The following is a 55,493-nucleotide window of genomic DNA, read 5'->3' on the forward strand; positions in this document are numbered from 1 at the left end:
CCGAGAAGCCACACCAGCCGACAGCGAAGACCGCGCGCCCGGCCTTGGAGGTCCGGGTGCGGAACAGACGCCGGACGTTCTCGGAGAGAGTGTCGCCTTGCCGCTTGTTGACGAGGGCGATCGTCTCGAAGACAGCGAACAGACACGTCCAGGCGAACCAGATGGCAGGCCACATCAGAGGGATTCCTTGGTGTCGGGGCCGGTGCGGTAGTTCAGTCGGCAGCGGCAATTGATCGTGAGGGCGAGAGGGGCGAACGGGTCGCCGGGGTATCGGAGGGTGGAGCCGTCGACGGCATACGGGGTGCCGGCGGGCAGGGTGGTGCCGTCCAGAGACTGGTGTGTGGGCCGTACGCGGTCGTCGCCGCTGGTGACCCAGGTCCGTAGAACTGAAGGGCCGGACGCCTCAGCCGCGGCGTCGGCGGCTCCGTTGACGGTGACGACAGCGCAGGACTCGGCGAGCTGTGCCACGAAGTCCGGGGACGCCACGCGGTAGAACTCAGTGACCGTGTCGATCAGATCGTCGAGAGTGCCGGGATCACGCTGTTCCTCGTCGACCGTTGCGGCGAGATCGGCGAGCAGCCCAGTGACCGCCTGTCCGGCCATGGAGGCGGCGGTGACCGCCGCGCCTGCCGCTGCCGGGGAGACCGCAGCGTTCCCACGCAGGGCCCGGCCAACAGATGCTGCGACGGTGGCGGCGGCCTGTTGGAGGATCGGGACGAGGGTGCTGGTGGTCTCCTCAGCCCACCGTGCTGCGCCGACGACGCGCGCGCTGTCGATCAGGCCGTCGCCGTGGCGTAGGTCCTCGTCGCCGTCGGGCTCCCAGTACCGGGTGTGCTTACGGTGCTTGGGGGCGCGCAGGCGGGCGGTGATGACGCCCTGTTGCCGGGCCAGAAGCGCTGTGAGCGCGGCTCTGACGGCGGCGGCCACTGCGCCGAAATCACTGTCGGTGACCTCGTAAGCGAGCTCGCCGCCGGAGGGCAGGGCCTTGCCTTCGAGGTCGGAGCGCGCGGCGCCGACAGCAGCAGCGGCATCCCCCGTCATGCTCGTGCTCGGGGTGGCGGAGCGGGCGGCGGAGACATCATCCGCAGCATCGCCGGGCAGCGTGAGCGGGATACTGCCGCGGGCCTGATCGACGGCGGCCGCGGCCGAGTCGCCGTCCGTTCCACCTGACGCTCCGAGCGCTGCCGCGACATCGTCTGCGGCGGCCTCCTCCGGCGTCTGCTCGCGGGCTTCGGCGACGGTGGCAGCCGCTGTGTCGCTTGCAGCACCGGACGGTGCGAGGGCAGGCGGCGGACCACCAGCGCCCGGCAGACCGCCCGCGGCCGCCGGGTCCTGGGCCACCCCGAGCGCGGCCGCGTCCTGTTCGTTCGCGGGCACCGGCGCCTTCTGCGGGCTGATCCACAGGGCGCGGGTATGAGGGACCTGGAACGGGCGGCGCCCGGCGATCTCCCGGTACTCGTCCACCGTGATCAGCCCGGCGTTCCACTCTGCTCGGGCCTCTTCACGGCGCTGGCGGCGCGGGAACTCCAACGCCTCCACGGTCGAGGTGTTGAAGCGCAGGGACCAGCCGTCGTCCAAGTCCAGGTCGAACGCTGACGCAATCAACGAGAGGTGGGGCAGCTCGGTGTGCTGCCAAAAGTTCCACTCCTCGCGGTCAGCATTGGCGTACGTCCGCTCCGAGGCGTTGCCGACGACGCTCTCCGGGACACCGAACGCCGACAGGATCTCGGCCTTGGACGTCTGCGACAGCGACTCGTAGTTCATATCGCGCGGCCGCGTGCTGGTGTCGACGTAGTTCAGACCGCCGGGCCCGCTGCCGACCACAACGGTTTCGCCGGCGTGCTGCGCGCCGGGCGCGAGCCGCTGCTGAATCCGGTCGATCTCGCGCTGGTCGAGCCCGTCGACGTCGATACCGACGATCCCCGACGGCCTCGCATCGTTGTCGATGAAGCTGATGTTGTAGGTCCGGGCCTTCACATCCAGGTCGACTGACAGGCCCGCGGCTTCCAGCGGCGTGACACCGCAGAAAGGGTCGGTCGGGTGCGGGTCACGCAGCCACACGACGCGGCTGGGCGCCAGCTCGCGGACCCGCCCGTCGTACGTCGTGAACTCGAAGTGCGAGACGTAGTCGCCGTGCGGGTCGGGTACCGGTTCGACGCGGCTCGGCGGCAGAAGGTCTAGGCGAGTGATCGTGCCCGCGCGGCTGCGGGTGATCTCGACGAACACGCCCTTCTTCGACAGCAGCAACTGCGCGCTGAGCCGCTTCTTGAAGACGTCGGCCCGCTCCAGCGGGTTCGCCTGCACATTCAGTACGTGCAGGAGTGGGTGGTCGGTCAGGGTTTCCGCGAACTGCCGCTCGTCCCCGCCACGGCCGAGCTCGACGATGAGCGCGCCAGGGTGCTTGGAGATCGCTTCGACGGACTTGAACGTCCAGATAGACCGCTCGTAGCCCTCGGTGATCACACGGTCGAGGTCCCAGCCTGCGGCACGGCCCTCGATGCCCCACATGGTCGTGGTGCCCGCGTACGTCATGGAGACGTAGCTGCTGCCCATCGGCCCCGCGGACTTCTCCTCCACGGGCGTCGGCACTGCCGTCGTGCTAGGCACGAACAGGCGGCGGAGGCCGGGCAGGAACTGGCGCGGCATCAGGCGCCCTCACTGGCCAGCCACACGCCTGCCGCGATCAGGCCCGCGCCGACTTCAACCCACCCCAGGGGCGGGAAGTACGTGAAGGCACAGCCGACGGCGACTCCGGCCACGATGGTGCTGACGACGCAGGCGACGATGCGCGAGACCGTGCTCCGCGGCGGCGCCGGACGGAACGCGATCACGGTGCCCACCGCGGCCGCGCCGGTGCTCAGCAGCGGATGAACGGTGCCCAGCGCGACGAGCACGACAAGGGCGCCAGCAGCGACGAGGAGAAGTCCAGTGACTTCACGGGCGATGCTTCGCGGCGAGGGTGTCTCAGGCGGTGTACTCACGGCGCGCACGATGGGGACGGCGCCTAGTTAGTGTCGCGTGCTCACTCAGCGGGGGCGGCTGACCCCGGCCATGTAGGCGCCGATACCCCGTCGCTGAATCTTCTGGCTGGGGATGACCTTGGCACCCTTCGGGGGCGGCGGAACCTTGCGCTTCTTCCGCCTCGACTGGTCACCGCCGATCAAGTGGCGGTTGTCTACCTTCTCCTCGCAGTCCTGTCCCTTCACCTCGTCATACGGGCGACGGCAGCCCCTGCAGTACACCTCCAGCGCATCGACGCGCTGTCCGGCGGCTGCCTTGAAGGAGCCCCGGAAGTCAGCGATGCTCGCGATGCGCGGTTCCACCTGGACCTCAGCGGCGACGACCCAGATGTGGGATAGGTCCTGGGGTGGCTCAGCGGGCTCGACCAGAGGCGCGGGGGGCGCTGCCTTGGCCTCCGCCTTCGGTGCCGACGACGGCCTTGGCGGGAACAGAGGTTCCTGCCAGAAGGCCCGGCCCGTCGCCGGTGAGAGAGGAGCAGTAGCAGTCGTCACCCATTCCTCCGCGTCGCTGTGGTGATGGGGGTTGACACAAGGCCAACCCTCTTTTCACAGCACGGAACGTCGGCAACGGCAGATCTGTTACAGGCTTCCGCGACACCGTTAGTTCACTCTTGTACAAGGTCGCTGGCAACTCCGGTCGTTTGCCACCCAAGACCCAGGCCGTGGCACTTCAACGCTACGCTCGGGCCATGATCGACAAGAGAGCAAGTAGACGGTGGACCGTCGCTGTCCTAACCGCCTGCGCGGTTCTCGCCTCAGGGTGCAGCACGGCCCCGGTCCACACCGATGAGCTGCCCGGCGTGTACCGAAACGACGAGACCGGCGGCGAGATCCGGATCGATCCCGACGGCACGTTCTCTGCCACTGACATATCCGCAGCCGAGGCGACTCTGGGTGGAAACTCCGAGAAGCCCCTCGACTTCGGCGGCCAGTGGGACTTCACCTGCGCCCGAGTGGGCTGTGACTTCATCTACCTGGAGGTCGATAACGGTGAACTCAGCGCGGACGTCGACATCCAGCTATACCTGAGCGACCGGGTGACGGTTGCCGGCATCAAGTTCTACTCGCCCGGTGAGGTGACGGTGTATCTCCACCCCGATGTGGACGGCCCGCCGTCCCTGGAGCTCACCAAGGTGGCCGCGTCGTAACTCCTGCATTCCGATTCCTAGGCATCCTGCCAGAACGGGCACGGCAGGGGCGCGGGTGAGCTCTCCGCAGCCCAGGAAGCTGACGGGCTAAGACCCCTGCGCATGCGAAAGCCCCACCGGCTTACGAGTCATCGATCTTGGGAGAGAGCTACGAGTTCGGCGAAGAGTCCGCCGGAGTTGGCCAGCTCCTCGTACCGGCCGTGCTCGATGACCCGGCCCTTGTCCATGACGAGGATGCGGTCGGCGAGGCGGGTGTTCTCCAACTGGTGTGTGACCACGATCGTGATGCGGTCGCAGGCGCTGCGTTTGATCTTCTCGAAGATCTGGTGCTCGCCTCGGGCGTCCATCTGGGAGGTGGGTTCGTCCAGGATGAGCAGTTCAGGGCGCCGGTAGATCGCGCGCGAGCAGGCCAGGCGCTGCCATTGCCCGCCGGAGAGTTCCGCACCCCCGAAGACCTCTCGGGCCAGCAGCGTCTCGATGCCGTCAGGTAGCGCTTCGACCGCCTCTCGCATGCCTACGGCGTCGATGGCTTCCCATACGGGCAGGTCGTCGTGGGTGCGGGGCTGTCCGAGGGTGACGTTCTCGGAGACGCGCAGGGGCCACTGGGCAAAGAGTTGCGGCACCAGCCCCGTACGCGCCCAGACGCTGTTCTGGTCAAGGGTGGCGAGGTCCGCGCCGTTCCACAGGGCGCGCCCTTTGTCCGCCAAGTAGATGCCGGTGATCAAGCGCAGGAGCGTGGACTTGCCGCTGCCGTTCTCGCCGACGATGGCCAGGATCTCGCCGCGGCGCAGCGAGAGGGATACGCCGTCGACGGCCGGGCGGTCCTTGCCGGGGTACTGGTAGACGACGTCGTCGATCCGGATGTCCTCCAGGGTCGCGGGTGCGGGCGACTCGCCGCGCTGTGGTGCTCGTTGTGCGGCGTCGTCAAGGAACGTCTGCATGTCGGTCAGGTAGAGGCTGGTGTGGAACAGGGCCGCCCCGTTGATGACGACTTGGGAGAGTGCTGCGAGTGTGGTTTGCACGGCGACGACCGCGGTCGCGGCAATGGCGAGTTCGATGCGTCCGGTGGTGGCCAGCCAGGCGAGGGCGGCCCAGGCCAGCAGCAGGAAGAGGCCGCCGGTCGTCGCGGACAGCAGGGTGATGCGCAAGGTGCGTGGGGCGGCGCGCAGCAGGCGGCGGTCGATGCGCCCGGACAGTGACCGGTACCAGAACAGCAGATAACCGGTCATGCCGTTGGCGCGGACTTCGTCAGCGTGTTTGGGAGTGGTGGCCCACCAGCGCATCATGTGCCGCACGTTGCGGTCCGACACGTTCGCGTAGTGCATCTCGTAGTCGATGCGCGCGGTGAGAACCGCGCCGACTCCGGCAGGCAGGACGGCGAGGAGGAGCAGCGGCAGCATCGCCCAGTGCAGCACGGACAGGACTCCGCCCGCGGCCACCATCCTGATGAGAGCGGCCACGAATCGCTGCGCGTCGGTCACCATCACATGGGTGCGCACCACACCCATCTCGGCGGCTTCCTGCCGGTCAGCGAAGCCGTCCTGGGCGTAGGCCGCGGCTTCGACCCGGCACACGGACTCGACCAGTGAGGTGTCCGCGTACGTCGTCAGCGGCGGGGTGAGCCTGCGGTCCGCGTACGCGGCGAGGGCACCGGAGAGCCGTCCGAGTGCCGCCGCGCCAGCCACGACGAGCAGGGCGGGCAGTGCCTGGTGAAGGCGGTCGGCCACGGCTCCAGGGCCGAGGATCGGTTGCATGGCGCGGGCGGTCGCGGCCAGGCCCACCGCGGCGGCGACGCCGGTGACCAGTTGGCAGGCGGCGAGGAGGAGAACGGCCATACGGTCGAGCTGCCACGCCATGCGACAGATGCGGCGCAGCACAGCCGGCAGGCGGGTGCACATGTGCGTGAAGGAAGCGTCGCCGAGCGGGTTGATGGAGTATTCGCCGCTGTAGCGGATCTCCGCAGGTAGCGGAGGGGGTGGCGGCTCAGCGCTTGCAGTCGAGGCGTCAGTCACAGGCACCTGTGTCCTCCTGGAGGTCGGGGCCGCACCTGGATGGCTCGGCGGTGCACGGCCTAACGACGCGGCACCGGAATCGAACGCGCTCGATTCCGGCCGTGGTCGAAGCCCGGAAACGCAAGGGCTCGAATGTGCGGCCGCCCGCGCTGCGGCCGTTGCGGAGTGCTGCCGGGTGGCCGAAACGCCGGTGTCTGTGACGTGTGTGGCGCACGGGGTTTCGGCGCTCTGTTCACAACGCAGGCGTGGCCGGGGCGCGTTGGCAGGTTCAGGGCGAGTGTGCGGTAAACGGCCTGTGAGTACGGCAGGCTCAGCTTTCTGTGGGCCGCCGCCCGTGGGGTGGTTCCCTGCCAGCTCGTTTCGCGCAGTGTCCGAGAGTGTCTGGGGCCTTCTGGGTGAACAGTGACGTCCACCGTCCTTCGTTTGTCCGCCGAGGGGCTGCGGGCAGCGGTGACGCTGCTGCTCACGGCCCGCAGCGGCGCCTGGCGATGGCACAGAGGGCCCGGTCGTACGGGCGGACGGATGCTGCCGAGTGCCTGGTCGATGTCGTACTGACCGCCGCCGGGGTGGAGGAGCGTCCGGAAGGTGCACCTGATCTGTTGCACCCGACATCGACAGAGATCATTTCTGTCCAGTTACGCAAGCCGGAGAACGTGATTGCTACAGGCTGGCAAGGCTGTCGCGAATCGTGTGATCACTGATCTGTAACGCTCCGGATAGTTGGCCATGCAGATCGTTGGGAAGTCTGCCGGCCTCGAGCCCGCACGCCTGCACGAGGTTCTGGCAGTCCTGTTGTTGCCGGTCGGTGGCGAGCGCTGTGAACAGGGGATGGGTCAGGCTCTCGCGGGCGGCGTACCCGTCGTTGGTCTTCTTTGTTCGACGGTGCAGCTCGTTGACGACGTGGCGCGCGGCCGGGGCTTCGGTGGTTCCGATGACATCCAAAATCGTTAGGCCGAGTCGGATACCGAAGACCGTCATGCCCCGTTCGGGCTGCAACTCGAAGTAGGTGCTCGCCAAACTGTCCACCTGGTGCTCGGTGAGGTGCCCGGTGTCAAGGGTGTGCAGGGCGGTGAGGCATGCCGTGACGGCCTGCTCCCAGGGTTCGCCGGGTGCGGTGTCTTCCAGAAGCGCTTGGGTTGCGGCTAGATCGTTCGTGGCGAGGGCTGCGAGAACGGCGACTTGTCGGCCGTCGAGCATCCGCTTGCCCACACCGTGGTGTTCCTCGATGTGGGTAAGGGCTTCGGTCCAACGCCCTTGGGTGGTGAGCGTACGTGTGCCGTCGGCGAGGAGTACTCGCCATAGCCAGGCGCGGACCTCGTGGCGGTCTTCAGGCGTCACGGTGAGGTTGGCTGGCACGGCGATGGCATCGAACTGGGCGGCTGTGCCTGTGCTGACGGCTTCGTGCAGGGTGAGGAGGCGCTGTCGGCCATCGTCGGTGCGGCCAGCGCGGATCTGTAGGCGTGCGAGGTTGACGACGGGTTCCAGTCCGCGGATTGCACTCATGCCGGGCAGGGGGCAAGCGTGGAGGTAGGCCGCAGCGTGCTGGTGGCACATCTCCCGTGCGAGTTCGGGAAGACCCAGATCGGACGCGATCAGTGCCGACTGGTTGTAGACGGCCGAGGCGAGCCCTTGATCGGCCTTGCGCGCTGCGGTGTCAGCCAGATTGACGAGCATGTGTACGCGCTCAGCTAGTGGCAGGCAGGCCGGGCGGAAGCGAGCAACGAGCGGGAAGCGCTGGGCTATCGGTCCGTACGGGTCCATGGGTTCCCCCGGCGGTAGGAGAAGAGAGAGGCGATGGCGGCGGTGCCCATCGGTCGTGCTCCGGCGGGCACCGCGCGCTTATGCGGGGACGGGGTCACTGCCAGTCGACGACGATGCGGTTCAGCGGGGTGTCGATGGCGAAGAGGCCGGGGCGTTGCTCGATGGTGGGGGCGTCGAGAGGCTGGATCTCGAAGCAGGCTTCACGCTCGCGGAAGCTGCGGTCCCAGGTGCGGATCAAGTCGGCGACCTTTGCGGCCAGTTTTTCGCTGCCGGGGCCGTGGCCGATGACGCCGAACTCCCAGAGCTTGCCGCCCTCAGGGGTGGTCTTCTCCGACAGGCGGCGAGCGAGGTAGGTGATGGTGCCCTTGTCTACGGCCGCGGTGGACGAGGGGTAGGGGTCCTCGGTGAGGAGGGTTCCCTTGGCTTCCTTTGGGAAGAGCATGCGGATCAGGCCGCTGGGCAGGGAGCAGGAGACGAACAGCTCCATCCACTCCGGCGATTCCATAGCGCGGACCATCATGCCCGTCCACTCTTCGGTGCGCGGTTGCTCCAGCACTCCGGCCAGGGCTTCGGCGTCGATGTTCTGTCCAGCGGGGGCCTGGAGCCGTACGGTGCCGTCCGTGCTGAGCGGGATGACGCGGCGGTCATCGTCCGCGATGCCCCTCCTGAGTGGCATGAAGGTGTTCATCTTGCTGCTGACACTCCTCCAGCGGCCGTCGCGCTGCTCGTAGGCGACGGACCGCGCGACGCTGCCCTTGAGGCGCTGAGGGACCAGGAGCAGCCCTTCGGGGGCGAGTTGCTGCATCCAGGCGTGCGGGATGCCGTGCGCGCCGACAGTGGCGATGATCCGGTCGTATGGGGCGCCCTCGGCGTGACCGATGGCACCGTCGCGGGTCAGGGCTGTCACGTTGGTGAACCCGGCAGCGGCGAGGTGTGCTCGGGCTCCTTCTACGAGGTCGTCGTCGACGTCGATGGTGGTGACGTGACCGGTTTCGCCAACGAGGTGGGCGAGCAGCGCGGCGTTGTAGCCGGTGCCGGCGCCGAGTTCGAGGATGCGTTCGCCGGTCTGGGCCTGCAGTTGGTCCAGCATGAGGGCGACGACGCCGGGCTGTGAGGCGCAGGAGATCGACGTGCCGTCGGTGTCGTACTTGATGTCGACCGGTGCGTTGGCATACGCCCTTTCTTGGGGCGCGTTAGGCACGAAGAGATGGCGGGGCACGGTACGCAGTGCGGTTTCGACAGCGGGAGTGCGGGCGTACCCCGATTCGCGGATCTTGTCGACCAAGGCGTTGCGGAGACGTTCGGCGTCGGCCCCGGAGTGGGCGATGGTGTCGGTATTCACTGCGCTGACGCTATCGGTCTCGGCTGCGGCCTTGGTGGGCGACGCGGTGTTGTCACTCGATCCCATGACTACCTCTCGTGCGATGTGGGAGATGGCGTGCTGGTCGTCGCGGTGAAGGCCTGCACGGTTGGCGTGGAAGATCACGTGGTGGGCGATGACGGCTCGCAGACCGCGGGTCAGACCGCTGCTGGCGGCAAGGTAGGCGAGCGTGGTTCCGGCCCGTTCAAAGGCGGCTACCCACTCGGCGTGCCCGTCGAGCGGGCCGCCCTGGCGGCACAGGCTGTGTGGGTCGGTGGTCATCAACTTGCGCATGGCCGGCACCTGAGCGGCGGACGTCTCGGGGGCGAGCGGTTTGCTCGCGGCGGGGCGGAGGTCGGCGACTTTGGCCCAGGCGTCGCCTTGCTCGAACCAGTCCAGGCCTGCGGCGCGCATCATGGTGCTGATCAGGAGGACGGCGGTCTCGCGGTGGCCCAGTCGTCCGGGGCCTCCTTGGTAGGTGAGCAGGTGGCGGCTGTCCTCGTGGAACAGGTCGTGGGCGGCGCTCATGGCCGACGTACCGCCGAAAGCGGTGGTCTCCGGTTCGTAGATGCCGGGCATCCACGAACGGACGGTCCCGTCGTCGACGAGGTTGCTGAGCAGCGACTCCACCAGCGGGGACGGCACAGTTGCGCGGTAACGCAGCGGCCAAGGCTGCTTGTTCATGAACCACCAGCCGGTGAGCTGCCCGGCGTCCTCGGCCGCGTGCAGCGCAGGGGCGAATCGTTCGCCGACGATGCGCTTGCCGGTCTCGCGGTCGGCAAAGGTGATGTTGTGCTGGTACCAGTTGTCCGAGGGCATTCACGAGGTCCTTCGGTCGTGGTGTCAGGCGATCAGCAGGCAGGCATCCCACGCCGAGCGGGGTGGTGCGGCAGTGGCAGGGCTCAGGAGCGCGAGGGCGATGCCGGCGGCGCCGTTGAGGAAGCCGGGACCGGCCCCCTCGTCCTGGACCATCGCCAGGGCGGCGTCCTTCGGCGTGATGCCTGTCGGGGACACTGAGGTCAGCAGTGGCGGAATCGTGTCGCTCAGCCGTCTGGCGGTTGAGGGGTGGGCGTCGATGGCCATCCGAGCGGCGATGTGAGCGAGTCCGGCGAAGCCGTGGCACAGGCCGTTGTCCGTGGTGGCCTTGAGCTGTGCGGGGTCGGTGAGTGCGGCAATGAGCGTGTTCTCTACCTCGATCTGACGAGCTGCGTCGCCCAGGGCGAGGGCGGCGAGTTGTTGGGCGCGGGCGAGGCCCGCGGTGCCGTAGCACCATGACGGTCGGCGCGGTCCGGATGGGGTGAGGTGCCCGTCGCGTAGTTCGGCGCGGCTGACCCAGTAGGGCCACGCGGGACCGATACTCGATTGCACCTGCCAGCAATCGAGCCACGCCAGGATGGTGCGCATGGCGTCGTGGTGGCCGTCGACGAGCGTGCCGTGCCGGGCAGCCAGCGCCAGCAAGGCGAGCACGCCGCCGATGCCGTGGGCGAGACCGGTGTTGGCGTGCCCGCCGGGGAACTTGTCGTCGGGCCGCCCCGAGGGGCCGCTCGCCGTCCACCAGCCGGGCAGCACATCGTCGCGGTCGGTGATCGGCTCGGTGAGACGTACGCAGTAGTCGAGAACGGTCCGTGCGGCGACGCTGCCGGGGTTGCGGTTTATCAGGTAGGCGCCGTAACCGGTCATCCCGCGAATTGCGTCGAACTCCGCGAGTCCTGGCAGAAGCTCGGCGTCCATACGACGGTGCGCAGCGGCGACGCGGCGGCGAACATCGGTAGCGATCTGTACATCGAGGGTGTCCAGGACACTCTGGTAGGGGCCAGGAACGTGCTCGGCGGCGCAGGCCACGGTGTGCGCGAGGGCTGGCGCCCCGTAGAAGGGGTGACTGTCGGCGCCGCTGGTAAACGGCTGCCGAGTGGCTGCGGCGAGCCAGTCGTGGACGCGCCGCCATGGCCCGAGACCGGATGCGGCCCGTTCGATGTGCAGCAGCGCGATTCCTAGCGGTCCGTACGCGAGGTGCTGACGTTGTGAGGACGTCGTGCATGACGACAGTGGTGCGGTGTCGGGTTGATCCAGGAGGTCGGCGACCGCGTGCGCCGTCGTCACCGAGGGATGGGGGCTCACCGTTGCTTCTTCCTCTGGCTGGGCGGGGTGCTGCGGCCGGTCCACGCCAGAGCAGCGGCGCGGGCGAGGTAGAGACAGATCGCCTCCTCGTCGAAGTCGATCCCGACGTGCCGTACGAAATGGACGTGCAGCAGCGAGGAGACGACATCGTCGAGCGCGATGCCCTGGGTGTCCGGGCCAGGAAGATGAGACCGGTAGACCGCGAGTGCCGCGTGCCGGTCGGCCCACGCTTGCACGATCGCCTGTCCGCCAGCCACGCTGCGCAGTGCCGCCCAGTCGCCAGACGGGTCCGCCAGTCGTACGGCCTCGGTGAACTGGGGGCGTGGAACCGGCTTGGGCGCGGCGGCCAGGATGTGGTCGATCAGCCAGCGCATCCCTGCATCGGCGCTACCGACGAAGGCCATGGCGATGGCCACGGTGTGCGCGGCCACCCGCGCGCGCTGGTGCGGACGCCGGGGCTGGGACAGTTCGCTGACGACGGCGCGCGAATCCGCGCGAAACACTTCCTCGGCGGCATCCCAGGCAGCACCGGAGCCCCAACGTCCCATCTCACGGTACGAGGTGGGGAACCGGAGATCGGACAGCAGACCTGCGCCGCGCAGCTCGTCGGCCCAAATGCTCACAGTGCGCGCAGCCTCGGCGAAGGCGTCAGCCTCGGGCAAGGCGACGCGTACCCGCAGATGCTGGAGCGGGTCGCGGAAGCGGATGAACCACCACGGCGGATCGCCGAGTCGCCCCAGAAGGTCCGGGAGGCGCTGGGTCAGCACGGTGTCCTGGCGACGCAGGTCGCCGTACAGGGTGGCCAGCAGCAGGGACGAGGCCCCAGGAGGTTGAGTCTGCTCCGGAGACAAGAGGCGCGCAGCAGTAGGCGCGGGCAGGGCGGGCCACGCAGGTGCCCGAGCTGCCTTGAGTGGCACGACGACCTCATGCGCGCGGCCACCGCACCATCCGTACGCCTTATCCGGTGGAGTCTCGACAAGGACTGCACGGTGGGCTCGGTTGAGGCGCTGGCGCAGCAGCACCCGATGGCTGGCCTGGTCGAGGTCGAGAAGTAGGCGACGGTCGCCCTCGACGAGGAAGACCCGCCGCGGCAGCCGCCGCCGATCACGCCATGCGCCGAGGGCGTCGTCCCACTCGTGGCGCGGGCGATGGTGATTCGGCAGCTCGAACGCCTCCAACCGCCATCGTGCGGGGGCGAGCACCGTGCGCCCGTACCGAAGCCGTGGGAGGAACGGCATGGAGGCTGCGGCGCCCCAGTCGAAGGTGGTGACCTGCGCGCACTGAGCGCGTGACAACTCAGTGAGGAACCTCACCAGCGGCGGGGTGTGCTCCTTGAGATTCAGCGCGTGCATGCCCACGGCCTCGACGCGGTGCCCGCGATCAGGAGCGGCCAGGTACATGCGGCGGCCATCGCAGGCCACCGCCAGGTCCTCGGGGATGAGCACGTTGCCGCTGGGGGCGCGGTGCTCCTGCACGCTGATCACAGTGGGGAGGACCTGCGGAGCGCGGGTGACATGGGCGCTTGAGGGCAGCAGGGGAGGGAACGAGAGTTGTGCGGGGACAGTGTTGGCATCTGCGGTCGGCAGGTCGGTCAGCTCCGCTGCCAGGATCTCGCGTTCCTCGGGAGGCAGCACGGGCAGGAAGCGGCCTACGGTGACTCCGGCACCGCGGGACACGCTCATGACCTCCAGTCGGAACCGCCCGCCATCCAGGTCCGCAGCGCTGGTTGCGTGTACTTGGACACCGACCTCAAGGTGTGGCGGCACTCTGGGGTGGTCGGGCCCAATGTCCATCGCGGCGATCAACTCCTCGGTAAGGATCACCTCGTCGCGGCCGTCCAGTACGGCGGCCTGGGCGAGGCGGACCAAGGTGTCGTCCCGCTCCGAGAGACGACGGCGGCGCTCGTCTGACGGGGCACCTGGATACCCGTCGGGGAAGCTGGTGCCGCTGTCCGCGATGACGTCCTTCAGCGGCACCATCGTGCCGATGCCGTACTTCTCGTAGAACCGCCGTTGGTACGCCTTCCAGGCCGCGGTTCCGTACGGCAGAGGACTGACGCGCGTCAGCGTCTGGGCGGCGCGCTCGATCTCTCGGGCGACCGCTTCCGGAAGTTCGACCTGAGCGTCCAAGCGGAGGTCGAGGGCGAGGGGATGCTGCCTAAGCCCAGGGGCCTGCGCCCGCATCCGCGCTGTGACACGGTCCCGCCCGTCACGCGTGTCGCAGCAGCGCGCGCGCAAGTCGTTCCGCACCAGGCGCAGTTCACGAACCGTGTCGGCGATCGGCGCCAGCGTATCTGCGACCGCTGCGTCGAGCTGATGCAACAGGTACGCCAAGGCATCGGCTTCGGTGCTCGGCGCGTGCAGGCTAGTGATCAATACCTGGTGCCGGATTAGCTCCTGCACCAGCCGGGATGCTCTCTCCCGCCCCGCTGCGGGGAACTCTGCTCCGATCTCGTCAGTGAGAACGCTGACTCGAATCGGTGCTTGGGTCGCGTTCAGGACTGCCCGCACCGGATCGGTGAGGCCGAGAGACGCCTCGACCGCACGCGTGGTGTCGTTCCCGTCCGGCTTGTACGGCACGATGAGGCGGTCCCCGCGGCTGAAGGCGGTGTTGTTGAGGACCACTGCGAGGCGTTCCAGGAGTTCAGGGCACGCTTCCAGCCGCCCGATAACGGCCGTCAGCCACCCGGCACTTGCCCGGCCAACAGGAATGTGAGCCGACCCCCACGTGGTGCGGGCTTTCGCTCCGAAAGCAGCTGAGGTTACGCCAGCGAATAGGCCGAAGGGAGTCGACCGGTGCTCGGCGCGCAACATGTAGCGAACCACGGAGACGACTGCTCGGCGCACATCGCGAGTGGCCGGGGCGGCGGACATACATAAGGCACGCACTTGGGATGCGAGGGTGGGGCTGGCGTGCCTCAGTGCCTCGGCCAGATCCTCCTCGGCGCACACTTCACGCAGCCACGCGAGCTGGGCGGCAGTGCCGCGAGGAGAGGTGGCATCGAGGTCAGGGCACGGAGAAACCGGAAGCGCTGGCCGTGCGACTGCTCGGACGAGAGCTGCCGCACTGGCACGGAACGTGGTGCTCGAAGCCATCACAACCTCTGTGGTCCAGGCGGGCGGCCGGTGTCCCCGCACTGCAGGGCACGAGGACACCGGGCTGGGACGATGTGTGCCTTGGGTCAGGCCACGTTGGTGGTGCAGGCGCCGCAGGTCTCGCCGCAGCCGTCGTCGGTCAGGTTTGTCAGGCTGGCGACGTCGCCAACCTCCAGCAGCTCGACGCTCAGCTCAAAGCCGTCAGCCGCCGTACCCGACGTCTGCGGGCTCACCTGCGTGGTTCCCGGAGCAGGACGAAGGATCATCTCGTTCTCCTGTTTCTCTGAAGGGATGTTGACAAGGGGTCCGCGGGACCCCCGCATCCGAATGCCGTCGTGCCAGTGCAGCCGGATGCGCGAGCACCGCGGCGGTGGCTTGCAGGGCCCGGCGCTTACGACGCTGGCCAGGAAGGAGATCCGGCATAGGGCGCCTTGACCTGTCGGTCAGCTGCGACGTTAGCCAGGCCGCCGTCTCCCGCAAGCGGCTACGCGCCTCCGGGCGGGATGGTCTTCGGGATTCGACTGAAAGCAGTCTCGAGGTTCGTCACTGCTGTTCTTCCTCCTCTCGTTCAGCGGGTTGTGTGGGGAGGAGCTAGCGGGAGGGGAACTCCTCCCCACACGTTTCGTCCGGCACCGAGCGGTGTTTCAGGTCCGGCTGCCGGGTGGTGCACCCGCCCGTCGTCGACGACGGACAGACAGTTAGCGGGCCGGCCGCTTACTCCCCCACAGAGCAACGGCCGGGGCGCGCGTGGCGCCGCCTCCTCCACGGGGGTGTCGCGGGACCGCGTACACGGGCACGGTGTCCCACAGCTGGAAGAGGCCCAGTCCTAGGGCGCCCCGCCCCGGAGTCGGAACGTGGGCGCGAGGGTCAGACGGCGACCGCGTCCTCGTCCGAGTAGGCCGCGTACTCGTCGGCCATGATCGCGTTGAAGATGTGGTCGGTGCGCCCCATCGCTTCCTCCCAGCGGTAGTCGCCGAACTTCGCCCAGTACTTCCGGGCGACGTCGCGTTCCATGAGCCATCGCGCCTGCGCCCGCAGCGCGTGCCGGTCGAGCAGGCCCACCCGGTACTTGGCGGCCAGGAAGGAGATCAGCCGGTTGCAGTGCAGGAGCTGCGTGTACTCCTCGGCCGGGAGGTCTCCGCCGGGGGGTGTCCAGACGGCGCGGAGCTCGGGGTTGGAGGCCACCTCGGCGATCCACGCCTGGTGCATCTGCGCCGCGTGCAGTACGAGGCGCTGCCGGTTGTGCCGTTCGGACAGCGCGAGCCCGGCAGCTCCGACTGCGGCGGCGGCGAGAACAGCGTGCGAGGTCTTCATCCCAAGGCACCTTTCGTCGTGGTGTGCGGTGTGTCCCGGCCTGCGCTGCGCGCTCGCGCTTCGTGGACCTGGGCGGTGGCGTGGAGCAGGGCGTGGACGAGGCGAACGATGTTCTGCGCCCGGACCACAGCGGCGGGCCGAGTGGCAGAGGGGGGCGGTAGGTAGAGCCGCCGGTCGGCCTCGCCGAGCGTGGAGCGCGCGCTGCGGACGACGTCGCAGTCGGCGGGAACGTCGCGGCACAAGGTGCGCAGCTCCTCCGCGACGACGCGGCCGTAGGCGGTGAACTGCTCAGCCCGGCTCAAGGCGAGGTCGTAGTCCGGCGGCCCCTCCACGCCGTACGGGTCCCAGGTGAGTACCGCCTCGATAAGCGCCAGGATCTCGGCCTGGTCGGAGACGGGTGTCACGGCAGCCATGTGCGCACCTGCTCGGCGGTCAGGAGCCGGTATTGCCACGAGCGGGTGGTGAGGTGCGCGGGGGTCAGCTGGCGGAGGGAGCCTGATGCCGGGCCGCTTCGGCTTCCCGGAGCCCCAGTTGATGCCATCTCTTCCCGGCGTCGGGCTCCGGGTCGGTCCTGCTGTCGCGGAGAGCCGCTGCTCGGGTCAGGCCCGACGTGGTGCGTGGGAGAGCGCGTCATGCGGCGGCCGCTCCCATCATGTCGAGGAGCGTGAGGAGGGCGCTGGCGAGGCGGACGAGATGGCCGCGCTCGTCTGCGGGCCGGGGCTGCTCGGCGCTCAGGTTGGTCAGGCACCGGATCTGGTCGGCCGGATACGGCTTCACGATGTACGGCACGACCTTCACAAGCTCGATGGCGGCCGTGCGTAACCGTTCCGCGATCACCCGGACTTCGTCCGGGGCGGGGTGCGCGTACTCGTCGAGGACGGCGTCCAGATCGGCGTACAGGTCCTCGGTGACCGCCTCGTGTGCGAGGGCGCGGCGCAGACCGGACAGGAGCACGTTCGCTGTCGCGTCGTCAGTGGAGTATCTGCCGCTCAGCTCTGCGGCGGTTTCGGGCGCCGCGGTGGCCATCACGGCCTCCGTGCGGGGAGGCGGAAGGAGGCCCAGGTGGTCTTGCCGTCGTCGCTGACGCCCCAGCCGTGCGAGAGGATGTCGACGAGGAGCAGGCCGCGGCCCGACACGTCGGCGGCAGCGGCGTGGCGCAGTGCGGCCGGAGCAGGGTTGCCGTCGTCAACCTCGATCCGCAGCTCGTCCCTGCCGCATCGCACCCACAGCGAGACGGCCTCGTCGGCCTCCTCAGCATGTCGGACAGCATTGGTGACCAACTCGGAGACGGCTAACACGATGTCCTCGGCCAGCGGGTCAGGCACCTGCCAGCGTCTCAGGTGGCCCCTGGTGATCCGGCGCATGCCGGCGACGCGCGCCGGGGCCGGGGTGAAGGCCACCGAGAAGTCATGGGCGGTCTGCTGCACCAGCCCTGAAGGGACCGTGGTGACGATTGCGGCGGGGGTCATCGGCAGTCTCCCAGGTGGCGTACGTGAGGGGCACTGTGCGGGTTACTGACGTCTGCGGGGGCAGTCGAGGAGCACAAGCACTGCGTGAGGCCAAGCTGCGGAATGATGCGGAGGCCGCGGCTGGCACAAGAGGCGCCCTTGCTCAACTGCTCTCGATGGCGAACGAGTTGGAGTATGGCCGGAGGATCGCTCCCCACGTAACGCTCACAACGGAAGTGTCCGCATGGGCCTTTCAGGCTCCAGCCGGTGCGTAACCCGGAACCTGTTCCGCCGTGTAACGTCCCTTGTGGTCGCTAAGCGCCAGCACGGACACTGGCCGCACTCGTCCAAGGGGAGCGCCAGCATGACGAACGAGTCGAGATCGGCCGAGCTGAACGGTGAGGTCGAGGCAGGGCCGACAGCGCGGCGGCGTCAACTGGGCTTTCGCCTTCTCGCCCTAAGGAGGGGGTCCGGGCTTTCGGCCGAAGAGGCTGGGCAGCAGGCGGGCGTATCGAAGGCCACGGTCAGCCGCTACGAGCAGGCCAAGGGCAACGTGCGCTGGAACCAGGTCAAGCAGCTTTGCGAGGTCTACAGGGCCTCTGCTGACGAGACTGCCGAGCTGATCGACCTGGCGAAGAACAGCAAGGTCACAGAGGGATGGTGGGTTCCGTACGCCGGAAAGCTCTCGGACCCCATGCGGATGCTGCTCCCGCTTGAGAACGAGGCGCAGTCAATCTGGCACCTCTCCATTGGAGTGGTGCCCGGTCTCCTGCAGACCAGGCGCTACGCCACGGCGATCAAGGCGACGCCGGGAAACAGTCTGGAACCGGACAGGGTGACCGAGTTCCTGGACATGAGAATGCAGCGACAACGAATCCTCGAACGTGAATCTCCCCCGACGTACCACGTCGTTCTGGACGAGAGCGTCCTTCGGCGCAAGGTTGGTGGTCCTGAGGTCATGGCAGAGCAGCTTGATCTGCTGCTGGACCGTCGTCTGGAGCCGAACATCACCATCCAGGTGCTGCCGTTCGACGCTGGCGCCTACAGCGCGGCGCTCACCAGCTTCATCGTTTACGGCGGACCGGACCCGTCGCTGGACGTCATCTTCATAGAAAACGCCGTGGGCTCCTTGTTCCTGGAGGAAGAGGGCCCGCGTGAGGCGTACGAGCACGCTCGCGCCTTCCTGCGCCAAGAGGCGCTGGACCCTGATTCTTCGGCGGAGTTGATCGCCGAGGCCCAAAAGAGGCACCTGCGAGATCAGAAGTAGCGAGGAAGAGATCCGTGGCCGAACAGCCCCAGGAACCGCAATGGTTCAAGAGCAGTTACAGCGGCACTCCCGACAATGAGTGCGTAGAAGTAGCCGTCATGCCCAAGGGACCGTGGGTCCGAGACTCGAAGAGGCCCGACGCCCCGCACACAGCTTTCTCCTACGCTGCGTGGACCGTCTTCACCGACAGCATCCGCACTACGAAGCCACCCACGCTCGATTGACAACGTGATCATGTTGCACGGCCCGGCCCCCATCGCGGATGCCGGGCCGTCGTGTTCACGCCACGAGCGCACGTTCCACCGGCTCCCGGCGACCATGCGGAAACCGATGGGGGGCAGGCGGATCAGTCTCGGGAAAGGCCTGTGAAGCAGATTCTCGATGCGGACAATCGGAGGACAGCAGTGTTGTCCGCATCAGGGCGCCGAAGGGGAAGTCATGCCACAGAAGCCCAAGCCCCTGGACGAAACGAAGTCGGCACGCGCCTGGTGGGGCAAGGAACTTCGCAACTGGCGGGAGGCACGGGGCATGTCGTCCCGTGAGTTAGGCGCGAAGGTGCACCTCAGCGCCACTTCGATCGAACGCATCGAGAAGGACGAGCGGCCCTGCAACGCCTGTCTGGCCAGCCAACTGGACGATGCGGTGGGGGCCGGGGGAGCACTGCGGCGGCTGTGGCGTCTCGTCGAAGAGGAAGCGGACCAGCGGACCGCTGATGCGGACAAGACCCCTAGCAGACTCATCCTGGACGGCATCGGGACAGTGACCACGGGCATGCTTGGACTGAACCCGCCCGTGCCTTCGGAACGGAGCCTGACAGCCGTGGAGCGCCGTGCCTTCTTCACCCTCGGCGGCATAGCCGCAGTTGCCCCCACCACGTTCATCGACCTACTCCCTGACTCGGGGCCAACCGCGCTCCCCAAGACCGTTCGCCCAGAGGACATCAAGCAAGTCAGGACTGCCGCCGACGCCCTCGCCGGATGGGACAACCTCTACGGCGGCGGTGGGATCGTCGGCAGTTCCTCAGCCGGGTTGTTCATCTGGGCCAAGGGGCTGCTCGCCACGAAGTACCCGCCCGAGTTGAAGGCGGACCTCCATACCGCCGTTGGACGGCTATCCATCGTGATGGGAGCGAGCGCCTTCGACGCATACGCACACCATGACGCCACCGAACTGCTGAGGTTCGGCACCTGGTGTGCAGAGCAGGCCAGCAACTGGCACCTTCGGGCTGCTGCCCTCAACTGGCGCGCCCGGCACGAGATCTGGTGCGGCAAGCCCGATGAGGGCCTGACTCACGCAGAGAACGGCCTCCTACGAGCAGACCGTCTCACGCATCGCGAACAGGCCATGCTCCACAACGCCAGGGCCCGAGCGTGGGCGAAGATGCACAAGCCGAAGGAAGCGCTGGCCGCCATCAGCCAGTCGGACGCGGTCTTCGCGCGTGCCCGCGACGGGGAAGACGCCCCGTGGATGGCCTACTACGACGAGGCCCAGCACCACGGGGACACCGGGCATGCAGCCTTCGACATCGCGCTCATGCCAGGGCAGTCACCTGTCCTGGCGATCTCTCGCCTTCAGGCCGCGATTGAAGGCCATACTGACGCCTACGTACGCTCCCGCGCGCTATCGGGCACCAAACTGGCCACCCTGACCATGGCGACAGGAGACCCGCAACAAGCTGTGTCCATCGCCACCCGCGCCCTGGGCGAGGTAGGGCGGCTCCGCTCTCAACGAGCTGCAACGGACATGGAAGATCTGTCCAAAGCGTGCGCGCGGTACGCCCGGAAGCCGGAAGTGGCCGATCTCCGGGAGCGGATCACCACTACGGTCCTCACATGACCACGACGCGCACCGAGGAGTCCTTCGCCATTCTTCGGGAGGTGACAGCTGCTGCCGGGCTGTCAGCGGAGGGAGCCGAACCTATCCGGCTCGCCGAGAACGACTTGTGGCGGCTTCCTGCCGGAGTCGTCGTACGCATCGCCCGAGCAGGGCAGGACGAGGCCGCAGCTCGTGAAGTAGCCGTGGCGCGCTGGCTTGCTGAGTACAACGTCCCGGCTGTGCGCCCGATCCAGCGCGCACAGCCCGTTCATGCCAGCGGCCGAGCTGCCACTTTCTGGGAGCTTCTTCCCTCTCACCGGCATGGGACCGAAGCGGACCTGGCACCGCTCTTGCGCCAGATGCACAAGCTGCCCAAGCCCATGTTCGCCGTTGGTCAGTTGCTGCCGTTCGTTCGCGTCGCCGAGCGACTCACCGCCGCGCGCTGTGTGAGCGACGATGATAGGAAGTGGCTCCTCAGCCGACTCGACGAACTCAAAGAGGAATGGGCCAACCTTCCCGCTGGCCTTCCGCACTGTGTGATCCACGGTGACGCCTGGGGTGGCAACTGCGCCGTGACCGCCGAGGGCGCACTGCTCTTGGACTTCGAGCGCACGTCGATCGGCCCGCCTGAGTGGGACCTCACCTCTACCGCGGTCGCCTTCGACACCTTCGGCACGATCTCCGCAGACGAGTACGAGGCCTACAGCGAGCAGTACGGCTTCGACGTCAGGGACTGGGCGGGGTACCCGACGCTCCGCGGCATTCGGGAACTGCGACTGGTGACCTTTGCCCTTCAGATCGCGGACCACGACCCTGATGCCCTTGAACAGGCCCGCTACCGCATCGAGTGCGTGCGAGGACGGCGCGGACCGCGGCCCTGGCGGTGGGAAGCCGTGGGGTAAAGCACCTTGTCTCATCCAGGTGGCGAGCTGGCGGCACCTGCGTCGTATGTTGGGATATTGACAAGAGGGTCGTGGTTCTCCTGCTGCGTGGGGCGCGCGTATACCCGACGAGGGATCGGGAACCCCTTGCGCCCACCGACCGACCTCGGGCCGGTGTGAGCGCACCGATCGCTGCAGGGCCCGGTGGCCGTGGCATCGCGGTTTCTTCTGCAGCGTGGGCGGTGGTCAGCGTTTTACGCGGCTGCGGACGGCCAGGACGGCCAGGGCGAGGAGGACGGGTTCGGCCAGCCGGGAGGTCATCTCGGTGTAGGTGCCGGTGGTGGTGAGGTTCTGCCCCGAGGATCGGAAGACCACCGAGTTGATCACCACCTGCAGGGCCTTCTCCAGCCGCTCGGTGGTGACGCGCTCTGTCCACGGGCCAGTGGGGGTGACCGGGTCGGGCGTATCGGCGGTCAGGCTGATGTCCGGGCCGGTCTGGCGGCCGGTGATGGTCTGCTTCGGGTCATCGACGGGCAGGCCCCACAGCACCATCACCGCGATCGTGGTGGCCATGGCCAATCCCAGCCAGGCCAGCGCGCGGGCGGCGCGCAGCCCGTACCCGGATAGGGCCCAGTAGGCAGTCAGCAGTGCCCGTTCCGCCCAAGGCCGGGTGGCGTCGTGGCGGCGCATCTCACATTCGCCGTAGTAGAAGTCGGCGGCGTCCGGCTCGTTTTTGCCGTCCTCCAGTGACTTGCGCAGTTGCCGGTACAGTGCCGCCAGCGCAGCCGGCCGTAGCTTGTGGGCTCCCTCGGGCGGTGCAGTCCAGCCGCGGGCCCGAGTGGGGTGGCGGGCGGTGCGCACCCGCCAGTGATGCTCCTCCGCCAGCGTGTTGCGTCGGGTCCACCGCCAGGGGAAGCGTCGGCCCCAGGCAATGGGGGTGGCGGCGAAGGTGCACCAGCCGTCCACCTTCAGCTGGTCGAGGTGGACGGCGCCAGCGAACTGGCAGGTACTCAGGTCGATATCCTGCAGCGCCAAGTGCGCGGCATCCACCCCGCTCACCGACGTCAGGCGTACTCCGGGCTCCTGGTCGGACAGCTTCACCTCCGACAGCGGGTCATCGGGTCCACGGCGGAGAAATGGGTCCGGCCGGGCAGCAACCGCCACCGGGTACTCCAAGACCGCGTCCCTCAGGTCCAAGTCGGCATAGCGCAGGTGCAGCGTGGCGGTCGATGCCCACCTGGTGCGTGCACAGCTCACGTGGCGGGCGACGATTTCCACCGTCACTGGCTGTTGGAACACCACACCGTTCAGCACCACCCACTGGCCGCACAACAGCGGCCCCAGGTACGACGCCATCTCGAACCTTGCCGTGCTGAACTCGGCGTCGCCGGAGAACATCGCCCCAACGAACACGGCGGAGCCGGAGAATCTCACCCCGACGAACACAGCGGGGCCGGAGAACGTCGCCCCCGCGAACACGGCGCGGCCGGAAAACCTCGCCCCGACGAACACGGCGAAGTCGGAGAACGTCGCTTCCTCGAACACGGCGTCACCGGAGAACGTTGTCCTGTCGAACGCGGCCTCGCCGGAGAACGTCGCCCGGTCGAACGCGGCGTCACCGGAGAACGTTGCCACGCCGAACCGACCATTGCCGGAGAATCTCGCCCCGACGAACCGGGCGAAGCCGGAGAACGTTGCCCCTCCGAACACAGCGGAGCCGGAGAATCTCGCCCCGACGAACGCGGCGGAACCTGAGAACGTCGCCCCCGCGAACACGGCGTGGCCAGAAAACCTCGCCCCGACGAATACAGCGGAGCCGGAGAACGTCGCTTCCTCGAACACGGCGTCACCGGAGAACGTTGTCCTGTCGAACGCAGCGTCGCCGGAGAACGTTGCCCGGTCGAATCGGGCGACGCCGGTATGGGGCCTACCGTTGGTGGGGTCGCGTAGGGCGGCGAGTAACTGGTCCAGCAGTTCAGGGGTGAAGGGGGTGCCGCGGTGGTCGATTTCGGCTCCGGGTGACAGAGCCGCGAGGTAGGCAGCACGGTCGACCTCGTCCAGGTGGGCCAGGCAGGCAGTGTGGCCACCGACGTGGATGCCGCGGCAGCCGACCGGGTTCTCCGGGCTGTTGCCGCGGCGACAGTACGGCCAGGCAGGCGGAGTTCGGGACGGCTCGGGGTTCGGGTGTGCCATACCCGAAGGACGATCGAGCACGGTCGGGTGGTTGCTGACCGCGACTCCCAAGGCGTACCGCTGCGGCTTGCCCGCGACCTGCCAGTGCGGGCACGGTCACGGCCAGCCTATACAGCAGATCACCGTGAAGCAGACAGACCGCTGGGGCCGATATCTGGCGCTCGGGTTCGCCGCAGCGACGATCACCGTGCTGCTGCTCGTCGGCCTGGTGGTGGCGCTGATTGCGGCCGGGATGTGCGCCCTGTGCGTTGCGGTCGCCGCACGGTCGCTGCGCGCGCTGTTCAGCGGCGGCAAGACGAAGTAAGCGGACAACGGGGGCGGACCGATTCTGGTTGCCGCAGGTCACAGATCCGGGCCAGATCGTTCGACAGGGGGCACGGGCCCCGTGGTCCGGGCGCGGCCGTTGACCGATAGCGTGGAGCATCAACGCCATTACGGGGAGTTGGCCATGGCATGGGAACGGGCTTTCGCGCGCGCTGGGCACATCGCCGCTGCGGCGCTGGCTCCAGGCGAGGAACCGCGGGACGACACAGCCGTGCGGGACCTCTTGGCGATCGTGTTGGAGGCTCTGGGTGACCAGAGCGGTGGGCCGGAACAAGTCGGACTGGGCTCGCTGCTGTGGCATCTGCGGCAACCGATCGGGCATCTGCGCGCCCTTGTCGAGCCGCTGGGCGACTCAGGCCTCACAGCGGCCGTGCCGCAGACCACCGGCCGGGACTCGCGCGCGAGGACCTGGCTCTGGCTCACCCATACCGAGGCCAACGCCCCTCAGCGGCCCGAGGAGAGCCGCGGTGAGGACGGCACGGCCGTTGACGCTGCCGCTAGACGGGCCGCCGAGGCGGTCATGCAAAGCTTGGCGGACGAGCGTCCCGGCCTGCCGAACGCCCTACCGGTCACGGTCATCGACGGGGAGCACACCGGCCGCAGCGGCACCGTGCGCGGTCCGGCCTGGCTCCTGGACGACGACCGCCGTGACATCGTGCGCGGCTACGGACCGCCCGGCTACCACGTGCGCCTGGAACCTGAGGCTGCCGACGTGGTCGTGCTCCCCGGCTCGCTGGCCGCGCTCCTGGACGAGGACCAGTGGGAGCAGGCACACCATGACACCTACCAGGAGGCGTCCTGGGAGAGGGTGGAGCGGCTGGCGTGGGCGCTCACCCAGCGGCATATCGGCTACAGCGCGGACGATCTCGAGGGCTACGCCGCTGGTGAACACACGCCCGAGGCCCGGAGCGAGCGAGAGACGAAATGGCTGCCCGCCTCCCGGCTGCTCGCCCTGGCCCTGTGGCGGGCCGCCCGCAACGACGCATGCCTCGTGGACGAGGTCCCGCTGCACCGGGCCCTGTGGTGGCTCGGCCACCGGCACGGCGGCCCACGGGACCTGTACGCGCGCCCGCTGCCGCCCTGGGGCGACCCGTCACCGGTCACTGGCAGTTGGCAGCGGTTGAAGACCCAGGACGCCGAACGGCGGCTGCAGGAGGCGGCGCGGTGGATCGTCGCCTGGCACACCGGAGCCGATGCCGACGAGAACCGTCGCCTGCGGGCCGTTGCCGACGGCAGCTACGAGCCGCCCCTGCTCCTCGGCGACCGCTACCGCGCCGTCACCTCCGGCCCCTTCCGCGACGGCACCCCACCCCGCTGGACCACCGTCGTCGACCTCGCGAACACCACCCTCGCCAAGACCCTCGACCACCTGCGCAGCAGCCAGTGGCAGCCCGGCCAGGGCGCCCGGCGCATGGCCGCCGACCTGCACCCCACCGTGGCAGCCGGCCCCGACCCGCACGCCCCGCCGCTGCCCGACGGGGTGGACGGTCCGGCGTGGATACAGCGGGCTGTGCGCCTGGAGCACATCTACACCACCATCCGCACCCTCTGGGATCACTACCAAGGCGACGCCGACGTGCGCACCACCGCCCCCTTTGGCGGCTGCCTGGGCACGGTCACCGTCGCCCTGCAGGACTTCCTGCCCTCCGTCCACAGCCTGGAGGCATCCTGGGAGCACCGCGCCCAGCCAGTCGGGGTGTGGGAGCGCTGTCACATGCCGGTGGCCCTGCGCGAGCATGTCCTAGCCCTGGAACAGCTCGTCGGCGATCTGTGCGAACTCTGCTTCTACATGACACTCGGTCCGGACGAGCCGCACTGACACAACCAGTCCGCGGGCTAGTGCTGTGACCGACCGAAGCGGCGTGACGGCCGCCTCGGCGGGATCGCTCGCCCGGGCCTCAATGAGGCTATCCGGCTGACCGGCCGCTGCCTGAGCCGGGCAGCGCTACACCGGCTCCCCGCAGCTGCGACAGGTGGACTCGCCATCCTCATAGATCATGCCGCAGCAGTACTTGGCGTCGCCGTGGGTCCTGTCGTCGCTCCAGTCGCAGCCGAGCTCCTGATGGACGGCCAGGCCCTGCGGGTAGCCAAAGTCGACGTCACAGCTGGGGCAGACGTACGACGTCACGAACTCATCCTTCCGACCCATAGCAGCGCGGCTTCTCGGGGTTGCGAGGCCTGACAGCTACTCGGAGACGCCTTCATCGAGGTAGTCGCACTGGTCGTACTCGCATGTGGCCACATCGCAGTGGCCGTCCTTGTCCTCAAGACGGAGGGTCAAGTTCCCACACTTTGGGCAGCCCCAGTAGTCGCTCACCTAGCCCACCGTACCTCAGCGTGGACTCGGTTTTTCCGCCAAACCTTCCGGTCAAAGCACTAGTTAGCCTGCGCCAGCCGACGTCAAGCCCGAACCGGCCAGCACCTGATCACTCCATCCGACTTGGACCACCAGACAGCGAACACAGCCGCGGCCGCTAAACGGCAGTGTCGCCGGTGTCTGAAATTGTGCATCCTTGGGCCAGTAGCCGGGCGGCCATCGCCTCCCTGCGCAGCACCGCCGCCATGTGGTCGACGGTGGCACGGACAGAACCGGGGGCCAGTTCCTCCCGTACCACGATGCCGACGAAGGCGCGGTCCTGCTCGCCCGTCGTATCTTTCCCCCCGGACTCCATCAGACCGTGCCCCGACTGCCCGGGCACAGCGGGCAGTTCGCCCCGCTCTGGTCGAGATCGGCGCAGACGACACAGTCCTGGTCGCCACTCCCGGAGGGCGGCACGTCGGCTAGATCGAGCCCGCACAGCGCCCGGCTCGGGTCGCAGCAGTAGGAATGGGCGATCACCGTACTCACCGGCTCGGCGGGTGCCGTGACCAGGCGTTCGCCGCGGGCACACGCGACGACGGTACGGGTGGCCTGGTCGAGGGCTGCGAGGAACGGGTCCTTCATGGAGAACGAGCGTAGCGCGCCTGGCCTCACCAGGAGGCTCACGGCCAAGGAGCAGCAGGGCGTCGCCCCGCATCCGACGGAAGACCTGTCCTTGGGCCAGACGGAGGGTAACGGGGTGTCGTACGCAGGGGCTCTCCAGCATGCGTGTGGTAATTGAACTGTCGTCGCCCATCGAGGAGGATCGGTGAATCATTCCGCTGCGGATATTCAGCTACCAGCCGCGTATTGGGCACACTTCACGAATTCGATCGTACCCTTCGCCGAAACCTTGAGTAATGGGCAGGGCGTCCGCGAAATCAAAGTATCGATCGAATTTGATAATGCCTCTGTCTTTTACGTCTGCCCAACCCTACAGGATATCGATACATGGTTCCGTTGGGCTCAGGCTGTAGATCAAGAGCGACTCAGAGGCAGGCAAGTTGAGCCACCTCCTGTATATCTGCTGCAGCCCGCACCACCTAAAGATTTCACCTTCGAGATCGTCGACGTTTCGCCTGGATCGTTGCGGGTGCTCCTGAGAAGTAGGCAAGGCGCCCTTGCCAGTCTGCATTCGGTAGTGCAAGTGCTCAGTCTATGGATTGGCCTGACAGGGCATCCGCCCCTAGAGTTCATTTTCGAGGATGAATCTCAAAGGAATATGGCACCCGCCCCTCCTGCCGATGTTTTGGAGCAGGAGAGGGGGATGTTCGGCATCAGGGAAGGGGGGCATGTAGCTCATTCTGGTGCGGCCGAGTTTGAAGTCGTACTCGACGATGGTCGCACTTTGCGCTGCACGGTACGTATCCCTGCTCGCGCGGTCGACTCAGACAGTGAATTCATCAAAGAAGTCTCCGATGCCTGCGCTCAATTCATGGGTGACGGTAAGGATTGAGCCTGCACGAAGCATCGCCGCACGAAGCCAGTTGATACGTCCCGCCTAGTTCAACAGGCCGCGACGGCGCGGTTTGCGCAGGGGCTCCGGCTCGTACAGGGCCAAGAGCACAGCCTCGGCACGGTCCGGGGACTTCATGCCGCGCGCTCTCATCGCCTTCTTGCTCTCGATCTCGGTGTAGCCGTTCGTCCTGGCCAGGAGCTTCGGGGTGGAGAGTTGCGCGGCGGCCTTCTTGTCGACGTGGAGCCGCAGCCGCCCGCGTCCGGACGACGGGTCGGGCTGGAGCAGTGATCTGGTGGCCAGCCACATCTCGTCGCGCTTGCGCCATGGCCGCATGACGGCGCCGGGGTCGTCCTGACTCGGGGACTCCGACACCATGACGCCGACGATCTGCGCCGTGTGCCGTCCGGTCTCGGCCCAGCGCTCCAGCATGGAGACGACGCCGTGGCCGATGCCGTTCTGGTCGACCTTGACGCGTACGGGGTGCGGGGAGTTCAGGGCGTCGGCGAGGCGCTGCGCGGTGTGGATTTCCTCGAGGACCTTCTCCGCGACGGACACCTGGTTGTCGTTGGCGGCGCCGGCCGAGGCATGCCGGTATTCGACTGCGTCGCCGACGGCGCGGTACACGGTGAATTCGTCGCCGCCGTCCGCGGCGACGTCGACGCCGAGGCGGACCCAGGCGCCTTCGCGGACGGTGTGCTGGGCGGTTTCGCCTTGCAGGCCGAGGTCGCATAGCCGGGGCCAGCCGTCGCCGGTCGGGTCCTCGTAGGTCATAGCGGCCTCGACCCAGCTCGGTGGGACGACGATGCCGCCGCCGCCCTTGGGAAAGCGGGCGTAGACCTTGGCGATCACATAGGGGTGGTCTTCGCCGTAGGAGCGGATGGTGCGGTCGACCCAGTCCTGGTCGGGCATATGGTCGGCCAGTGAGTGCTGGGCGACGCCTTCGGGGCAGTCAGTGCAGAACGGGGTCAACTCGCCACTGATCGCCGGGGAGTCGAGCGAGGAGATCGGGATGGTGACGGTGGTCGGCTCGCTGACGTCGTCGCCTTCGATGCACAGCTCTTCGAACCAGGAGGCGGGATCGTCCATGGCAGGGTTGCCGATGGCGAGCATCGCCGCGTGCCCGCCGGTCAGCAGGTTGTTGGTGCCGTGGCCGATCATCGGGGCGATACCGCCCGCCTCATCGACGATGAGCAGCAGGTGCGGCATGTGGATGCCCTGCATCGCCGCCTCGTCATTGGCGGGGGCGGAGAAGCCGTACGCGGCTACGAAGTCGTTGCCGTACGGGTCGGGCATCTTGTACTGGACGGTGTCGCAGGTCCCTGGCAGACCGGCGCGCGGTACGACCTTGCGGATGTGCGGCCAGAGCTGCCGCTGTACCTGCCGGAATCGTGTCGCGGTGGTGATGCACAGCGCGGTCCCGACGGGATGGACGTTGGTGAACCAGACCGCGGCGCGGGCGGCGAGGTGCGTTTTGCCGACACCGAATCCGGCGGGCACGGCCACCCGCTTGTGATCGACGATCGCGTCGAGCACCGCACGCTGCTTGGACCACAGGCTTTCGCCGAGGACGTCTTCGACGAACCCGGACGGTGTGTCCCGCCAGAGCCCGTACAGCGAGCCGGTGGCCCGCTCGACCTCCGTCATCACCACGGCGCGCTCACGGTCGGTCAGCTGGTGCTTGAAGGCGTTGCGGCGCTCGGTGATCGGCGCGCGCAGGAGGAGGTCGGCGACGTTGGCCGCGTCGCGGGAGATGACGCCGGGCCGGGCGCGCTGCAGCTCGGACGCCGAGGGGGCCACGGGGGCGCGTGTCGGCTGCTCAGGCTGCGTACGGGACATGATCGGGACGGTGCCGCTCGGGCCTCTTTTGTGTCGCGGTCTGGCCGGGGCCCATGCCCTGACGCCCCGGCCAGACCGCGGGTTCCGGCGCGGTGTGTGGCTAGACCCTCGCTGCCTGCTGGGGGTGTTCGCGCCGGAAGCTTCTTTGCTCAAGGCCCGCGCGACTGGGGGGGAGNGCCCCGCCCCCCCCCCCCCCCCCGCGGGTTCCGGCGCGGTGTGTGGCTAGACCCTCGCTGCCTGCTGGGGGTGTTCGCGCCGGAAGCTTCTTTGCTCAAGGCCCGCGCGACTGGGGGGGAGGGAGCGCGCGGGCCTCAGCACCTAGTAGTACGTCGGAATCCGGATCTCGTTACACCCGGCTCCGCGGACTGTTCACACGCCCTTGTGGTCTCGTCGTACGCGGTCACCGCGCCGTGGGTGCCGACAGAGAACGGGCGGTCGGAGATGCCGTCCAGGAGCACGGCGTGCTCCTGGTTCGCTCTGCGTACGGCTTCGAGGATGATCCGGGCTTCGGTGACGGCGACGGCGAGTTCGTCGGCGGTGAGCCGGTACCAGGGCGTGGTCTGCGCGCCGCTGGCGGCCAGGACCTCGCGGCGGGTCTCGTAGTAGTGGCGGGCCAGCGGCAGGAGGCCGGGCATGGTCGTCATGTCGGGGGGAACGTCACGTCGCCGGATTCTGTGACAGCACGCGACAACGCCGGGCCGCCGCTTCGTTGCCGAAGCCTTCTGGGCCACGGGATGCCGACGGTGCCTGAGCGCAGCGAGGGCGCCGTAACTACTTGATGGTGATGCTTGATGTTCTTACTAAAGGGGCCTGACCTGCCGGGACCCGGAGGACCGGAAGCCGCTTTCACCGGCGCCGCGTTTTCAGGCCCCGGTACCGGCGACTGAAAACCCGGCCCCGGTGGTGCTTCGGAGCCGGGTTGAGGCTGGGCGGGTCAGTGGCCGCGGCGGCGCTTCGCGGCGTTCTTCACGTCGCGGACGTGCCGCACCGTGGTGTCCCCCAGCGCCGCGATCCGGTCCGTGGTCCACCCGTACGGCTCCTCCGTCAGCGCGAGCGCGGCGTCCTGGAGGAACGGCATCGCGGCCTTCCTGCGGGCCGTGGCGACCGACACCGTCGCGGCCAGGGACGGCAGCCGGTCAGCCGCGTCCTCGATGTATGGCAGGCCAGCCTTCTTCGCGGCGGCCTGGCGCTCGGCGGCGGTCATCCGCCCGTTGTCGACGGTCAGCGGCGCGTCCCGCTCGCCGTGCAGGGCGATGCGGCACATTTGCCGGTAGGCGTTGGGCAGCATCCCCAGCACCTTGCCCAGGCCGCGGACGCCGTCGTAGAACCACAGCGACATGGCGGCCTGGTCGCGTTCCTCGGCGTGCGCGGCGATCTCAAGGTCGGCCTGCTGGACGATCTCGCAGGCCCGCTTGAACCGGTCATCTGGCCGGGGGATCTGGCCCAGCTCGTCCTTGACCTGGCGCTCGGCGTCGGAGCGCAGCGTCTTGTGGTCGGGGATCGGGAGGTTGTGGTGGTGCGCAGCGGGCATGACTGGCCTCCGGGGTCGGGCACCGCGCTGGTGCCGGCGAAGGCTGGGGCAACCCCATGCCGAAGAACGCCGAAATAGTACAGCGCAAGACGCAGACCTGTCACAGTGACCGGCGCGCACCCCTCCTGAACAGCGCAAACCCCAGACGCCCGAGGAAGACCACCGGCCCTTCGACGTCGTCAGCCATAGCTGGATCGCGGGCCTGCGGCGCGTCGGTGAGAGCAATCCGGCCGACCTGAGTGCCAGGGGCGGGGCCAGGGTGTAGCATCCCGGCTCCGAACAGGCGCCTCACCGCCACCACACCAGTCGCGCGAGACCGCGGCGCGGCCGCGGGAGGGGCTGGAATTCCTCGCTCTCCTTCGCCCACGGGTCGATTCTCCGGGCCTTGTACTCGGCGCGGGAGCAGAGTGCAGACACGGCCCAGGTGCGGCGGCCGAAGGTGACGGCGGGCCCGCCGATGCCGTACGGCCGCTCGGTGCGGCTGTAGGTGTAGCCGATTGCGAACCAGATGCCGGGGGTCTTCGTGGTCCAGGTGCCAGCCGTCCATCGGCCGAAGTCGACGAACCTGGCGGCCTCGCGCTTCACCGGGCCGCCCCTACAATCGCGGCGCACACACCATCCGGGGTGAGTCGGCACACCCGCCCGTCCGCGTACTGGACCTCGACGTCGTCCGGGACCTGAGGGCGCCGAACCTTCCACCCGGCCTCGTACGACTCCCGCGGATGGTCCTCGAACCAGCCGTTGCACGGCTCACACGCCAGCAGCAGGTTGTGCGCCTGGTTGATCCAGGGCTCCCGCGCCCCGCCCATGCCCCGGTTCACGCGGTGGTGGACCGTCAGCCGGTGCAGGGAGCCGCAGCGCACGCAGCGGCCGCCGTCGCGCTGATAGACGAGGTCCTTCACAGTGTCGGTGGGGCCGGTGCGTCGTCGGGCCACAGGGGTCTCCGTCCTGCCCTGCCGCCGGACCACGATGCGGCCGCGAGGGGCGCGGCGAGGCGAGGACGGGACCGTGCAGGACGGAAACGGCTAACGTCTCGTTCTCAGGCAGCGGTTGCCTCTCCCCTGTACCCAAGGGTCAGCCGCCCGGCGAGATGAACGCACAGCGCAGTGTGTCGAGTCCGCCCTGGAGTCCTATCGCGGATACCGGCCGCAGGGTGCGGGGCGATGATTCCGGATCGGACGCTTGCCGATGCCAGGCCCGACTTGGGTTAGCGATTCTGCCGATCTGCGGAGAGGCGCTCCTGAGCAGGGCGTCACCGGAGGCAACGGCTTTGGCGTCGCAGTCTGAACGCTCCCGAAGGAGCGCGGGCCCTCCGCGGCAACGGAGGGCCCGAGAGCACTGACTCATCCGGGTCGTGGAGCAAGTCAGGCGGCAGCCCTGCGAGAGGACTCCGAGTTCTATTGGCACCTACCCAGATCGAGATCGCAAGGGGGCTTGGCGTGAATGTTTACAACACCCCTCCGCGCCTAGCTAAGTGCTTCTGCCCGGCTCCAAGATGGCCGCGGGTGTCTGAATCAGCGTCGGCAAACGCTCAGTGCACTCATCCGGGTCATGCAAGCAGCCACGCGGGAGTGATCTTGAGCAAGTCGGCATTCTGGCAACGCGTCGTCCTGATCCTGTTGATCGCCATCGTTGTCTTCGCGCTCATCGTGGCCGGGTGTGCGCCTCAGGTGGCGGTCGGCATCGCCGCGGCGATCGTGCTGATTGCCCGTGACGTGTGGAATCCGGCACCGTCGTGGACAGAGCCGGGCGACAGCGATACCAGCCCCAAGGCGGGTGCATCGTGAGGTTCAACAGGCCCGTTAAGAGCGGTCTCCCCGAGGAGCGGCGGAGGCTCGCTGAGACCCTGCGGGAGGGTGCGCAAGACTGCGGCTTGACCGCTGACCAAATCGCTAAGCGAGCGCACGCCTCTAAAGGTGCCATCTCGCAGGCGATGAGCGGCACACGAGTGCCGAGTAAGAGCTTGTTCCGAAGCATCGTGAAGGCGATCGGCCATGACCCTTTCAGTCCGCAATGGGTCGCTCTTTACCTGGCTGCTCTGGCGGCCGTGCTGGCGTGGATCACTCTCCTGACAACAACTGACTCGCTGCACGCCGGTACCCAGCCAGAGCCTCCGGCCATGCCCTCTCCTACCGTGCGCCTCATCGAGATCAAAGAGGGCGCGAAACTCTACACGGAGCCCACCGGCAACAGGCGGGCCGACAAAGCGACCGAGCAGGACTGGTCGGATCAAAACGTGGACCCCCGCGACATGTGCATTGTGGACGCCGGAGATGCGCCTCCTGCGGTACGTCGCTTCGGTGTCCACCCCTACTCCGTTGGGGCGTGGGTGTTGTACGTCGACGAGAAGGACTTGGTCATCCCACCCATGACCCCGTTCAGCTTCTGCGCCCCGCCGCGGCGGGGCGCAGCACGCTGAGTCGAGTAGTGACTCGGGCATGGGCGTGGTCTCCAAGTCGTGTGGTGCACTCGATGACCGGGCTCTGCACACCACGGAATAGGCGGGAACTAGCGAGTCAGGAGCGAGGCGAGGTGGACCAAGTGGTCGATGCCGACGCCGTGCAGCTCGGCGCTCACGGGTGTGGTGTCGCGGACGCAAGTGATCGGGCCGGCGGGCGGGGCGACGTAGCCGAACGGGCCAGTCGCTGTGCCGAAGGTGAGCCCGCCATCGTCGAGCTGGTCGACCTCGGTGTACTGCACCAGGTGCGCAGCCACGCGGCGGCCCAGGCGGGTGCCGATGGAGCGCATCGGGAACCGGGGGCTTTGGTCGGCAGGTTCGGGCAGGAACATCGGCAGCACCCGTTCCACGGCAGCGACCGGACCGGTGACGGATAGGTCGCAAACGGGGTTCGCGCCGACGAGCGTCACCGCGTACTGCACCTCCGCGCTGCCCCAAGCCACAACGTGGCTGTTCGGCTGGATGCCGACGTGGTTGAGCGTCGCCGCGCCGTGGGCGCGCACCGCGCTGCCGATCAGGTTCAGGTGCCGCAGCCGGGCGTGCTCAGCCTCGGCGGGCCGGTGCGCATACGTGACAGCGGCGGCATCGTCCAGGCGCGGCAGGACGATCCGCAGGGTCTCGCGGACCACGGGCTCCGGGGCCATCCGGTCGAGGGTCAGGTCAGGCTTGTACGGCTCGCGGTCGTCCAGTTGCCACGCGATGTCGGTGTGCCACGGGTGCGCGGCGAGGATGAGGGCGCCGGGCCGTCCGGTCTGGGTGAGGCGGGCGGCGGGGCGGGTCGTCCACCACGCCTGGTACGGGGCGGCAGTCCAGGCGTTGCCGTCGCGGTGCGGAAGCTGCTCGGCGACGCGGTGAGCGAGCGCCGGTGTGCCGGTTGTGGAGGCGGTGGCAGTGGCCATCGGGAGGGGGTTCCTTCGGGTCGGTCCGGCGGTTGCTCTGCGCCGGGAGTTGAGCGGGCTGGAGGGGTTTGTGTCTCCAGCCCGCTGTGAGGTCGGGTGCTACTCGGCGAGCGTCCGGCGCGCGGCTTGCTGGTCAGAGCGGCGGATCGCGGCCAGGCTGTCGGCGCGCAGACGTGCCCGACGCTGGACTTCCGCTATCTCTGCGGCCTGGCGCTCCGCGTGCTCGGCGTGCGCCCATTCGCGATACACCTGCCAGGCGTGGGCTGCGTCTTCAGCGTCATCGCCGTACGCCAGGTCCCACAGCTCGTTGCCCCGTCGCAGTGTGCGAACAGTGTCGGGCGTGTACGGGCGCACGTCGGCGATGGTTATTCCGTCCGCGCCGTGGTGAATGATCACGATCCACAGGCAGGACATGTCAGTGCCAGCGGGCAGGGCAGGGCAGTCGATCGCCTTGTGCGCCTGCTCAGTACCACCGTGGGCGGCGCAGCCGGTGAGGGATTCCGGGGCCTCTCTCGGCCGCGCCGCACGCTGCGCGGGGGCAGATGCAGGAGTCGTCCGGACGGCTGCTGTCCAGGGTGTGGGAGTGGCGGGCGAGGAGGTTCACGGCAGGGGTCCGTTCCTGAGTGAAGGGGGTGGGTTGCAGGCTGTGGCCTCCTGGGGCGCCGCGTGGCACCCCAGGAGGCGGGGCTCACCAGAGGTCGATGATCGTGTTGGCGACACGGGCAGCAGTGATGTCGAGTCCCTCAGCAGCAGTCGCGTTGGCCGGGAACTGAGTCGGCGCGCAGCTGGACTCCAGGCGGACGTAGAGGCGCCCGCTTTCGTCGACTCCGACGGTGAACTCGTCGGCGTCCGGGGCGCTGATCCTGCCGGTGACGCTCCAGCAGCCGGATTCGGCGGACCAGTCGTCTCCGAGGCGATTCGCGGCGACGCGCGCGATGTCGAAGATCGTGAATGAGCACACGTTGCCGGAGGACGGGGCGTTTCCGGGACGGGTCGCGGTCATTGCGTGCGGAGTGCTGGCGTCGAAGTTGGTGACCTGGGTGTGGCTTACGTCCAAGGATGAGACGTCGGACATGGCGGAGGGCCTTTCGGTTTGGGTCGGGTGGGGCCGGTTGCTCTCCGGCCCCGAGGGGCCCCGGCCGGTGGCCGGGGCGTGGTGGAGGGGGTGTCAGTCGGTTGTGGTGTGGCGGCTGAGTACGAGGTCGGCGACGCGCGTGGCGAGGGTGTCGAGCCCGTCGGCGGCGGACGCATCCGTCATGTACGTGCGGTTCCCGTCGCGCGCGTCGTCGCAGAGGTAGAGGTCCCCGTCGCCGTCGACGGCGAGCATGTATCCCTGGCGTGCGCCGTGCTCCTCGATGTAGGCGCCGACGCCCCAGGGCAGGGACTCGGCGTGCCAGGTGGGGCCGAGGAGTTGTACGGCGGCGCGGCCGATGTCGGAGACGCTGAACGGGTACTCGGTGCCCGGCTCGGGCGTGTAGCGGCCGTGGTCGTCATGCGGCAGGAACCTCGTGTGCGCCTTCTCGAACGCCACGATCGCGTCCCCGGTGATCGCGCAGGCGGCCCGGCGGACGGGGCGTCCGAACATGAGTGGGGCGTCTACGGCCTTGCCCACCATGTCGATGGCTTCGGTGAGCTGCTGCGCCGCGTCCTTCCAGACGCGGGTGTGTTCGGCGCGGGCTGCCGCGTGGGCCTGCATCGGGATGAGCTGCTGGAGCAGCATGTCGGCGGTGTAGCGGCGGCGGGGGAAGATGGTGAAGACGCTGTACGCGGCGCGGGCCTCGGGGGCGAGCGGGGTGATCGTGCTGCTCATGGGTCGTGCCCTACTTTCGGGTCTGGGCCGGTTGCTCTCCGGCCCGAAGGGGTGGGGCGCACCGGGGTGGTGCGCCCCGACGGGGCGAGGGGGTCAGCTCGGGCTGGTTCGGATGGCGGGGCACTCGTAGCCCCAGCAGTCGCAGACCATGACGTCACTCCAGGTCTGGANTCGGTGTGTCTCCGGGAGGTGTGAGGGGCCGGGGGCTCGGCGGGCGCCCCCGGCAGGCGAGGGGGAGGTCAGGCGGCGAGTGCGGCGCGGATGGCCTTGTACTCCGGCTTGCGGGGCTTGTAGGCGGCGACGATCTGGGCGACCTGTTCGGCGGTGTAGCGGTAGACGGTGACGGCGTGGCGGGCGCGGCCGTTGATGGTGCGGCGGATTCGGGCGGCGCGGCCCTGGATGCCTGCTTTGCGGGCCTGGGTGCGCAGTGCTGCGGCGGCGCCGGTGACGACGTTGAGGGGGGCGCCGGTGGCGATGATGTGGGTGGTGAGTGAGCGGGGGCCGGTGCGGACGCGGCGGGCGGCGGTGGTGGCGGCGCGGCGGGCGCGGGAGGCTTCGCGGTTGGTGCGGGCCCGGTCGCGGATGATGGCGGCGGCGCGGCGGAAGTTGGTGGAAGCCATGGGGGTCACCTTTCGGTTCGGGTCTTGTCGGCGGTTGCTCTCCACCAACACCAAGAATAGTACAGCATGCGTTGCTCTGGGTCCAGTTCGACCTGGGTCAACGCGCTGAGCGCGGGTATCACTTGAGGCTTTCCCGGAAAGCGCACACTCGACCAGGTCCCCTGTCGGCCGATGCGACGCATGCTGTACTTATGTTGCGAATCTAGAAGAGGGTGTCGGGCTGCGGCTCATCGACCGCCGTCCGACGGGGTGCGGCCTGTCGGGCAGGCTGCTCCTCGTCGCCGAACAGGGCGGCAGTGCCGTACTCGTCCGGTGTGGCCAGCACTCTGGCCCCGGCGCGCGCCACACGCTTGTCGATCAGGGCGAGCGGCGCCGACTCGTCGAAGTCGCCGCGCCCCATCCGCCTCCAGTCCTGCGCCATCAGCCCTCCGCCTGCCCCAGGTCGACGGTGACCTTCCCGCGTCCGTCGTCTGCCTCCAGCTCCGGCGCCTGGATGCCGGTGTCGGCGTAGCTCCTGAGCTGTGCGTACGCGAGGCGGGCCGCCCCAATCGGGCTGTCTGCCTGGAAGTCGGCGGTCCAGGTCACGGTGAAGGTGCGCACGGGCTGCGCGGCGTTCGCGACTGCCTCCCTTGCGGCGGCCACGACGTTGGCGGGGATCACGGCAATCGGCCGGTTGCGCACCACAAGCACGCACGGCTCGTAGTCGTCGTATTCCTCGGCGGGTGACAGGCAGATGAACCGCCAGCCGACATCCACGACGCGGCTGTGGTCGGCGAGTGTCCAGTCGTCCACCTCGTTGCACGCCTCGCACCCCTTGCACGGGCAGTCCTTCAAGGCGTGCGGGTTGGCGAAGTACGGGGCGGGGATGTGCCAAGTTCGGCGGACGCCGGTCTCGTCGGAGAGCTCGGCGATCACGAGGTCACCGGCCTTCACCTCGTGGGCGCGGACGGCCACAGCCTGGTCGAGGGTCAGTCCGTACGACAAGGGCGGAAAGTCGGCGCCGGTCGGCCGGTCGGTGAGCGGGAGGGGTTCGCGGCTGTCGGAGAGTGTCAGGGTGCGCATCGCGGGGCCTTCCGGGTCAGGCGGGGAGCTGGCGGGCGGGGATGACGACAAGGAGTTCGTCGGCGTTGTTGAGCTGGCACACCGGGTCGAGCCCTTCGCGCTGCCACACGGCGAGCACAATCGGGTCGGTCAGGTAGGTGTACGGGTCCGCGCGGTGCTGACGGCACAACTCACACGGGCACGCGGGGTCGACGGGGCGCGGCCGGGCGGCGTACGGGATGCAGCCGTACGGCAGGTAGCTGACTCCAGCGGGGTGGTTCGCATCCTGGCCGTAGACCTCCCCGAGTACGACGTCCCCGTGCTGTACGCGGTCAGCGCGCACGATGCGCACGGTGGCCGGGTCGAAGTCGTACGGGTGGCTGTCGGCGGGGCGGACTGTGAGGCGCACCGGGCGGCTGGTGGGGTCGAGCTCGAAGAAGACGGATCGGGGCATGGCGGAGTCCTCGGGGCAGGGGGCCGGGGCGCGACGAGCGCCCCGAGCCTGGGCCGGAAGTGGAGGGGAAGTCAGCGGGCCGTAGGCGTCGCGGGGGCGACCTGCTCGATGGACCAGGAGCCGTCCTCGAAGAACACGACCGGGAAGCTGTCGTCCCCCCACGTCATCGCGTAGTCGTCGTTCGCCTCAGCGAGGACTTTGCGGCAGGGGTCTGAGCCCTTGCCGCACTGGGTGGCGACGTGCTCGCCAATCGCATCCGCCGCGCGCTCCAAGGCGGTATTCACGACGTCTGAGGTGTCCGCCCCCGATGTCGGGGTGCTCGCGGTAGGCGAGTCGACCGTGATGGCGTTCGGCGTCGGGGCCGGCGCGTGGGACTTCTCGGCTGTGCAGGAGGTGAGGAGCAGAATCGCGGCGGAAGCCGCACCGGCGAACACAGCGCGACGAAGGCGGCGCAGCGTGGGCATGGGAGTCCCTTTCGGTTCGGGTCTATTGGCCCGGTCGCTCTCCGGGCCGGTGGTGCGGTTGGAACGCTACACACACTTCTCACAAAAGTACAGCTTCCGTCGCTGCTGCGATCCACCTCCCATGCAAGTGCTGCATAGACGCGTCCCTGCGTCCGACTTCTCAAGTTGACGACTAATGCTGTACTATTCAGGTGTTGGTGGAACACACCGCCGCACCGCCCGGAGAGCAACCGGGCTGACCCAAACCGAAAGGGCACAGCCATGCCTGTCACGCTCGACAAGACCCCCCGCGCCTTCACCGTCCTCATGCAGGAAGGCGCCGTTCTCGGAGTGCTCCGCACCCCCGCAACCGAAGAAGAGCGCGACATGCTCTGGTTCGACGCCTACTGGGGGGACTGCCTTGACGTCCGCGAGGTGACCGCCGTCGACCGCTACACCGCCCACATCACGGCACTCTCCGACCACCGCGAAGCGGCCATCACGGACTATGCCGAGCGCATCGGCGTGCACGAGGACACCGCTCGCACCATCTACCGAGACTGCCGCACCTGGGCACGCGTCCTCGGAGCTGAAGGCCGTGCCTACTGGCACTCCGTCAACGTGGCGACCCTCGCGCCTCTCAAGGACTTCGCGCTCACTGAAGTCATGCGCGAGCACGGCGAACTCTGACTCGACCGCGCCGTCCACTCCCCCAGTGGGCGGCGCGCGCCCCACCCCCACAGCCAGCACTCCCGAGAACCTAAGGACCCCATGCCCGCGCAGCCCTTCACCATCAGCTCCCGCGCCCATCTGAACCGCTACGACGACGGCCACGGCGGCGGACAAGCCGACCACGTACGCACCATCAACGGCCGCCTGTTCTACTTCGAGCGATTCTGGAACGCCGAGGGCTACGCAGCGATCCGCGTCCGCGCCCTCGTGCCCAACCCCGCGCCCGGTAACGCCGAAGGCTGGGAAACCATCCACGAGCTCACCACCTACTAGGCCGCTCGTCGCTTCTGTCACGCCCGCCTCAACTTCGTGAAGTAGCGCACCCCAACGCGTGCGCGCGCGTAGGGGCCGCTCGAAACCGCCCAATACTCCGTCGCCAGAGAGAGCCAGGCCATGTCTGCCCACCGCCACCCCGACGACGTGATCCTCTGCCGCCTCTGCAAGGTTCCGCAGGACGAACACCGTGACGCCAGCCATCGCTTCGCCATGTACGTGAGCCCGCCGAGGAACTGGCGTATCAGCGTCTCGTGGGAGCGGCAGATCGGTTCCGGCGCCTACCGGTTCGACCTCATACCGGCCCGGAACAGGCCTTCCAAGAACGGTGGCGAGCTGATTGTCACCCGGACGGGGAAGCACGCGGCCGCCAAAGTGGTGCACCGGTTCCGTGTGCGTTCGACGGTCGACTACCGGGCGCTGCTGGCCCAGACGGGGCAAGTGCGCGACCACTGACCGCACCGCCTCAGCCCGAGGAGCGGAGCGTCGCTCCTCGGGCCCCTCTCCTCTCATATTCTCCCTTGGAAGGACTCTGCTCTGATGACCGTTCCGACTGCCGCCGCCGACCTGACCGTGGCACAGGTGACCGTCACGCTCGACCGGTGGGACCGGCCCGTCCTCGTGCTGCCCGACGACATCGCCGCACGGCTGGGCGCCTCTTCCCGCATGGACGTGAAGGACTACGGCTACTGCCACTTCGAGTCCCGCGAGTTCGACGCTGACACGTACGAGACGCGCGCGATCCGGACGCTGTTCGAGGCTGTTCTTGCCGTACATCCCGACGAGCAGGGCCTTGGTCAGTACGAGCGGTTCGGTACCGGCTACTTCTACGGATGGATCGTCGGTGTCTCCGGGTGGGACATGGACGCGCGCACCTGGAAGGACTACGAGACCACCAAGCATCTGCATGTGGACGGCATCCACCTGCACCATGACGGGCGCAGCCACTTCGGTTCGTGACTGCCCTCGCACCTGGCCTATCTGGCAGCTCCGTCGAAGAGCCCGCTCTGCGCGGCGCACGCCCCTAACTGGGGCGTGGATCTCCCTGTGCGCCGCCAGTGACCACGCCCTGGATTTCTTGCTGTGTGCGGGGCTCACCCCCGTCGGCCTGCTCACAGGCCAGGCTGCGGAGATGGGTGTAGCTCTCCCTCGGTGAGATCGTCGGAGGTGTAGCCGGCAATCCGATTAGCAGACTCAGTCTCAGGGGTGCGCCATTTCGGGGTGGCAAATCTTGCGCCATACATCCTGGCGCTCCTGCGCCTTGTCGGAGATGGCGAAGAGCTTCTTCAGGGGGACTTTCCGTTCCAGGGCGGTGACGTAGGCGTTGAGCGTGTGGATGTGGTTGTAGGTCGCCTGTTTGAGCTCTCCTTCGGCGGCGGCGTCGTTGGCCTTCCAGAGTTCCTTCACGTAGGTGCGTTCCACCTGTGCCGCGCGGCTGTCGGAGAGGCTGATGGTGACCATGTTCCGGAGGTGGTTATTCCACGCCTGGTCGGCCTTTGCGCATGCCTCGTCCTGCCTTCGGTCCTTTGCCTGGCTGTCGGTCTCTACCGCGCGCCGCAGGTCGTCCAGGCCGCCGATGCCGAGGAAGGCGAGCAGCGCCAGAGCGGACGCGGCGGTGCCCAGCCATATCCCGGCTCTCTCCTCTTTACGCATGCTCCCACGCCTCCCGTGTGGTCCGGCCCCGAGGGGCAGCATCGTAGGACCGGGGCGGGCCGGTGGGNCAGGCCGCCGATGCCGAGGAAGGCGAGCAGCGCCAGAGCGGACGCGGCGGTGCCCAGCCATATCCCGGCTCTCTCCTCTTTACGCATGCTCCCACGCCTCCCGTGTGGTCCGGCCCCGAGGGGCAGCATCGTAGGACCGGGGCGGGCCGGTGGGGAGGGGGCCAGCTTGGGGCGCGGCTAGTGACCGACTCGGCTTGGCTCTGTTCACGAGCACCACCAGCATTTGTTCACCGGTTTGAGCAGCGTCCGCGGTCGGCTGCGATTCGAACAGTGAAGGATTCTGGGCAACGCCGAGGCAGCCGATTACGGCTGAGGGCCCTGGGGGCGTTGAGGCACTTCACGCTGTGGCGGCGGGCGGCCCAGACACCGTCGTCGAGTGCCAGTGCGCTGGCTGACCCCATGCGCCCCTGCCGCCTCACGCGGCAGGGGGCCTTCGCTGCGGCCCGTGCGCGCCCGGACGCGGCGAGCCGAACGACCACTGCGCGGGCCGTCTAATGCTGGACGTGGCAGGGGGCTTACTTAGACGCCTGGGGCGCCCACCACCCACACCAACGCATGCTGTACTATTTCAAGTGTTGGCGGAGAGCAACCGCCGACGCAGACCCGAACCGAAAGGGACTCTCGTGCAGTCCGTCGCACTCTTCGACGTGCCCGCGTCTACGGTGGCCACCCCCACGCTACCGGCGGGCCCCGTCGACCCCGGCCGCACCTACCTCCAGTACGGAGAGGCCGACCGCTGGAGCTACCTGGGCACCCACCAGCCGTCATGGCTGGAGCGGCCCGAGTTCGGCGGCAGCATGGCCGTGCCGCTGTGCGTCTCGCACCGCCGCCTCACCGGTCGCCGTCGTCTCCCGCGCGCCGTCACATCGTGGATGCTGGACTCCGGCGGGTTCACGGAGCTGAGCCTGTACGGCCAGTGGACCGTGCCCCCGGCCCAGTACGCCGCCGCCGTCCGCCGCTACGCCGACGAGGTGGGCGAACTGGAGCGAGCGGCGATCCAGGACTGGATGTGCGAACCGCAGATCCTCGCCAAGACGGGTCAGACGGTTTACGACCACCAGTGCCGCACGGTTGCCTCCTACCTCAACCTGATGTGGCACGACGACGAACTCCCGTGGATGCCCGTCCTCCAGGGCTGGACTCTGGACGACTACCTCCGGTGCGTCGACATGTACGCATCCGCAGGGGTCGACCTCACTCTTGAGCCGCTGGTCGGTCTCGGCTCCGTATGCCGACGGCAGTCGACCAAGGAAGCCGTCCGGATCGTGGAGACGCTGTACGGGCTCGGTATCCGCCTGCACGGCTTCGGCTTCAAGGCGACGGGCCTGCGCGAGGTCCACCACCTGCTCTACAGCTCCGACTCCCTCGCCTGGAGCTTCAACGCGCGGCACCACGCCCCGCTGCCTGGCTGCACCCACAAGACGTGCTCCAACTGCCCCCGGTACGCACTCGCGTGGCGAAACCGGCTTCTGGCCTCCCTGCCCGACTGGCAACAGGACAGCGCCGTCTCCCTGCTCAACCTCGCGGCCTGACCGCGCGCCGTGGACACCGTGCGAGTCCTCGGCGTCTCTCCTCCACTCCCAGCTCCCGAAGGGCCCAGCGCCATGCCTGCGCCGTACCTGTCCGCCTACCTGACCAACACCCCGCGCAACCGCGAAAGCCTCACCGCCGCCTGGCTGCGAATGCTCGAACTCGGCTACGCCACGCGCACCGCGCCTGTCCCCGAGCCGGAGGGCTGCACACGCACCCGGTGCGCCGGAGCCCACGAGGGCTACCCCGGCAGCGAGCACCGATGGGCCCTGCGCTGCCTGCTGTGCACCGTCGACATCGAGGTCTTCTACAGCCACATGCGGGAGCGCAAAGGCGCCAACCCGGCACCTCCCCGCCGCCACAAGGGCTGCAAGTTCTCCGGGCCCCATCGCGCGAAGGCGCGCGCCGCCCGCTACATCGAAATCGGCCGCGCCGTCCCCGCCTGGGACACCGACGCCCGCGCCGTACTCGCACGCTGACCACCGCTAGCCGGGCGCGACGCAGACCGCCGTGCCCCGGCACCCTCCCGCCACTTCACCACCACATCGCGAGGTAGTCATGACCACCACTCCCAACGTCACCGTCAAGGACTCCGGCCAGCTCGCCAAGGGCAACATCGTGCTCACTCACGGAATGCGAGTCCGGCTCGACCAGCTCACCATCCGCAAGGACTCCGGGCACGCCGTTTACGCCTGGTCCGGGACCGTCCTGAACCTCGACGAGGTCCGCGAAGAGGGGCACGTTCCCATGTCCTGGCTGCGGACCTGGAAGGGCTTGGTCGTCGACCGCGAGAACGCGTGGACCATCCAGGGCAACGGCTTTGCGAACTGGCTCGTCGAGAACCCCTCGTAGCGATTCCTGCTGGGGGCGCGAGCACCGCGCCCCCAGCCCCGTTTCCTACTCCCGCACCCGTCCGACGAGGAACCGTGAGCGCCCAACTGACCCTGTTCGCCGAACCCGCCCTTACCTCGGAACCGAAGCGGGCCCGCCGTATCCACCACTCCGTGCCCGAAGTGCCCTCCACGACCGTCCCGACCGCGCTCCTGCGCGCCGCCGACTGGATACTTCTGAACTCATCCGGCGGGAAGGACTCCCAGGCGATGGCCTCCCACGTCTGCCGCCTGGCCGCCAAGCTCGGCATTCTGCGCCGGGTCGTGATCGTCCACGCCGACCTCGGCGACGTCGAGTGGGGCGGGACCCGCAAGCTCGCCGAGGAGCAAGCCCGCCGCCTCGGAGTCCGGTTCGAGGTAGTCAAGGCCGAGGGCGGCGACCTCCTGGCGCGAACCGTGGCCCGCTTCTTCAAACTCAAGGCGAAGGCAGAGAGGGAAGCCGCCGAACAGGGTCTCGATCCGACCACCGTGAAGGTCGCTCCGGCTTGGCCTTCAAGTGCAGCTAGATGGTGCACAAGTGATCTGAAAAGAGGCCCAATCCGGAAGCTGATGACGGCGCTCGTCGCCGAACTCGGCGACCTGGGGCGCCCCGCCCGGATCTTGAACTGCATGGGCCAGAGGGCCGCCGAGAGTGCTCCCCGCGCGAAGCTCGCGGCCGTCGAGATCGACCGCCCGGCGAGCAACGGCAAGCGGCACATCACGACGTGGAGGCCGATCCACGGGTGGTCGGACATCGAGGTCTGGAAGGAGATCGCCCGCTCCGGCCTGCCGTACCACGAGGCGTACGACTGGGGCATGAGCCGCCTGTCCTGCTCCTTCTGCGTGCTCGGATGCGAGGCGGACGTCGTGCTCGCCGCCCGGCTGCGCCCGAAGAAGGCCGTGGAGTACGTGGCCGTCGAGAAGAAGGTCGGCGCCGACTTCAAGCACGGCCTGTCCATGCGGCAGATCGTCCAGCGGGCCCGCGCACTGGACGCCGAGCACGGCGAACTGCGGCGTCCGCCGCGCGGCACGGCCCTGTCCGGCTACGTCGGCAAGAAGGCCACCCGCAAGTACCTCGCCCGCGTTGAGCGCGGCCGTCTCGCTCTCGCGGCCTGACCCGCCACGCGTTCCACCACGGGCCGGAGAGCAACCGGCCCCGCAGACCCGAACCGGAGACCCGCATGTCCCGCACCACCCGATCGCGCACCATCGCCGGACATCTCACGGCCGGTAACCTCACGGACCTCCGCCTGACCGAAGCCGAGCAGCAAGACGGTCACCCCGGCCTCTACGAACACGACGGGTTCGCCGTACGCGGCTACCGGCCCCAGGACGGCACGCTGCTCACCGCCGCCGGGGCGTACGGCACGGACTGGTTCATGCCCCTGGCACAGATCCGGTTCCGTCTGGAGCAGCCGTACGTGAAGTGCACAGTCACCGACGACGCGCCGAGCCTCGGCGACCACGAGGTCCTGGTGCGGTGGGCGACGTCGAAGGAGTTGCAGACGCGCAAGCGAGCCCAGGCCCAACGGCAGGCTCTCCTGATCGCACTGCTGCGCAAGCAGGCCGCCGTAGAGAAGTCAGCCGCCGAGCGGCAGGCCCTCGAAGACGCGGGCCAATCCGGTCTGTTCTGAACGTTATCTCGGGTGTCGAGCGGGCGACAGGCATGTGGCCTCAGTGCAGCGTGCCTGACAGATATCTACGGGTTGTTCAGGCACGTAAGGCATGTTCGCAACATGGGAGCCGATCTCCGACGCTGCCCGTCATCGTCGAGCCTGAACCGTTCCAGTCCCCAGGGCGTCCATACGGGCACCCGACACCGTGGAGCCGCCACACCATGAGCACACCCCCGGCAGCGCCGTTCTGGCCGCACTGCGCACATGGCGCGGACCCGGCCACCGATCCCGTCGGCTGCCGCGGCGTCCACGTCGCCGGCCACACCGCATGCCTCGCCCACCTGGCCGACGCCGATCGCGACGCCTACCTGGCTGGCTTGACTCCCGGCGCCAGCATCGACCACCGGGGCACCACCTTCACCGGCCCCCTCCTCAACTCCTTACTCAACGCCCTCCGTGACCCCGCAACCGGTAACCCCCACTTAGGCGCCGCCGAGTTCGAGTCGGCGACCTTCGAGGGCACCGCCGGGTTCATATCGGCGACCTTCGGGGGCACCGCCGGGTTCGAGTCGGCGACCTTCGAGGGCGACGCCTGGTTCGGGTCGGCGACCTTCGAGGGCCACGCCTGGTTCAGGTCGGCGACCTTCGGGGGCGACGCCTGGTTCAGGTCGGCGACCTTCGAGGGCGACGCCGAGTTCAGGTCGGCAAAGTTCAGAGGCCCGGTAACCCTCGCAGTCGCTGCGTGCCGTCTGGAGTGTCGTCGCACTCGCTGGTCATCGACAGCGGAGATCCGTCTGCGCTATGCCACGGTGGACTTCGCTCATGCGGTGTTCGAGTACCCCCTTACAGTCGCCGCCGAACCGGATCTGTTCGTGCTCACCGACGGCCGACAGCTCGCTGAAGGGCTCTTTCCGAGCGCGCCCGAGCCCGGAGTGCGGGTGGCGTCGCTGCGTGGGGTGGACGCGGCCCATCTGGTCCTGGCCGACCTCGATCTGTCGGGATGTCTGTTCGTCGGCACGGTCCACCTGGACCAACTCAGTCTGGAGGGGGACTGCACTTTCGACACGACTCCGCCCGCCGTCCACTGGCGGCGCTGGCCGCCCGTGCGGTTCACCGCGCGCCGTGTCCTGGCCGAGGAACACCACTGGCGCGCCAGACAGCCGGGGGCAGTGCGGGGCTGGAACGTTGCGGTCCTCGGCGCGGGGCGGGCGGGGCCGTTGCAGCTGGCTCCGGTGTACCGGGCTCTGCGCAAGACCTTCGAGGACGGAAAGCACGAGCCGGGGGCTGCGGACTTCTACTACGGGGAGATGGAGATGCGCCGCCACGCCGACGACGTCCCCCGCAGTGAACGGGGGCTGCTGACCGCCTACTGGGCGCTGTCCGGCTACGGCCTGCGAGCCTCCCGGGCCCTGGCCTGGCTGGGGGCGGCCATGCTCCTCACTCTCGTCCTGCTGATGGCCTTCGGCCTCGCCCAGGACACCCCGAAGCAGACCGCGACCGGCACCGTCCCGGCCAGCGGGGGCAAGGTCACCTTCGAGATCGGCAAGGACGATCCCCAGAACCCCACCGGCAACCGGTTCACCGGCGAGCGCTTCGAGAAAGCCCTGAACGTCACCCTCAATTCGGTGGTGTTCCGCTCCTCCGGACAGGACCTGACCACCGTCGGCGCCTACATCGAGATGACATCCCGCCTGACCGAACCCGTTCTGTTGGGTCTGGCCGTCCTCGCCGTCCGCAACCGCGTCAAACGCTGACGGCGCTGCCCCGGCCAAGTAAGCCCTGTGAACGGTTCGACCGAACCGTTCACAGGGCTTACTTGCCTGCACGTCGTTCGTGCCTTTGAACTGCACAGAAGCCCTTCGACCCCAAGATAACGAGGGTAGAGCCGGGCGGTGCTGGAGCCGCCCGGCACCATGGTCACAAAACGACGCGCACCCACCGGGTGGTGCGCAGGGCGCCGCGATCCTGGTGGGGCGTGCCGAACGACCCGAGCCGGTACGAAGGCCTGGGGCCGTGGCGCAGCAAGGGCAAGGCCCCGTGCCGAACTCGGCGAACGGGCTGTATGACCTGAGCAGCAGGCACGCCCTCTTCGCGGTTACGCCGAGGCCGGTTCCACTGAGGCCTCGGTGTGCTGTTCGTGGTCAAGGGCTGCGGCCAGTTCTTCCGCGCTCAGGGGTGCCGCAGTGAGCTGCTTACGCGGGGGGCCGAGGGCGACGGCCAAGAGGACGCTGGGGCTGGCCAGTCTGGCCGGGGACCGCTCCATAGTCATGACGTCGGTGACGGCACGGGCAACGCGGCCAGATCCGGTTGAGGTGCGGATGAGGCGGTCCAGGAAGCGGGCGGTCAGGCGCTCGCTAGTCGTGGGCGGTGTGTCGCTGGCGCCTAGGTAGTGGATGTCCTGGCTGGTGGCCAGGTTCCAGGCGGTGTTGATGGGGCGGGCAATGGCCTGTTGGGCTTTCTGCGCGGACCCGCTGAGCGTGAGCCCCGCCGTGGTGATGATCTCGCGCAGGGCGAGGGCTCCCTGGGCGGCGACGGTCATGCCGTGGCCATAAACAGGGTTATACGCTGCGGCGGCGTCTCCGAGGACGACGAAGCCCTGCGGCCACTCCTGCGCGTTCTCGAAGAAGCGCCTTCGGTTGGATGTTGTGCGGGTGAGCGAGACATCGGTGAGAGGTTCGGCGTGGGTGAGAAGCTTGCCGACGATGGGGTCGCGCAGACCGAGGGCGAAGGGGATGAACGCCGCGGGGTCGCTGGTGGGTTCACCGCCGCGAGTCCCGGCGATGGTGACGAGCCACTTGCTGTCCTCGATCGGTGTGAGGGTCGCGGACTGACCTGGGCCGCTTCCACGCGGGTCTGCCTGGACATTGACGACGGGGTAGGTCTCGGCTCCGGGGGGTGCCTGGAAGGTGCGGCTGGCGTAGACGAGTCCGCTGTCGACGGTTTTCTCCGGGGTAGCGGGCAGGCCAAGCGCGGTGAGCCATGACGGGGCTCGGGAGCCGCGTCCGCTGGCGTCGATGACGAGGTTGGCCGGCACTGTACGTGTCTGTCCGTCGGCGGTGCGGAGACGTGCGCCTGTGACGTACCAGGGGGTGCCTGCGAGGCCGAGCATTTCGGTCTCTTCGAGGAGCGTGACGTGAGGGTGTGCCAGGACTTCGGAACGAATGGTGGCGTCAAGGAGGTCCCGGCTGCTGAGCAGGACGTGGTGGGACTCCTCGGACCAGCGACGGAACCACCCCTGGCTGGAGAAGCCGACCATGTTGGTGGGGATGGACAGGCGGTGCGCGCCTGCCGTCAGGAGACGGCCGGTGGTGCCGGGCAGCAGCTCCTCGATGGCCTTGGACCCGCCTGACCACAGCAAGTGGACGTGACGGCCCTGTGGGAGGCCTCGGCGGGGAGCCGACGCCTGGGGGACCCGGTCTCGTTCGACAATGATGATCCGGTCGGTGTACTTGCTGAGCGCGGCCGCAGCCAGCATTCCCGCGAGCCCTCCGCCGATGATGACGACCTGACGGTCAGGAATGTCGGAGCTGTCGAACATTGGTACCTGTTCCTGCTGCGGCTGCTTGGTGCCGGGCCGCGGCGACGATCGGTGAGTGCAGTGCGCGGGAGATCCGCACGAGGTTCTCGGTGCCACTGATGGTCAAGGGAGCAGGGATCTCGTCTGAGTCGTCATGGGTACCAGACAACAGCTCTTTGGTCTGCACCGCGGTGACGAGCATCGCGGCGTCGGCGAGATCCTGCGCGTTGGGTAGGCCCTGGTTCTGCGCCTGCCGGTAGGTGCGGTCACGGACGTCCCAGTCGAAGTGCTGGGCGAGCGCCAGCAGTCCGTCGTAGATGGCCATCTCACGGTGGGTGAGGCGTTCATCGAGCGAGGCGCGGCGGGGCAGTGACGCAGGGGGGCCGGGAGATACCGTGCGCAGCTCGCTCCACAGTGGCCGGAGCCGACGGTAGGAGGAAGCTGCCTGCAGACGGTCGGTGATCGCTTCGCCGAGCAGCGGCAGGACGAAGCCCACGCCGATCAGGAAGGCGGACAGGGACGCGAACACCACGGCCACATGTGAGCTCAGCTCGTCCCAGTCTCGGCCCGACCAACGGGCGAACACGGCGGCGAACTTCAAGGTGTCGTACACGAGGTTCATGGCGAAGCCCGCCACAAGCATCCAAACGCCACGCCGGAGCCAGCCGCTGATCTGCCGGGACCAGTGCAGGCACAGCACCATGGACACCACAACTGCCACGGTGTGGGCGGTGAGGTAGAGCACGATCATCTCGCGGATGTACGGAGTGCTCGCGTAGTAGGTGTCCAGGTCCCTCAGGCGCTCTTCCGACGCATCGCCGAGGACGAACAGGGTGACGATGGCGACAATGACACCGATGTAGATGCCCATGGTCCACCGCGCCCAGAAGCGCACGGACCCTGGCCTGCCCTGATCACCGCGCCAGGTGATGATCAGGACCAGACATGACCCGCAGAAGGCAATGAGCGTGGCGTACACGACCGGTGCGGCGACATTGGCGATGCCTGTGTAGCGGTTTACCGCCGCGATGCTGGCTGGCGCGGCCAGGACGAACACGGCCGCGGCGACCAGGAGCAGGCCACTGACCGCGCGCAGCAGGGCCGCGTCGGGGCTGCGCCAGTGCCGGATGGTGCCGGGGAGTTTGACGAGGAACGCTCCGAGCAGGATCGCCGCAGAGATGAAGAAGGCCAACTGATGCAAGGGTTACCGCCCCGGCCGGTAGCCGAGTGAGACCTCTATGCGGCCTTCGGGAACGTCTCGGCGTACGGAGCGTGCGCTGCCTCCAGGCAGCCATGCCCGGCATTTGGCGCCGAGACGCCGTCCGAATGCCTCGGCGTCGACTTCCTCGTCGTCATCCGTGTGTGCGCGGGCAGCGAACTTCAGCACGACCTCCTGCAGGTCAGCTTCCTCCGCGAGGAACCGAGCCGCGGCACGGGCCCGACCGCCGGTGGCGTGCCGGCACTGGCCTTCCCTCATGTGCCACAGCTCGTGGCCCAGGATCACGAGTTGATGGTCAGGGGCAGTGTTCTGCTCGATGGCGATGAGCTCCCGGTGGTCCTGGCTGACCCACATGCCGCTAGCCGTCCCCGGCGGGAACGCAACGATCCGGTACTCGATCGGCTTCCCGTGGAGGTCTTCAGCTCGCGCGCATATCGCGTCGAACAGTTCGGTTGGCTCAACGGTTCCGGGCAGATCCAGTCCAGACAGCAGCTGGCTGCAGAACTCCTTGATTGACTTTCCTCGACGCACTGGCCTGTTCCCCACCCTGGTTCTGACCGCGGCCCCTAGCTCCGCGGGTACTGTTCGCTCCGCTGCCCCTTGCCGGGTGCGGTCTGTGATACGGCCGTTGCGCCGTTGTGCTACGGCTGCGTGTTGCGGTCGATCATGTCGGTCGCGATAGCCGTCAGGAGATCGATTTGCTTCGGTGTGAGGTTCTTGACCTGCTCAGTGGGCATCCGTAGCGCGACCGTGGCTCCGAGCCGGTTCTCCATCTCCTTGATCTTGACCGTGCTCTCCAAGCTGGGGATCACCAACTCCAGCGCGATGCGCAGGGCCTTGGGAGCAGTAGCGGTCAAGTAGCCGTTACGCACCTGAAAGAAGTCCTCGATGCCAAGCAGGGAACGGCCGTTGGGAGCCTTGCTGTTGGCGACAGATGCGCTCAGCCCCTGTCGGGTGATCTGCCCGGCCTGCGCGATCTGCTCCCACGACACCTGAGTGCCCTCGCGGGAGAAGTGACTGGCCCCGCGGAACGGGCGCCGTCGCGTCTCGCGCAGATAGAGCAGCCGACGGATGACGCGGGCGTCGTACTCCTCGCCCCGACAGGGATGGCCCTTAAGGAGCGTCTTCACAACACTCTCCGGCTCACCCGTCCGGTCCGACAGGTCTGCGATGTCAAGCACCTCATCGCGGTTGAGTCGCGCTTCGTCGATCAGTGCGTCGACGCGGTGCACGGTCTCGGCAAGGGCGGTGTACCCATCGCTCACTGCTGAGGACTCCTGACTGGAACGGATATCGGCTGACTCACTCTGGTACGGAGACTAGCTCCTGACCTGCAGGAACAATAGATCACCGCAACCGTGATTTACGCAACCGCAAGCCCGCTTGACGGATCTAGAGAGGTCATAGCAAGATCCAAAGCGCAACAGGAGAGCACTCTCTGTCGATGGCAACGGAGCGCGCCTAGGCCATGCCAGTGGGTGATGTGCACAGGTCAACGGACTACGCCGTCGCGCCACGCGCCCCCTTCACTTCGGGGCGATACCCGGCCCTCCTGCAGCATCCGCGCCGCCACGACGAGGAGTGCCGATCATTCATGCAGTCGACCACCTCAACACCCCCATCACCTTCCACTCTGGGGCGACATACCACCCACCCCTCCCCTCCTGCCTGCCAGTCAGCGCACTTCTACATCTCGAACTAGAGCTCGAATTCGCGTCACTTGAGGGGGCTGCCTAACCATGACGATCTCCAGCGCTACGCCTCGACTCCGGCCCTCCAGTCTGCGATCACTCATAGCTGGACAGGACCCCGACGTACAGCAGGCGCCCGACACGGAAAGATCCGCCGAGTTCCGCCTAGGCCCCGAGCACAGCGCAGCCGACGCCGTACAGCGCGCCCACGGCTTCGCCGCGGCGGTGATGCCAGCACTACTTGCCACGTCCCCCGAAGCTACGAGGGCGGGTCAGTCGGCGCTCGCAGTCCTCACCGAACTCATCGACATCACCGCGCGGCACCGCGCCAGCGTCGACCTGGCAGGCCGGATCTCATGCGACGGCGAGCACGTCTTGCTCACCGTCGGCGAGATGGACCGGCCGCTACCCGCCCCGGAGGAGGAACCGGGCCTGTTCCTCGTGCACCGCCTGGCAGACGACGTCGGGCAGCACCGCGGTGACGAAGCTGGGCATGCGACGTGGGCATCCGTACCACTTCGGGGCTGACAGACGGGACCAGGTCGCGATCGCCCGCATGCCGATCTGCGTCTACTGCCCCGATCCGACAAGTGCCCTGCTCGGCGGACGGCATGCAGGGCGGGGCGCCTGGGCCCCCTGGAGGCATGACCCAGTGCAGGTCAGCCGACCCATCCCATGTCGGGGACTGGCACGACTTGCGCCCTGCACTATGCACACGGCCCATAACCCGGCCCCGAAGGCCGCGAGTAGCCCATCTAGCCACGGCACCGAGTTGTCCGCATACTGCGTCGACACAGCGAGCACGTCCTCGTGCACATCGTCGGGAGATCCCGCATGACGGGTCGGCCTGGTCGGCAAGGACCACCTGCATCTCGCCCCCATGATCGGCTGACTACACGGCACGACGGCCGGTCAGGGAACGTGTGTACCCGTGGATACCCTTAGTCAGCGGAGCGTCTCGGCCCCCAGTAGTCCGGGCCACCACCCCGCCACTCGATCAACGAGGACACCCCGACCTCCGAGTCGTCCAGCTCCAGCCCAGCCCGGCGCAGAAACTCCACTAGGTCGAACAGATTCATTGCGAGGCCGACCGCTTCGCCGTGCACGGTCACCCGACGCCCGCCATCACCAAGCGGCGGATGGACGATCACGGGCCTATGGGGAGACATGACTCCAGGATCATCCGGGCCGCGAACTCGCGCATCTGGACTGCAGGCCCGACTACTTGCCCCGCTAAGGCACCGAGAGTGCGAGCTGCCCCACTCTTGAGGGAAATGCTGCCCACCTGGCCGACAACTACAACTTCGCGCACCTACGCAAGATCGCGACCTAGCACCAGGGAGCCCTCACAGACCCCCGCCCCCCACGAGCACGACCGGGTAGCCAAGCAGCTGACACTCAAGTACCACGACAAGTTCACCAAGATCGCTGCCGCGGGCGCGCCCCCCACTCTGGGCATGCCTGCCGCGCTTTGAGCCAGGGCCGTCCTGATCCTGGCCGACGCGGAGCGCGACCCCTTCGCCCCTACAGGCCCGCGAGCGGGAGTCAGATCAAATGTCCGATCACTCAAACTTCTGTTGAGACAGCACAACACTTGCCGTTTCGGAAAGGGCGAGCACCCGTCTCCCGAGGGCCGCTGCAAGCCCAAGGCTGAGGCCGGGCGCCCGACTCTGGCCATTGAACGTGCTCCAGAACAAAGCCACCAGCGCGGATTGGGGATCGGCTTAAGGATCAATCCGGTCGCGCGGTCGACCCGCGCGAGCAGATGTCAGGAGAAAGCCCGTCCGTAGCAAATCGCGGCCTGGCGCAGGTTGGAGCCTGAATTCTGGAGACACCTTCACCAGAGAAGCCAACCTATGACACAGACCGACGCTGACATGTGACGCACATCACGCATCATGTCCATATGCTGGACGCTCCCAGGTCGGGCTGATGTACCTGCATGGCGAAGCCCTCGCCCCGCCCGCGCCTCCTGGGGCCTGACGAGCTCAGGCGCTCGTTGGTATTGTGCTGGGCAAAGTGAAGCCACGGCTATGCAGGCACGGAGCAAGATCAGAAATATCCGTAGCCATCAAAGTAGCCATGGAGATGGCCATCCTGCATGTTCACGCAGGTGAGAGCGCTGCGGTGACTCTCCCCGGCGTACAGGCCGACTCGTCCGCCGCCTTATCGGTCCCACCATCCCACCGGTCCGGCCACAGGCCCCGGAGGATGAGGCCGCACGGTACGCGGCCGGAGGGAAAAGCCATGGCACCGTCGTCGGCCCGCTGGCTAGGCTCCGCTCCGCGGCGGCGCTCGTGTCGTGCGCGTTTGACCACGGGGAGTTGGATGTCCAGCGCGAAGATGCGTGCCGATGAGCTCGACATCGACGCGGACCTGGTCCGTCGGCTGGTCGCGGCGCAGTTTCCGGAGTGGGCGGAACTCCCCGTCACCCGCGTCGAGTCCGCCGGTACCGACAACGCCATGTATCGGCTGGGGGACGGTATGGCCGTACGCCTGCCCCGGCTTCCCGGCGAGGCGCGGCAGGTCGACAAGGAGCAGCGGTGGTTGCCGTATCTGGCGCCGCATCTTCCGCTGGCCGTGCCGGTTCCCCTGGGGCAGGGGGTTCCCGGTGAGGGTTATCCGCTGCCGTGGTCGGTCTTCGAGTGGCTTGAGGGTGTGAACGTGTACGACGAGCCGCTTGTCGATATGGCGCCTGCGGCGGTCGAGTTGGGGCGGTTCGCGGCCGTGCTGCGGAGGGTCGACGCCACGGGTGGTCCAGTGTCGTATCGGGGCGAGCCGGTGCGGGCGGGCGATGAGGGCGTGCGGGCCGCCATTCTGGACCTGGGGGCGGACGGCACGGTGGACGCGGAGGCTGCCACCGCGGCTTGGGAGGACGTACTACGGCTTCCGCAGTGGGGCGGGGAGCCGGTCTGGGTGCACGGTGACCTGTTGCCGGGCAATCTGCTGGCCCGTGGCGGCAGGCTCAGCGCGGTCATCGACTTCGGTTGTCTCGGGGTCGGCGATCCGGCGTGCGACATGATGGCCGCCTGGACGCTGTTCCCGGCCGGGACCCGCGAACTGTTCCGCGCCGCCGCCGAGGTGGACGACGCGACATGGGCGCGGGGGCGGGGCTGGGCGCTGCGCTTCGGGCTCGTGGCCGAGCACCACTACCGCGTCACGAATCCGGTGCTGGCGGCGGTGGGCCACCGTGCGGTGCGCGAGGCGCTCGATGAGTACGAGAAGGCGGCGGGCTGAGGCGGACGTCCTCGTCCGCCCCGGCACACCGACTCCCCGGCGCCACCGCGAAGAAGAAGGCGGCGGTGCCGGGGTCTTGCGGAACTACTTGGCGAGGTGGCCGCGCAGGTCGTCCAGGACCTCGTTGGCCGCGGTGACGCCGAGGCCCAGGTACCAGGTCTCGTCCGCGACGTTCACGGCCTGGCCGTTCTTGACCGCGGGGAGCTTCTTCCAGAGGGGGTTGCCCTCGGCGGTGGCGCGGTCGGTCTGCTTGGCGTCGCCGTAGACGCCTGTGAAGATCCAGTCCGCGTCGGCCTCGTCGATCTTCTCCGGGCTGACCTCGGTGGCGAGGTCGTTGACCTGCTGGTTCTTGGGGCGCGGCACGCCGACGTCCTCAAGGATGATGCCGATGAACGAGGCCTTCGCGTACAGGCGGATCATGC

At 68.2% G+C, this 55,493-nt stretch carries 60 protein-coding genes (2 of these 60 cut by a window edge); 23 read left to right on the forward strand and 37 right to left on the reverse strand.

Annotated elements, in window-relative coordinates; translation table 11 throughout:
• The 4 genes in view from U9R90_RS26835 to U9R90_RS26850 are tightly spaced (at most 45 nt apart) and all read right to left on the reverse strand, a layout consistent with a single transcriptional unit that may run on beyond the window.
• A protein-coding gene (locus U9R90_RS26835) for a hypothetical protein (protein ID WP_411059249.1) crosses the window boundary here: on the reverse strand, positions 1-175 show its 5' portion. 38 nt of this gene lie to the left of the window's left edge; the window shows 175 of its 213 coding nt (coding positions 1-175); its start codon is at positions 173-175; the stop codon falls past the left edge of the window.
• Positions 175-2,646 carry a phage portal protein gene (locus U9R90_RS26840; protein ID WP_411059250.1) on the reverse strand — a complete coding sequence of 824 codons (2,472 nt, stop codon included), beginning with the start codon at positions 2,644-2,646 and terminating at the stop codon, positions 175-177. Before U9R90_RS26840 ends, U9R90_RS26835 begins: the two co-directional genes overlap by 1 nt.
• Complete coding sequence (locus tag U9R90_RS26845) at positions 2,646-2,981, reverse strand: hypothetical protein (RefSeq protein WP_411059251.1); 336 nt, start codon at positions 2,979-2,981, stop codon at positions 2,646-2,648. The genes U9R90_RS26840 and U9R90_RS26845 overlap by 1 nt, the downstream gene beginning before the upstream one ends.
• Before the next feature lie 45 nt (positions 2,982-3,026).
• Positions 3,027-3,323 (reverse strand): hypothetical protein, encoded by a 297-nt coding sequence (locus U9R90_RS26850; protein WP_411059252.1) that lies wholly within the window; start codon positions 3,321-3,323, stop codon positions 3,027-3,029.
• A gap of 386 nt (positions 3,324-3,709) precedes the next feature.
• Between U9R90_RS26850 and U9R90_RS26855 the strand changes: the two genes are divergently transcribed.
• Positions 3,710-4,168: a hypothetical protein gene (locus U9R90_RS26855; RefSeq protein ID WP_411059253.1), complete on the forward strand. Its 459-nt coding sequence runs from the start codon at positions 3,710-3,712 to the stop codon at positions 4,166-4,168.
• A 128-nt stretch (positions 4,169-4,296) separates the two neighbouring features.
• On the opposite strand, the gene U9R90_RS26860 is transcribed toward U9R90_RS26855, so the two are convergent.
• Positions 4,297-6,180 carry an ATP-binding cassette domain-containing protein gene (locus U9R90_RS26860; RefSeq protein ID WP_411059813.1) on the reverse strand — a complete coding sequence of 628 codons (1,884 nt, stop codon included), beginning with the start codon at positions 6,178-6,180 and terminating at the stop codon, positions 4,297-4,299.
• Between the two features lie 423 nt (positions 6,181-6,603).
• Between U9R90_RS26860 and U9R90_RS26865 the strand changes: the two genes are divergently transcribed.
• Positions 6,604-6,735 (forward strand): hypothetical protein, encoded by a 132-nt coding sequence (locus tag U9R90_RS26865; protein WP_411059254.1) that lies wholly within the window; start codon positions 6,604-6,606, stop codon positions 6,733-6,735.
• A gap of 105 nt (positions 6,736-6,840) precedes the next feature.
• Here the strand turns inward: U9R90_RS26865 and U9R90_RS26870 are convergent, their stop codons facing one another.
• From U9R90_RS26870 to U9R90_RS26910, 9 genes are all read right to left on the reverse strand, one after another.
• Positions 6,841-7,941, reverse strand: coding sequence for a hypothetical protein (locus U9R90_RS26870; RefSeq protein WP_411059255.1), 1,101 nt, complete (start codon positions 7,939-7,941; stop codon positions 6,841-6,843).
• 94 nt (positions 7,942-8,035) lie between these two features.
• Positions 8,036-10,120: a methyltransferase, FxLD system gene (gene fxlM, locus U9R90_RS26875; protein WP_411059256.1), complete on the reverse strand. Its 2,085-nt coding sequence runs from the start codon at positions 10,118-10,120 to the stop codon at positions 8,036-8,038.
• Between the two features lie 24 nt (positions 10,121-10,144).
• Positions 10,145-11,419, reverse strand: a complete 1,275-nt coding sequence (locus tag U9R90_RS26880) for a lanthionine synthetase C family protein (RefSeq protein ID WP_411059257.1) — start codon at positions 11,417-11,419, stop codon at positions 10,145-10,147.
• On the reverse strand, positions 11,416-14,514 hold the full coding sequence (locus U9R90_RS26885) for a lantibiotic dehydratase (RefSeq protein ID WP_411059258.1): 3,099 nt from the start codon (positions 14,512-14,514) through the stop codon (positions 11,416-11,418). The genes U9R90_RS26880 and U9R90_RS26885 overlap by 4 nt, the downstream gene beginning before the upstream one ends.
• Before the next feature lie 86 nt (positions 14,515-14,600).
• On the reverse strand, positions 14,601-14,747 hold the full coding sequence (locus U9R90_RS26890) for an FxLD family lanthipeptide (protein ID WP_411059259.1): 147 nt from the start codon (positions 14,745-14,747) through the stop codon (positions 14,601-14,603).
• 634 nt (positions 14,748-15,381) lie between these two features.
• On the reverse strand, positions 15,382-15,828 hold the full coding sequence (locus U9R90_RS26895) for a DUF6082 family protein (protein WP_411059260.1): 447 nt from the start codon (positions 15,826-15,828) through the stop codon (positions 15,382-15,384).
• Positions 15,825-16,241, reverse strand: a complete 417-nt coding sequence (locus U9R90_RS26900; RefSeq protein WP_411059261.1) for a DUF6415 family natural product biosynthesis protein — start codon at positions 16,239-16,241, stop codon at positions 15,825-15,827. The genes U9R90_RS26895 and U9R90_RS26900 overlap by 4 nt, the downstream gene beginning before the upstream one ends.
• A gap of 217 nt (positions 16,242-16,458) precedes the next feature.
• Positions 16,459-16,854, reverse strand: coding sequence for a DUF6415 family natural product biosynthesis protein (locus U9R90_RS26905; protein ID WP_411059262.1), 396 nt, complete (start codon positions 16,852-16,854; stop codon positions 16,459-16,461).
• Positions 16,854-17,297, reverse strand: a complete 444-nt coding sequence (locus tag U9R90_RS26910) for an ATP-binding protein (protein WP_411059263.1) — start codon at positions 17,295-17,297, stop codon at positions 16,854-16,856. The genes U9R90_RS26905 and U9R90_RS26910 overlap by 1 nt, the downstream gene beginning before the upstream one ends.
• 343 nt (positions 17,298-17,640) lie before the next feature.
• Between U9R90_RS26910 and U9R90_RS26915 the strand changes: the two genes are divergently transcribed.
• The 4 genes from U9R90_RS26915 to U9R90_RS26930 all read left to right on the forward strand — a co-directional run bounded on the left by U9R90_RS26915 (position 17,641) and on the right by U9R90_RS26930 (position 21,260).
• Positions 17,641-18,543, forward strand: coding sequence for a helix-turn-helix domain-containing protein (locus U9R90_RS26915; RefSeq protein ID WP_411059264.1), 903 nt, complete (start codon positions 17,641-17,643; stop codon positions 18,541-18,543).
• A gap of 14 nt (positions 18,544-18,557) precedes the next feature.
• Positions 18,558-18,767, forward strand: a complete 210-nt coding sequence (locus tag U9R90_RS26920) for a DUF397 domain-containing protein (RefSeq protein ID WP_411059265.1) — start codon at positions 18,558-18,560, stop codon at positions 18,765-18,767.
• Between the two features lie 214 nt (positions 18,768-18,981).
• Complete coding sequence (locus U9R90_RS26925; RefSeq protein WP_411059814.1) at positions 18,982-20,379, forward strand: helix-turn-helix domain-containing protein; 1,398 nt, start codon at positions 18,982-18,984, stop codon at positions 20,377-20,379.
• Positions 20,376-21,260, forward strand: a complete 885-nt coding sequence (locus tag U9R90_RS26930) for a phosphotransferase family protein (protein ID WP_411059266.1) — start codon at positions 20,376-20,378, stop codon at positions 21,258-21,260. Before U9R90_RS26925 ends, U9R90_RS26930 begins: the two co-directional genes overlap by 4 nt.
• A gap of 225 nt (positions 21,261-21,485) precedes the next feature.
• Here U9R90_RS26930 and U9R90_RS26935 read toward each other — a convergent pair whose 3' ends face one another.
• The gene (locus U9R90_RS26935) at positions 21,486-23,483 is read right to left on the reverse strand and encodes a pentapeptide repeat-containing protein (protein ID WP_411059267.1); all 1,998 of its coding nucleotides are present in this window, start codon (positions 23,481-23,483) and stop codon (positions 21,486-21,488) included.
• Between the two features lie 73 nt (positions 23,484-23,556).
• Here U9R90_RS26935 and U9R90_RS26940 point away from each other — a divergent pair, with 73 nt between their 5' ends.
• Both U9R90_RS26940 and U9R90_RS26945 read left to right on the forward strand, forming a co-directional pair.
• Positions 23,557-23,736 carry a hypothetical protein gene (locus tag U9R90_RS26940; protein WP_411059268.1) on the forward strand — a complete coding sequence of 60 codons (180 nt, stop codon included), beginning with the start codon at positions 23,557-23,559 and terminating at the stop codon, positions 23,734-23,736.
• 144 nt (positions 23,737-23,880) lie between these two features.
• Complete coding sequence (locus U9R90_RS26945) at positions 23,881-25,575, forward strand: hypothetical protein (RefSeq protein WP_411059269.1); 1,695 nt, start codon at positions 23,881-23,883, stop codon at positions 25,573-25,575.
• 126 nt (positions 25,576-25,701) lie between these two features.
• Here U9R90_RS26945 and U9R90_RS26950 read toward each other — a convergent pair whose 3' ends face one another.
• Positions 25,702-25,884, reverse strand: coding sequence for a hypothetical protein (locus U9R90_RS26950; protein WP_411059270.1), 183 nt, complete (start codon positions 25,882-25,884; stop codon positions 25,702-25,704).
• Positions 25,885-26,427: 543 nt separating this feature from the next.
• Complete coding sequence (locus U9R90_RS26955) at positions 26,428-26,700, reverse strand: hypothetical protein (RefSeq protein ID WP_411059271.1); 273 nt, start codon at positions 26,698-26,700, stop codon at positions 26,428-26,430.
• 184 nt (positions 26,701-26,884) lie between these two features.
• On the opposite strand from U9R90_RS26955, the gene U9R90_RS26960 reads away from it, so the two are divergent.
• Positions 26,885-27,571, forward strand: a complete 687-nt coding sequence (locus tag U9R90_RS26960) for a hypothetical protein (protein WP_411059272.1) — start codon at positions 26,885-26,887, stop codon at positions 27,569-27,571.
• 45 nt (positions 27,572-27,616) lie between these two features.
• On the opposite strand, the gene U9R90_RS26965 is transcribed toward U9R90_RS26960, so the two are convergent.
• From U9R90_RS26965 to U9R90_RS26985, 5 genes are all read right to left on the reverse strand, one after another.
• Positions 27,617-29,410 carry a hypothetical protein gene (locus tag U9R90_RS26965; protein ID WP_411059273.1) on the reverse strand — a complete coding sequence of 598 codons (1,794 nt, stop codon included), beginning with the start codon at positions 29,408-29,410 and terminating at the stop codon, positions 27,617-27,619.
• Between the two features lie 311 nt (positions 29,411-29,721).
• On the reverse strand, positions 29,722-30,054 hold the full coding sequence (locus tag U9R90_RS26970) for a hypothetical protein (RefSeq protein ID WP_411059274.1): 333 nt from the start codon (positions 30,052-30,054) through the stop codon (positions 29,722-29,724).
• A 290-nt stretch (positions 30,055-30,344) separates the two neighbouring features.
• Entirely contained in the window at positions 30,345-30,941 is a 597-nt protein-coding gene (locus tag U9R90_RS26975) for a hypothetical protein (RefSeq protein ID WP_411059275.1), read from the reverse strand.
• A gap of 288 nt (positions 30,942-31,229) precedes the next feature.
• Positions 31,230-31,526 (reverse strand): hypothetical protein, encoded by a 297-nt coding sequence (locus tag U9R90_RS26980; RefSeq protein ID WP_411059276.1) that lies wholly within the window; start codon positions 31,524-31,526, stop codon positions 31,230-31,232.
• The gene (locus U9R90_RS26985) at positions 31,523-31,876 is read right to left on the reverse strand and encodes an HNH endonuclease (protein WP_411059277.1); all 354 of its coding nucleotides are present in this window, start codon (positions 31,874-31,876) and stop codon (positions 31,523-31,525) included. The genes U9R90_RS26980 and U9R90_RS26985 overlap by 4 nt, the downstream gene beginning before the upstream one ends.
• A gap of 642 nt (positions 31,877-32,518) precedes the next feature.
• On the opposite strand from U9R90_RS26985, the gene U9R90_RS26990 reads away from it, so the two are divergent.
• Positions 32,519-32,728: a hypothetical protein gene (locus U9R90_RS26990; protein ID WP_411059278.1), complete on the forward strand. Its 210-nt coding sequence runs from the start codon at positions 32,519-32,521 to the stop codon at positions 32,726-32,728.
• Positions 32,725-33,360 (forward strand): helix-turn-helix domain-containing protein, encoded by a 636-nt coding sequence (locus U9R90_RS26995; RefSeq protein WP_411059279.1) that lies wholly within the window; start codon positions 32,725-32,727, stop codon positions 33,358-33,360. Before U9R90_RS26990 ends, U9R90_RS26995 begins: the two co-directional genes overlap by 4 nt.
• Before the next feature lie 89 nt (positions 33,361-33,449).
• Here the strand turns inward: U9R90_RS26995 and U9R90_RS27000 are convergent, their stop codons facing one another.
• The 9 genes from U9R90_RS27000 to U9R90_RS27040 all read right to left on the reverse strand — a co-directional run bounded on the left by U9R90_RS27000 (position 33,450) and on the right by U9R90_RS27040 (position 38,687).
• Positions 33,450-34,298, reverse strand: a complete 849-nt coding sequence (locus U9R90_RS27000; RefSeq protein WP_411059280.1) for a hypothetical protein — start codon at positions 34,296-34,298, stop codon at positions 33,450-33,452.
• Between the two features lie 99 nt (positions 34,299-34,397).
• Positions 34,398-34,694 carry a hypothetical protein gene (locus U9R90_RS27005; protein WP_411059281.1) on the reverse strand — a complete coding sequence of 99 codons (297 nt, stop codon included), beginning with the start codon at positions 34,692-34,694 and terminating at the stop codon, positions 34,398-34,400.
• Between the two features lie 292 nt (positions 34,695-34,986).
• Positions 34,987-35,373: a hypothetical protein gene (locus U9R90_RS27010; protein WP_411059282.1), complete on the reverse strand. Its 387-nt coding sequence runs from the start codon at positions 35,371-35,373 to the stop codon at positions 34,987-34,989.
• Between the two features lie 93 nt (positions 35,374-35,466).
• Positions 35,467-36,108, reverse strand: a complete 642-nt coding sequence (locus U9R90_RS27015) for a hypothetical protein (RefSeq protein WP_411059283.1) — start codon at positions 36,106-36,108, stop codon at positions 35,467-35,469.
• A 239-nt stretch (positions 36,109-36,347) separates the two neighbouring features.
• Positions 36,348-36,728 (reverse strand): hypothetical protein, encoded by a 381-nt coding sequence (locus U9R90_RS27020; protein WP_411059284.1) that lies wholly within the window; start codon positions 36,726-36,728, stop codon positions 36,348-36,350.
• 202 nt (positions 36,729-36,930) lie between these two features.
• Positions 36,931-37,149 carry a hypothetical protein gene (locus U9R90_RS27025; protein WP_411059285.1) on the reverse strand — a complete coding sequence of 73 codons (219 nt, stop codon included), beginning with the start codon at positions 37,147-37,149 and terminating at the stop codon, positions 36,931-36,933.
• Positions 37,149-37,790, reverse strand: a complete 642-nt coding sequence (locus U9R90_RS27030; RefSeq protein WP_411059286.1) for a hypothetical protein — start codon at positions 37,788-37,790, stop codon at positions 37,149-37,151. Before U9R90_RS27030 ends, U9R90_RS27025 begins: the two co-directional genes overlap by 1 nt.
• Before the next feature lie 16 nt (positions 37,791-37,806).
• The gene (locus U9R90_RS27035; protein WP_411059287.1) at positions 37,807-38,223 is read right to left on the reverse strand and encodes a hypothetical protein; all 417 of its coding nucleotides are present in this window, start codon (positions 38,221-38,223) and stop codon (positions 37,807-37,809) included.
• Between the two features lie 71 nt (positions 38,224-38,294).
• The gene (locus U9R90_RS27040; RefSeq protein ID WP_411059288.1) at positions 38,295-38,687 is read right to left on the reverse strand and encodes a hypothetical protein; all 393 of its coding nucleotides are present in this window, start codon (positions 38,685-38,687) and stop codon (positions 38,295-38,297) included.
• Positions 38,688-38,948: 261 nt separating this feature from the next.
• On the opposite strand from U9R90_RS27040, the gene U9R90_RS27045 reads away from it, so the two are divergent.
• From U9R90_RS27045 to U9R90_RS27060, 4 genes are all read left to right on the forward strand, one after another.
• Positions 38,949-39,356 (forward strand): hypothetical protein, encoded by a 408-nt coding sequence (locus tag U9R90_RS27045; RefSeq protein WP_411059289.1) that lies wholly within the window; start codon positions 38,949-38,951, stop codon positions 39,354-39,356.
• Between the two features lie 81 nt (positions 39,357-39,437).
• Entirely contained in the window at positions 39,438-39,671 is a 234-nt protein-coding gene (locus U9R90_RS27050; RefSeq protein WP_411059290.1) for a hypothetical protein, read from the forward strand.
• Positions 39,672-39,791: 120 nt separating this feature from the next.
• The gene (locus U9R90_RS27055) at positions 39,792-40,127 is read left to right on the forward strand and encodes a hypothetical protein (RefSeq protein ID WP_411059291.1); all 336 of its coding nucleotides are present in this window, start codon (positions 39,792-39,794) and stop codon (positions 40,125-40,127) included.
• Between the two features lie 84 nt (positions 40,128-40,211).
• The gene (locus U9R90_RS27060) at positions 40,212-40,631 is read left to right on the forward strand and encodes a hypothetical protein (RefSeq protein ID WP_411059292.1); all 420 of its coding nucleotides are present in this window, start codon (positions 40,212-40,214) and stop codon (positions 40,629-40,631) included.
• Between the two features lie 240 nt (positions 40,632-40,871).
• On the opposite strand, the gene U9R90_RS27065 is transcribed toward U9R90_RS27060, so the two are convergent.
• On the reverse strand, positions 40,872-41,324 hold the full coding sequence (locus U9R90_RS27065) for a hypothetical protein (RefSeq protein ID WP_411059293.1): 453 nt from the start codon (positions 41,322-41,324) through the stop codon (positions 40,872-40,874).
• A gap of 691 nt (positions 41,325-42,015) precedes the next feature.
• Between U9R90_RS27065 and U9R90_RS27070 the strand changes: the two genes are divergently transcribed.
• From U9R90_RS27070 to U9R90_RS27095, 6 genes are all read left to right on the forward strand, one after another.
• Entirely contained in the window at positions 42,016-42,924 is a 909-nt protein-coding gene (locus tag U9R90_RS27070) for a hypothetical protein (RefSeq protein WP_411059294.1), read from the forward strand.
• A 72-nt stretch (positions 42,925-42,996) separates the two neighbouring features.
• Positions 42,997-43,401, forward strand: a complete 405-nt coding sequence (locus tag U9R90_RS27075) for a hypothetical protein (protein ID WP_411059295.1) — start codon at positions 42,997-42,999, stop codon at positions 43,399-43,401.
• Positions 43,402-43,480: 79 nt separating this feature from the next.
• Positions 43,481-43,774, forward strand: coding sequence for a hypothetical protein (locus U9R90_RS27080; RefSeq protein ID WP_411059296.1), 294 nt, complete (start codon positions 43,481-43,483; stop codon positions 43,772-43,774).
• 74 nt (positions 43,775-43,848) lie between these two features.
• On the forward strand, positions 43,849-44,907 hold the full coding sequence (locus U9R90_RS27085; RefSeq protein ID WP_411059297.1) for a phosphoadenosine phosphosulfate reductase family protein: 1,059 nt from the start codon (positions 43,849-43,851) through the stop codon (positions 44,905-44,907).
• A gap of 65 nt (positions 44,908-44,972) precedes the next feature.
• Complete coding sequence (locus tag U9R90_RS27090; protein WP_411059298.1) at positions 44,973-45,425, forward strand: hypothetical protein; 453 nt, start codon at positions 44,973-44,975, stop codon at positions 45,423-45,425.
• Between the two features lie 203 nt (positions 45,426-45,628).
• The gene (locus U9R90_RS27095; RefSeq protein WP_411059299.1) at positions 45,629-47,161 is read left to right on the forward strand and encodes a pentapeptide repeat-containing protein; all 1,533 of its coding nucleotides are present in this window, start codon (positions 45,629-45,631) and stop codon (positions 47,159-47,161) included.
• A gap of 341 nt (positions 47,162-47,502) precedes the next feature.
• Here U9R90_RS27095 and U9R90_RS27100 read toward each other — a convergent pair whose 3' ends face one another.
• The 4 genes from U9R90_RS27100 to U9R90_RS27115 form a co-directional block, all read right to left on the reverse strand.
• Positions 47,503-48,945 carry an NAD(P)/FAD-dependent oxidoreductase gene (locus tag U9R90_RS27100; RefSeq protein ID WP_411059300.1) on the reverse strand — a complete coding sequence of 481 codons (1,443 nt, stop codon included), beginning with the start codon at positions 48,943-48,945 and terminating at the stop codon, positions 47,503-47,505.
• On the reverse strand, positions 48,920-50,116 hold the full coding sequence (locus U9R90_RS27105) for an MAB_1171c family putative transporter (RefSeq protein ID WP_411059301.1): 1,197 nt from the start codon (positions 50,114-50,116) through the stop codon (positions 48,920-48,922). Before U9R90_RS27105 ends, U9R90_RS27100 begins: the two co-directional genes overlap by 26 nt.
• A 12-nt stretch (positions 50,117-50,128) precedes the next feature.
• Positions 50,129-50,497 carry a hypothetical protein gene (locus U9R90_RS27110; protein WP_411059302.1) on the reverse strand — a complete coding sequence of 123 codons (369 nt, stop codon included), beginning with the start codon at positions 50,495-50,497 and terminating at the stop codon, positions 50,129-50,131.
• Between the two features lie 287 nt (positions 50,498-50,784).
• Positions 50,785-51,408, reverse strand: a complete 624-nt coding sequence (locus tag U9R90_RS27115; RefSeq protein WP_411059303.1) for a hypothetical protein — start codon at positions 51,406-51,408, stop codon at positions 50,785-50,787.
• Positions 51,409-51,882: 474 nt separating this feature from the next.
• Between U9R90_RS27115 and U9R90_RS27120 the strand changes: the two genes are divergently transcribed.
• On the forward strand, positions 51,883-52,362 hold the full coding sequence (locus tag U9R90_RS27120) for a hypothetical protein (protein WP_411059304.1): 480 nt from the start codon (positions 51,883-51,885) through the stop codon (positions 52,360-52,362).
• A gap of 1,800 nt (positions 52,363-54,162) precedes the next feature.
• Positions 54,163-55,071 carry an aminoglycoside phosphotransferase family protein gene (locus U9R90_RS27125; protein ID WP_411059305.1) on the forward strand — a complete coding sequence of 303 codons (909 nt, stop codon included), beginning with the start codon at positions 54,163-54,165 and terminating at the stop codon, positions 55,069-55,071.
• 84 nt (positions 55,072-55,155) lie between these two features.
• Here the strand turns inward: U9R90_RS27125 and U9R90_RS27130 are convergent, their stop codons facing one another.
• A protein-coding gene (locus U9R90_RS27130; protein ID WP_411059306.1) for an ABC transporter substrate-binding protein crosses the window boundary here: on the reverse strand, positions 55,156-55,493 show its end. It continues 694 nt past the right edge of the window; only the last 338 of its 1,032 coding nucleotides appear in the window; its start codon lies beyond the right edge, outside the window — the gene reads right to left on this strand; the stop codon is at positions 55,156-55,158.

The sequence above is a fragment of the Streptomyces sp. E11-3 genome (assembly GCF_046540415.1).
GTDB lineage: Bacteria > Actinomycetota > Actinomycetes > Streptomycetales > Streptomycetaceae > Streptomyces.

Excerpts from the sequence above, each read along its gene's own strand:
- U9R90_RS26840 (WP_411059250.1), bottom strand. The coding sequence starts at position 2,646 with ATGCCGCGCCAGTTCCTGCCCGGCCTCCGCCGCCTGTTCGTGCCTAGC.
- U9R90_RS26855 (WP_411059253.1), top strand. The coding sequence starts at position 3,710 with ATGATCGACAAGAGAGCAAGTAGACGGTGGACCGTCGCTGTCCTAACC.
- U9R90_RS26870 (WP_411059255.1), bottom strand. The coding sequence starts at position 7,941 with ATGGACCCGTACGGACCGATAGCCCAGCGCTTCCCGCTCGTTGCTCGC.
- fxlM (WP_411059256.1), bottom strand. The coding sequence starts at position 10,120 with ATGCCCTCGGACAACTGGTACCAGCACAACATCACCTTTGCCGACCGC.
- U9R90_RS26885 (WP_411059258.1), bottom strand. The coding sequence starts at position 14,514 with ATGGCTTCGAGCACCACGTTCCGTGCCAGTGCGGCAGCTCTCGTCCGA.
- U9R90_RS26895 (WP_411059260.1), bottom strand. The coding sequence starts at position 15,828 with ATGAAGACCTCGCACGCTGTTCTCGCCGCCGCCGCAGTCGGAGCTGCC.
- U9R90_RS26900 (WP_411059261.1), bottom strand. The coding sequence starts at position 16,241 with ATGGCTGCCGTGACACCCGTCTCCGACCAGGCCGAGATCCTGGCGCTT.
- U9R90_RS26905 (WP_411059262.1), bottom strand. The coding sequence starts at position 16,854 with ATGGCCACCGCGGCGCCCGAAACCGCCGCAGAGCTGAGCGGCAGATAC.
- U9R90_RS26910 (WP_411059263.1), bottom strand. The coding sequence starts at position 17,297 with ATGACCCCCGCCGCAATCGTCACCACGGTCCCTTCAGGGCTGGTGCAG.
- U9R90_RS26915 (WP_411059264.1), top strand. The coding sequence starts at position 17,641 with ATGACGAACGAGTCGAGATCGGCCGAGCTGAACGGTGAGGTCGAGGCA.
- U9R90_RS26925 (WP_411059814.1), top strand. The coding sequence starts at position 18,982 with ATGCCACAGAAGCCCAAGCCCCTGGACGAAACGAAGTCGGCACGCGCC.
- U9R90_RS26930 (WP_411059266.1), top strand. The coding sequence starts at position 20,376 with ATGACCACGACGCGCACCGAGGAGTCCTTCGCCATTCTTCGGGAGGTG.
- U9R90_RS26945 (WP_411059269.1), top strand. The coding sequence starts at position 23,881 with ATGGCATGGGAACGGGCTTTCGCGCGCGCTGGGCACATCGCCGCTGCG.
- U9R90_RS26955 (WP_411059271.1), bottom strand. The coding sequence starts at position 26,700 with ATGAAGGACCCGTTCCTCGCAGCCCTCGACCAGGCCACCCGTACCGTC.
- U9R90_RS26965 (WP_411059273.1), bottom strand. The coding sequence starts at position 29,410 with ATGTCCCGTACGCAGCCTGAGCAGCCGACACGCGCCCCCGTGGCCCCC.
- U9R90_RS26970 (WP_411059274.1), bottom strand. The coding sequence starts at position 30,054 with ATGACGACCATGCCCGGCCTCCTGCCGCTGGCCCGCCACTACTACGAG.
- U9R90_RS26975 (WP_411059275.1), bottom strand. The coding sequence starts at position 30,941 with ATGCCCGCTGCGCACCACCACAACCTCCCGATCCCCGACCACAAGACG.
- U9R90_RS27000 (WP_411059280.1), bottom strand. The coding sequence starts at position 34,298 with ATGGCCACTGCCACCGCCTCCACAACCGGCACACCGGCGCTCGCTCAC.
- U9R90_RS27010 (WP_411059282.1), bottom strand. The coding sequence starts at position 35,373 with ATGTCCGACGTCTCATCCTTGGACGTAAGCCACACCCAGGTCACCAAC.
- U9R90_RS27015 (WP_411059283.1), bottom strand. The coding sequence starts at position 36,108 with ATGAGCAGCACGATCACCCCGCTCGCCCCCGAGGCCCGCGCCGCGTAC.
- U9R90_RS27020 (WP_411059284.1), bottom strand. The coding sequence starts at position 36,728 with ATGGCTTCCACCAACTTCCGCCGCGCCGCCGCCATCATCCGCGACCGG.
- U9R90_RS27025 (WP_411059285.1), bottom strand. The coding sequence starts at position 37,149 with ATGGCGCAGGACTGGAGGCGGATGGGGCGCGGCGACTTCGACGAGTCG.
- U9R90_RS27030 (WP_411059286.1), bottom strand. The coding sequence starts at position 37,790 with ATGCGCACCCTGACACTCTCCGACAGCCGCGAACCCCTCCCGCTCACC.
- U9R90_RS27035 (WP_411059287.1), bottom strand. The coding sequence starts at position 38,223 with ATGCCCCGATCCGTCTTCTTCGAGCTCGACCCCACCAGCCGCCCGGTG.
- U9R90_RS27040 (WP_411059288.1), bottom strand. The coding sequence starts at position 38,687 with ATGCCCACGCTGCGCCGCCTTCGTCGCGCTGTGTTCGCCGGTGCGGCT.
- U9R90_RS27045 (WP_411059289.1), top strand. The coding sequence starts at position 38,949 with ATGCCTGTCACGCTCGACAAGACCCCCCGCGCCTTCACCGTCCTCATG.
- U9R90_RS27050 (WP_411059290.1), top strand. The coding sequence starts at position 39,438 with ATGCCCGCGCAGCCCTTCACCATCAGCTCCCGCGCCCATCTGAACCGC.
- U9R90_RS27055 (WP_411059291.1), top strand. The coding sequence starts at position 39,792 with ATGTCTGCCCACCGCCACCCCGACGACGTGATCCTCTGCCGCCTCTGC.
- U9R90_RS27060 (WP_411059292.1), top strand. The coding sequence starts at position 40,212 with ATGACCGTTCCGACTGCCGCCGCCGACCTGACCGTGGCACAGGTGACC.
- U9R90_RS27065 (WP_411059293.1), bottom strand. The coding sequence starts at position 41,324 with ATGCGTAAAGAGGAGAGAGCCGGGATATGGCTGGGCACCGCCGCGTCC.
- U9R90_RS27075 (WP_411059295.1), top strand. The coding sequence starts at position 42,997 with ATGCCTGCGCCGTACCTGTCCGCCTACCTGACCAACACCCCGCGCAAC.
- U9R90_RS27080 (WP_411059296.1), top strand. The coding sequence starts at position 43,481 with ATGACCACCACTCCCAACGTCACCGTCAAGGACTCCGGCCAGCTCGCC.
- U9R90_RS27090 (WP_411059298.1), top strand. The coding sequence starts at position 44,973 with ATGTCCCGCACCACCCGATCGCGCACCATCGCCGGACATCTCACGGCC.
- U9R90_RS27095 (WP_411059299.1), top strand. The coding sequence starts at position 45,629 with ATGAGCACACCCCCGGCAGCGCCGTTCTGGCCGCACTGCGCACATGGC.
- U9R90_RS27100 (WP_411059300.1), bottom strand. The coding sequence starts at position 48,945 with ATGTTCGACAGCTCCGACATTCCTGACCGTCAGGTCGTCATCATCGGC.
- U9R90_RS27110 (WP_411059302.1), bottom strand. The coding sequence starts at position 50,497 with ATGTGGGTCAGCCAGGACCACCGGGAGCTCATCGCCATCGAGCAGAAC.
- U9R90_RS27120 (WP_411059304.1), top strand. The coding sequence starts at position 51,883 with ATGACGATCTCCAGCGCTACGCCTCGACTCCGGCCCTCCAGTCTGCGA.
- U9R90_RS27125 (WP_411059305.1), top strand. The coding sequence starts at position 54,163 with ATGTCCAGCGCGAAGATGCGTGCCGATGAGCTCGACATCGACGCGGAC.